Annotated in this window: 59 protein-coding genes, 1 tRNA gene and 1 pseudogene (2 of these 61 cut by a window edge); 25 read left to right on the top strand and 36 right to left on the bottom strand. The window is 64.2% G+C overall.

Annotation, left to right across the window (positions count from 1 at the left end; translation table 11 throughout):
* From AC0L20_RS16440 to AC0L20_RS16420, 5 genes are all read left to right on the top strand, one after another.
* Positions 1-1,453: the 3' portion of a glucan ABC transporter ATP-binding protein/ permease gene (locus AC0L20_RS16440; RefSeq protein WP_473289724.1), read on the top strand. The gene continues 344 nt to the left of window position 1, outside the view; only the last 1,453 of its 1,797 coding nucleotides appear in the window; its start codon lies beyond the left edge, outside the window; its stop codon occupies positions 1,451-1,453.
* A gap of 228 nt (positions 1,454-1,681) precedes the next feature.
* Positions 1,682-3,130, top strand: coding sequence for a D-alanyl-D-alanine carboxypeptidase family protein (locus AC0L20_RS16435; RefSeq protein WP_473289722.1), 1,449 nt, complete (start codon positions 1,682-1,684; stop codon positions 3,128-3,130).
* A gap of 189 nt (positions 3,131-3,319) precedes the next feature.
* Positions 3,320-5,005 (top strand): long-chain fatty acid--CoA ligase, encoded by a 1,686-nt coding sequence (locus AC0L20_RS16430; RefSeq protein ID WP_027514214.1) that lies wholly within the window; start codon positions 3,320-3,322, stop codon positions 5,003-5,005.
* Positions 5,006-5,020: 15 nt separating this feature from the next.
* On the top strand, positions 5,021-5,575 hold the full coding sequence (locus AC0L20_RS16425; RefSeq protein WP_473289720.1) for a DUF924 family protein: 555 nt from the start codon (positions 5,021-5,023) through the stop codon (positions 5,573-5,575).
* Between the two features lie 117 nt (positions 5,576-5,692).
* On the top strand, positions 5,693-6,178 hold the full coding sequence (locus AC0L20_RS16420; RefSeq protein ID WP_027565673.1) for a peroxiredoxin: 486 nt from the start codon (positions 5,693-5,695) through the stop codon (positions 6,176-6,178).
* Positions 6,179-6,304: 126 nt separating this feature from the next.
* Here AC0L20_RS16420 and rnhA read toward each other — a convergent pair whose 3' ends face one another.
* The 3 genes from rnhA to ispH are packed head-to-tail and all read right to left on the bottom strand — an operon-like array spanning position 6,305 to position 8,724.
* Positions 6,305-6,769, bottom strand: a complete 465-nt coding sequence (gene rnhA / locus AC0L20_RS16415) for a ribonuclease HI (protein WP_247817371.1) — start codon at positions 6,767-6,769, stop codon at positions 6,305-6,307.
* On the bottom strand, positions 6,766-7,749 hold the full coding sequence (locus tag AC0L20_RS16410) for a homoserine kinase (RefSeq protein ID WP_027514216.1): 984 nt from the start codon (positions 7,747-7,749) through the stop codon (positions 6,766-6,768). The genes rnhA and AC0L20_RS16410 overlap by 4 nt, the downstream gene beginning before the upstream one ends.
* Before the next feature lie 6 nt (positions 7,750-7,755).
* Positions 7,756-8,724: a 4-hydroxy-3-methylbut-2-enyl diphosphate reductase gene (ispH, locus tag AC0L20_RS16405; RefSeq protein WP_473289717.1), complete on the bottom strand. Its 969-nt coding sequence runs from the start codon at positions 8,722-8,724 to the stop codon at positions 7,756-7,758.
* A 253-nt stretch (positions 8,725-8,977) separates the two neighbouring features.
* Here ispH and AC0L20_RS16400 point away from each other — a divergent pair, with 253 nt between their 5' ends.
* On the top strand, positions 8,978-9,673 hold the full coding sequence (locus AC0L20_RS16400; RefSeq protein WP_007597507.1) for a DUF1013 domain-containing protein: 696 nt from the start codon (positions 8,978-8,980) through the stop codon (positions 9,671-9,673).
* 188 nt (positions 9,674-9,861) lie between these two features.
* On the opposite strand, the gene AC0L20_RS16395 is transcribed toward AC0L20_RS16400, so the two are convergent.
* The 4 genes from AC0L20_RS16395 to AC0L20_RS16380 form a co-directional block, all read right to left on the bottom strand.
* On the bottom strand, positions 9,862-10,122 hold the full coding sequence (locus tag AC0L20_RS16395) for a hypothetical protein (protein WP_007597509.1): 261 nt from the start codon (positions 10,120-10,122) through the stop codon (positions 9,862-9,864).
* Between the two features lie 112 nt (positions 10,123-10,234).
* Positions 10,235-12,169 carry a propionyl-CoA synthetase gene (locus tag AC0L20_RS16390; RefSeq protein ID WP_473289715.1) on the bottom strand — a complete coding sequence of 645 codons (1,935 nt, stop codon included), beginning with the start codon at positions 12,167-12,169 and terminating at the stop codon, positions 10,235-10,237.
* 145 nt (positions 12,170-12,314) lie between these two features.
* On the bottom strand, positions 12,315-13,700 hold the full coding sequence (locus tag AC0L20_RS16385; RefSeq protein ID WP_473289713.1) for a tetratricopeptide repeat protein: 1,386 nt from the start codon (positions 13,698-13,700) through the stop codon (positions 12,315-12,317).
* A gap of 146 nt (positions 13,701-13,846) precedes the next feature.
* Entirely contained in the window at positions 13,847-14,605 is a 759-nt protein-coding gene (locus AC0L20_RS16380; RefSeq protein ID WP_473289711.1) for a tetratricopeptide repeat protein, read from the bottom strand.
* Between the two features lie 94 nt (positions 14,606-14,699).
* Here AC0L20_RS16380 and AC0L20_RS16375 point away from each other — a divergent pair, with 94 nt between their 5' ends.
* On the top strand, positions 14,700-16,277 hold the full coding sequence (locus AC0L20_RS16375) for a cation:proton antiporter (RefSeq protein WP_473289709.1): 1,578 nt from the start codon (positions 14,700-14,702) through the stop codon (positions 16,275-16,277).
* Between the two features lie 77 nt (positions 16,278-16,354).
* Complete coding sequence (locus AC0L20_RS16370) at positions 16,355-17,125, top strand: hypothetical protein (RefSeq protein ID WP_473289707.1); 771 nt, start codon at positions 16,355-16,357, stop codon at positions 17,123-17,125.
* A 159-nt stretch (positions 17,126-17,284) separates the two neighbouring features.
* On the opposite strand, the gene AC0L20_RS16365 is transcribed toward AC0L20_RS16370, so the two are convergent.
* The 5 genes from AC0L20_RS16365 to AC0L20_RS16345 all read right to left on the bottom strand — a co-directional run bounded on the left by AC0L20_RS16365 (position 17,285) and on the right by AC0L20_RS16345 (position 22,420).
* The gene (locus AC0L20_RS16365) at positions 17,285-18,091 is read right to left on the bottom strand and encodes an SDR family NAD(P)-dependent oxidoreductase (protein ID WP_473289705.1); all 807 of its coding nucleotides are present in this window, start codon (positions 18,089-18,091) and stop codon (positions 17,285-17,287) included.
* Between the two features lie 94 nt (positions 18,092-18,185).
* Positions 18,186-18,563 (bottom strand): DUF1850 domain-containing protein, encoded by a 378-nt coding sequence (locus AC0L20_RS16360; protein ID WP_473289702.1) that lies wholly within the window; start codon positions 18,561-18,563, stop codon positions 18,186-18,188.
* Complete coding sequence (locus tag AC0L20_RS16355; RefSeq protein ID WP_473289700.1) at positions 18,560-20,671, bottom strand: TRAP transporter permease; 2,112 nt, start codon at positions 20,669-20,671, stop codon at positions 18,560-18,562. Before AC0L20_RS16355 ends, AC0L20_RS16360 begins: the two co-directional genes overlap by 4 nt.
* A 158-nt stretch (positions 20,672-20,829) precedes the next feature.
* On the bottom strand, positions 20,830-21,777 hold the full coding sequence (locus tag AC0L20_RS16350; protein WP_473289697.1) for a TAXI family TRAP transporter solute-binding subunit: 948 nt from the start codon (positions 21,775-21,777) through the stop codon (positions 20,830-20,832).
* 163 nt (positions 21,778-21,940) lie between these two features.
* Positions 21,941-22,420 (bottom strand): hypothetical protein, encoded by a 480-nt coding sequence (locus tag AC0L20_RS16345; RefSeq protein ID WP_456767472.1) that lies wholly within the window; start codon positions 22,418-22,420, stop codon positions 21,941-21,943.
* A gap of 195 nt (positions 22,421-22,615) precedes the next feature.
* On the opposite strand from AC0L20_RS16345, the gene AC0L20_RS16340 reads away from it, so the two are divergent.
* Positions 22,616-22,918 (top strand): hypothetical protein, encoded by a 303-nt coding sequence (locus AC0L20_RS16340; RefSeq protein ID WP_219682443.1) that lies wholly within the window; start codon positions 22,616-22,618, stop codon positions 22,916-22,918.
* Between the two features lie 153 nt (positions 22,919-23,071).
* On the opposite strand, the gene AC0L20_RS16335 is transcribed toward AC0L20_RS16340, so the two are convergent.
* Positions 23,072-24,286 carry a hypothetical protein gene (locus AC0L20_RS16335; protein ID WP_473289694.1) on the bottom strand — a complete coding sequence of 405 codons (1,215 nt, stop codon included), beginning with the start codon at positions 24,284-24,286 and terminating at the stop codon, positions 23,072-23,074.
* Between the two features lie 70 nt (positions 24,287-24,356).
* Positions 24,357-24,986 carry an NUDIX hydrolase gene (locus AC0L20_RS16330; RefSeq protein WP_473289990.1) on the bottom strand — a complete coding sequence of 210 codons (630 nt, stop codon included), beginning with the start codon at positions 24,984-24,986 and terminating at the stop codon, positions 24,357-24,359.
* A gap of 64 nt (positions 24,987-25,050) precedes the next feature.
* Between AC0L20_RS16330 and AC0L20_RS16325 the strand changes: the two genes are divergently transcribed.
* The 4 genes from AC0L20_RS16325 (at position 25,051) to AC0L20_RS16310 (ending at position 28,840) form a co-directional block, all read left to right on the top strand.
* A complete protein-coding gene (locus AC0L20_RS16325) occupies positions 25,051-25,476 on the top strand; it encodes a PaaI family thioesterase (protein ID WP_473289692.1) in 426 nt (141 codons plus the stop codon).
* 238 nt (positions 25,477-25,714) lie between these two features.
* Complete coding sequence (locus tag AC0L20_RS16320) at positions 25,715-26,725, top strand: aldo/keto reductase (protein ID WP_473289690.1); 1,011 nt, start codon at positions 25,715-25,717, stop codon at positions 26,723-26,725.
* Positions 26,726-26,738: 13 nt separating this feature from the next.
* Positions 26,739-28,052: a tetratricopeptide repeat protein gene (locus AC0L20_RS16315; RefSeq protein ID WP_473289688.1), complete on the top strand. Its 1,314-nt coding sequence runs from the start codon at positions 26,739-26,741 to the stop codon at positions 28,050-28,052.
* A gap of 197 nt (positions 28,053-28,249) precedes the next feature.
* Entirely contained in the window at positions 28,250-28,840 is a 591-nt protein-coding gene (locus AC0L20_RS16310; RefSeq protein WP_473289686.1) for a hypothetical protein, read from the top strand.
* Positions 28,841-28,849: 9 nt separating this feature from the next.
* On the opposite strand, the pseudogene AC0L20_RS16305 reads toward AC0L20_RS16310, so the two are convergent.
* Positions 28,850-30,410, bottom strand: a pseudogene (locus tag AC0L20_RS16305) (oleate hydratase).
* A gap of 195 nt (positions 30,411-30,605) precedes the next feature.
* Between AC0L20_RS16305 and AC0L20_RS16300 the strand changes: the two are divergent.
* Both AC0L20_RS16300 and AC0L20_RS16295 read left to right on the top strand, forming a co-directional pair.
* A complete protein-coding gene (locus AC0L20_RS16300; protein ID WP_473289684.1) occupies positions 30,606-30,953 on the top strand; it encodes a DUF3088 domain-containing protein in 348 nt (115 codons plus the stop codon).
* A 253-nt stretch (positions 30,954-31,206) separates the two neighbouring features.
* Positions 31,207-31,527, top strand: coding sequence for a hypothetical protein (locus AC0L20_RS16295; RefSeq protein WP_473289680.1), 321 nt, complete (start codon positions 31,207-31,209; stop codon positions 31,525-31,527).
* Between the two features lie 57 nt (positions 31,528-31,584).
* On the opposite strand, the gene AC0L20_RS16290 is transcribed toward AC0L20_RS16295, so the two are convergent.
* From AC0L20_RS16290 to AC0L20_RS16270, 5 genes are all read right to left on the bottom strand, one after another.
* Entirely contained in the window at positions 31,585-32,859 is a 1,275-nt protein-coding gene (locus AC0L20_RS16290; RefSeq protein ID WP_473289678.1) for a flavin monoamine oxidase family protein, read from the bottom strand.
* Positions 32,860-32,869: 10 nt separating this feature from the next.
* A complete protein-coding gene (locus tag AC0L20_RS16285; protein WP_473289676.1) occupies positions 32,870-33,580 on the bottom strand; it encodes a RibD family protein in 711 nt (236 codons plus the stop codon).
* A 19-nt stretch (positions 33,581-33,599) separates the two neighbouring features.
* Complete coding sequence (locus AC0L20_RS16280) at positions 33,600-34,274, bottom strand: FABP family protein (protein ID WP_473289674.1); 675 nt, start codon at positions 34,272-34,274, stop codon at positions 33,600-33,602.
* A gap of 160 nt (positions 34,275-34,434) precedes the next feature.
* Positions 34,435-34,614: a hypothetical protein gene (locus tag AC0L20_RS16275; RefSeq protein ID WP_473289672.1), complete on the bottom strand. Its 180-nt coding sequence runs from the start codon at positions 34,612-34,614 to the stop codon at positions 34,435-34,437.
* A gap of 151 nt (positions 34,615-34,765) precedes the next feature.
* Positions 34,766-35,266: a hypothetical protein gene (locus tag AC0L20_RS16270; protein ID WP_473289670.1), complete on the bottom strand. Its 501-nt coding sequence runs from the start codon at positions 35,264-35,266 to the stop codon at positions 34,766-34,768.
* 367 nt (positions 35,267-35,633) lie between these two features.
* Here AC0L20_RS16270 and AC0L20_RS16265 point away from each other — a divergent pair, with 367 nt between their 5' ends.
* The 6 genes from AC0L20_RS16265 to AC0L20_RS16240 all read left to right on the top strand — a co-directional run bounded on the left by AC0L20_RS16265 (position 35,634) and on the right by AC0L20_RS16240 (position 40,407).
* Entirely contained in the window at positions 35,634-36,779 is a 1,146-nt protein-coding gene (locus AC0L20_RS16265) for a helix-turn-helix transcriptional regulator (protein WP_473289668.1), read from the top strand.
* A 59-nt stretch (positions 36,780-36,838) separates the two neighbouring features.
* A complete protein-coding gene (locus AC0L20_RS16260; RefSeq protein ID WP_473289666.1) occupies positions 36,839-37,981 on the top strand; it encodes a helix-turn-helix transcriptional regulator in 1,143 nt (380 codons plus the stop codon).
* Between the two features lie 248 nt (positions 37,982-38,229).
* On the top strand, positions 38,230-38,775 hold the full coding sequence (locus AC0L20_RS16255; RefSeq protein ID WP_473289664.1) for a sigma-70 family RNA polymerase sigma factor: 546 nt from the start codon (positions 38,230-38,232) through the stop codon (positions 38,773-38,775).
* Complete coding sequence (locus AC0L20_RS16250) at positions 38,772-39,419, top strand: ChrR family anti-sigma-E factor (protein WP_473289662.1); 648 nt, start codon at positions 38,772-38,774, stop codon at positions 39,417-39,419. Before AC0L20_RS16255 ends, AC0L20_RS16250 begins: the two co-directional genes overlap by 4 nt.
* 80 nt (positions 39,420-39,499) lie before the next feature.
* Positions 39,500-40,084 carry an RNA polymerase sigma factor gene (locus AC0L20_RS16245; RefSeq protein WP_473289660.1) on the top strand — a complete coding sequence of 195 codons (585 nt, stop codon included), beginning with the start codon at positions 39,500-39,502 and terminating at the stop codon, positions 40,082-40,084.
* A gap of 20 nt (positions 40,085-40,104) precedes the next feature.
* Positions 40,105-40,407 carry a hypothetical protein gene (locus AC0L20_RS16240; protein ID WP_473289658.1) on the top strand — a complete coding sequence of 101 codons (303 nt, stop codon included), beginning with the start codon at positions 40,105-40,107 and terminating at the stop codon, positions 40,405-40,407.
* A 51-nt stretch (positions 40,408-40,458) separates the two neighbouring features.
* On the opposite strand, the gene AC0L20_RS16235 is transcribed toward AC0L20_RS16240, so the two are convergent.
* Both AC0L20_RS16235 and AC0L20_RS16230 read right to left on the bottom strand, forming a co-directional pair.
* Complete coding sequence (locus AC0L20_RS16235; protein ID WP_473289655.1) at positions 40,459-40,959, bottom strand: TspO/MBR family protein; 501 nt, start codon at positions 40,957-40,959, stop codon at positions 40,459-40,461.
* Between the two features lie 2 nt (positions 40,960-40,961).
* Positions 40,962-41,363 (bottom strand): DUF2177 family protein, encoded by a 402-nt coding sequence (locus AC0L20_RS16230; protein ID WP_456767453.1) that lies wholly within the window; start codon positions 41,361-41,363, stop codon positions 40,962-40,964.
* Between the two features lie 318 nt (positions 41,364-41,681).
* Here AC0L20_RS16230 and AC0L20_RS16225 point away from each other — a divergent pair, with 318 nt between their 5' ends.
* Genes AC0L20_RS16225 through AC0L20_RS16215 form a run of 3 tightly spaced genes read left to right on the top strand, consistent with a single transcriptional unit; the run spans position 41,682 to position 45,009 of the window.
* Complete coding sequence (locus tag AC0L20_RS16225) at positions 41,682-42,995, top strand: NAD(P)/FAD-dependent oxidoreductase (RefSeq protein WP_473289653.1); 1,314 nt, start codon at positions 41,682-41,684, stop codon at positions 42,993-42,995.
* A gap of 3 nt (positions 42,996-42,998) precedes the next feature.
* Entirely contained in the window at positions 42,999-43,781 is a 783-nt protein-coding gene (locus AC0L20_RS16220) for a DUF1365 domain-containing protein (RefSeq protein ID WP_473289651.1), read from the top strand.
* A gap of 10 nt (positions 43,782-43,791) precedes the next feature.
* Positions 43,792-45,009 carry a class I SAM-dependent methyltransferase gene (locus AC0L20_RS16215; protein ID WP_473289649.1) on the top strand — a complete coding sequence of 406 codons (1,218 nt, stop codon included), beginning with the start codon at positions 43,792-43,794 and terminating at the stop codon, positions 45,007-45,009.
* Between the two features lie 31 nt (positions 45,010-45,040).
* Here the strand turns inward: AC0L20_RS16215 and AC0L20_RS16210 are convergent, their stop codons facing one another.
* The 10 genes from AC0L20_RS16210 to AC0L20_RS16165 all read right to left on the bottom strand — a co-directional run bounded on the left by AC0L20_RS16210 (position 45,041) and on the right by AC0L20_RS16165 (position 51,400).
* Positions 45,041-45,280 carry a hypothetical protein gene (locus AC0L20_RS16210; RefSeq protein ID WP_473289647.1) on the bottom strand — a complete coding sequence of 80 codons (240 nt, stop codon included), beginning with the start codon at positions 45,278-45,280 and terminating at the stop codon, positions 45,041-45,043.
* Between the two features lie 176 nt (positions 45,281-45,456).
* A tRNA-Phe gene (locus AC0L20_RS16205) sits at positions 45,457-45,532 on the bottom strand.
* A 185-nt stretch (positions 45,533-45,717) separates the two neighbouring features.
* Positions 45,718-45,900 (bottom strand): DNA gyrase inhibitor YacG, encoded by a 183-nt coding sequence (gene yacG, locus AC0L20_RS16200; RefSeq protein WP_027565712.1) that lies wholly within the window; start codon positions 45,898-45,900, stop codon positions 45,718-45,720.
* Between the two features lie 154 nt (positions 45,901-46,054).
* Positions 46,055-46,684 carry a Maf-like protein gene (locus AC0L20_RS16195; protein ID WP_027565713.1) on the bottom strand — a complete coding sequence of 210 codons (630 nt, stop codon included), beginning with the start codon at positions 46,682-46,684 and terminating at the stop codon, positions 46,055-46,057.
* A gap of 156 nt (positions 46,685-46,840) precedes the next feature.
* Positions 46,841-47,308: an arsenate-mycothiol transferase ArsC gene (locus AC0L20_RS16190; protein WP_219682453.1), complete on the bottom strand. Its 468-nt coding sequence runs from the start codon at positions 47,306-47,308 to the stop codon at positions 46,841-46,843.
* Between the two features lie 5 nt (positions 47,309-47,313).
* On the bottom strand, positions 47,314-47,811 hold the full coding sequence (locus AC0L20_RS16185) for a UPF0262 family protein (RefSeq protein ID WP_018453111.1): 498 nt from the start codon (positions 47,809-47,811) through the stop codon (positions 47,314-47,316).
* Positions 47,808-49,103 (bottom strand): histidinol dehydrogenase, encoded by a 1,296-nt coding sequence (gene hisD, locus AC0L20_RS16180; protein ID WP_473289645.1) that lies wholly within the window; start codon positions 49,101-49,103, stop codon positions 47,808-47,810. The genes AC0L20_RS16185 and hisD overlap by 4 nt, the downstream gene beginning before the upstream one ends.
* A gap of 153 nt (positions 49,104-49,256) precedes the next feature.
* A complete protein-coding gene (locus tag AC0L20_RS16175; protein WP_007615475.1) occupies positions 49,257-49,694 on the bottom strand; it encodes a DUF2948 family protein in 438 nt (145 codons plus the stop codon).
* 81 nt (positions 49,695-49,775) lie between these two features.
* The gene (locus tag AC0L20_RS16170; RefSeq protein WP_473289642.1) at positions 49,776-50,435 is read right to left on the bottom strand and encodes an NAD(P)H-binding protein; all 660 of its coding nucleotides are present in this window, start codon (positions 50,433-50,435) and stop codon (positions 49,776-49,778) included.
* A gap of 26 nt (positions 50,436-50,461) precedes the next feature.
* The gene (locus AC0L20_RS16165; RefSeq protein WP_473289640.1) at positions 50,462-51,400 is read right to left on the bottom strand and encodes an SDR family oxidoreductase; all 939 of its coding nucleotides are present in this window, start codon (positions 51,398-51,400) and stop codon (positions 50,462-50,464) included.
* 83 nt (positions 51,401-51,483) lie between these two features.
* Between AC0L20_RS16165 and AC0L20_RS16160 the strand changes: the two genes are divergently transcribed.
* Positions 51,484-52,137 carry a TetR/AcrR family transcriptional regulator gene (locus AC0L20_RS16160; RefSeq protein WP_473289639.1) on the top strand — a complete coding sequence of 218 codons (654 nt, stop codon included), beginning with the start codon at positions 51,484-51,486 and terminating at the stop codon, positions 52,135-52,137.
* 6 nt (positions 52,138-52,143) lie between these two features.
* On the opposite strand, the gene AC0L20_RS16155 is transcribed toward AC0L20_RS16160, so the two are convergent.
* The 4 genes from AC0L20_RS16155 to AC0L20_RS16140 form a co-directional block, all read right to left on the bottom strand.
* Positions 52,144-52,968, bottom strand: a complete 825-nt coding sequence (locus AC0L20_RS16155; RefSeq protein ID WP_473289637.1) for an alpha/beta fold hydrolase — start codon at positions 52,966-52,968, stop codon at positions 52,144-52,146.
* 19 nt (positions 52,969-52,987) lie between these two features.
* Complete coding sequence (locus AC0L20_RS16150; protein ID WP_473289635.1) at positions 52,988-53,497, bottom strand: hypothetical protein; 510 nt, start codon at positions 53,495-53,497, stop codon at positions 52,988-52,990.
* Positions 53,498-53,778: 281 nt separating this feature from the next.
* Positions 53,779-54,087: an EthD family reductase gene (locus AC0L20_RS16145; RefSeq protein WP_473256112.1), complete on the bottom strand. Its 309-nt coding sequence runs from the start codon at positions 54,085-54,087 to the stop codon at positions 53,779-53,781.
* Between the two features lie 240 nt (positions 54,088-54,327).
* Positions 54,328-54,359: the 3' end of an FAD-dependent oxidoreductase gene (locus tag AC0L20_RS16140; RefSeq protein WP_473289986.1), read on the bottom strand. It continues 1,675 nt past the right edge of the window; only the last 32 of its 1,707 coding nucleotides appear in the window; its start codon lies beyond the right edge, outside the window — the gene reads right to left on this strand; it ends in the stop codon at positions 54,328-54,330.

Genomic DNA, 54,359 nt, shown 5'->3' with positions numbered 1-54,359 from the left:
GCATTCGGGCCGGCTGATGAAGGTCATGCTCAACGGCACCGATGCGCTGTGGCGGCTGTGGCTGGGCTTCTTCCGCGAGCATTTTGCCGCCATCCTCTCGGTCGTGGTGCTGCTGCCGCTGTCGCTCTACCTGAACTGGCGGCTTGCAATCCTGCTGTTCGTGCTCTGCATCGTCTTCACCGCGCTGACAACTTTCGTGGTGCGCAGAACCTTCGGCATGCAGATGGAGGTGGAGGAGCACTACAGCGAGCTCTCAGCGCGCGCGTCCGACGCCCTTGGCAACGTCGCGCTGGTGCAGAGTTTCGTCCGCGTCGAATCCGAGGTGAAGGGCCTGCGCTCCGTCGCCGACCAGTTGCTAGCAGCGCAAATGCCGGTGCTGTCGTGGTGGGCCCTCGTCACCGTCATCACGCGCGCCTCCACCACGATCACCGTGCTCGCGATCTTCACTTTCGGCATCGCGCTGCACGACCAGGGGCTGACCTCGGTCGGCGAGATCGTGATGTTCGTGAGCTTCGCGACGCTTCTGATCCAGAAGCTGGAGCAGGTCGTGAGCTTCATCAACAACGTGTTCATGGAAGCCCCGCGCCTGCGCGAGTTCTTCAACGTGCTCGATGCGGTGCCCGCGGTGCACGACCGGCACGACGCGATCGATGCGGGTCGGCTCTCCGGCCTCGTCGAATTCAACGACGTCACCTTCTCCTATGACGGCAAGCGGCCGGCGGTCGAGGACCTCTCCTTCACCGCGCTTCCCGGCCAGACCATCGCGCTGGTCGGCGCAACCGGCGCCGGCAAGTCGACGGCGATTGCGCTGCTGCATCGCGCCTTCGATCCGCAGTCCGGCTTCATCAGGATTGACGGCATGGACGTGCGCGGGGTGACGCTGACATCGCTGCGGCGGAACATCGGCGTGGTCTTTCAGGAGGCGCTGCTGTTCAACCGCTCGATCGCGGAGAATTTGCGCGTCGGCAAGCCTGATGCCACCGAGGTCGAGATGCGCAAGGCGGCGGAGCGCGCGCAGGCGCTCGAATTCATCGAGCGCAGCGGCGGCTTCGAGACCAATGCCGGCGAGCGCGGCCGCATGCTGTCCGGCGGCGAGCGCCAGCGGCTGTCGATCGCCCGTGCACTGCTGAAGGATCCGCCGATTCTGATCCTGGACGAGGCGACCAGCGCACTCGACGCCGTCACCGAGGCAAAGGTGAATACCGCTCTCGACGAAGTGATGAAGGGCCGCACCACCTTCGTGATCGCCCATCGCCTCTCCACCATCCGCAATGCCACGCGCATCCTGGTGTTCGAGAATGGACGTGTGATCGAAAGCGGAACTTTTGATGAACTCGTGGCCAAGGGCGGCCATTTCGCCGACCTCGCCAGGGCTCAGTTCATGGTTCAGGAGAACGCACGGGCCAGCGTGACAGCGGCTGAGGCTGCCGCGACGGCCGCCAAATCATCTTAGCAAGTCGCCTTGGCAAGTCGCCTAGGCAAGTCACCTTGGCAAGTCCCCATCATATCGTCGAAATTCGGCCCATTTCATTGCGGAATACCCCGCTGATGCCCCTATTCCCGACGCACCAGCCGGTATAGGTTTGCGGCGCCGCAAGCGGCGGCGCTGGATTTCAGAACCGAACATCAGATCACGAGAGCCGACCGGAACCGGCGGGTCTCCAAGGACCGGAATCGGATAGTGCACGCTCTTCGCCCGCTGCTTCGTCAATCCCTGTTCAACCTGCTCGCCGCGGCACTCGCATGCGGCGCATTGCTCGCACCGCGCGCGGCGAGCGCCGAAGCGCTGCTCCTGATCGAGGCCGATAGCGGCAAGGTGCTGCAGGCGGAAAACGCGACCATTCCCTGGTATCCGGCTTCCGTCACCAAGATCATGACCGCCTATGTGACGCTGAAGGCGGTCAAGGACGGCAAGCTCACACTCGACACAATCCTCACGGTTTCGCCGACCGCAGCCTCGCAGTCGCCCTCGAAGATGGGGTTCCGCCCAGGAACGCAGCTTACCGTCGACAACGCCCTCAAGATGATGATGGTGAAATCGGCGAACGATATGGCCGTCGTGCTCGCCGAAGGCGTCGGCGGTTCGATCGACGGCTTCTCGGCGCTGATGAACGACACTGCGCAGAAGCTCGGCATGACGCAGACGAGCTACGTCAATCCGAACGGCCTGCCCGCCGACGGACAGATCACCTCCGCGCGGGATCTCGGCATTCTCGCGCGCTCGTTCCTGCGCGACCTGCCCGAGTACGAGTATTTCGTGCACATTCCGGCAATCCGCTTCGGCAAGCGCGTCACCGGCAATTTCAACAAGCTGATCGGCCGCTATCCCGGCGCCGACGGTTTCAAGACCGGCTTCATCTGCGCCTCCGGTTACAACCTCGTCGCATCGGCCACCCGCAACGGCCGCCGGCTGATCGCCGTCGTGCTGGGCGCCAATTCCGGGACCGCGCGCGCGGTGAAGGCGGCGCAGCTGCTGGAGCGCGGCTTCTCGCAAGACAATCTCACCTGGCTCCGGCCCTCGCTCGGCACCGTCGACAAGCTGGTGCCGGTCGACGCCTCGCCGCCGAACCTGCGTGACGACATGTGCGGCGGCCATCGCAAGCGGCCAGCCAGCGACGATGACGACGCACTGATCGCGACCAATGGCGGCACGTCAGGGTCCGCCTCGGCCACGGGCGGCGAAGCTCAGGTCACCTTCTTCACGGCCGGGCTTCAGCCGCCGCTGATGAAGGCCTCCGAGCTGATGGCCTCGGCCCCGGCGGCGGCCGAGCCCGTACTGGTCTATACCGGTCCGACCCGCACCGGGACTGCGCTGATCGCGGCGGTCGCAGCCGATGCCGACCAGCAGGCCACGCCAAAGCCGCGTGGCAAGAAGTCGCGCGTCGCCAAAAAGCCCGACGCGGCAGACAAGCCGAAGGATGCCAAGACGGCGGCGGCAAAGCCCGACAGCAAGCCGGTGGCGGCCGCCAAGCCGGCCGACGGCAAATCCGCAGCCAAGCCGGCCGGTACCAAGCATGCCGCAGCCAAGCCCGATGCGGCGGCAAAGCCCGCGGCAAGCGGCGAGCAGGCAGCCAAACCCGCCAAGCCCAAAGCCGCGACCAAGCCCGCCAAACCGGCCAACAACAGTTAACGGCCGACGCGAGGCGAGACCGCGCCGCACTTCGCACTTGCGGCAGCGCCATTGCGAGGATTCCGGTAGCCACTCCCTGACGTTTGTCTTAAGCCTCGACCGCTTGCCACCCGTTCCGGCAGGCTCGATACTGACGGCAATGAGGCAAGCCCGAGACACAACGGGCTCTGGTCAATGAGGGGAGTTTCCATGGAGCGCATCTGGCTTAAGCAATATCCGCCCGGCGTCCCCGCCGATATCGAGCCGACGCAATATTCATCGCTGGTCGATCTTCTGGAGGAGAGCTTCGCCAAGTTCGCCGACCGCAAGGCGTTCATCTGCATGGACAAGTCGATCAGCTATCGCGATCTCGACCAGATGTCGCTGGCGATGGCATCCTACCTGCAAGGACGAGGCCTGCAACGCGGCGCCCGTGTCGCGATCATGATGCCGAACGTGCTGCAATATCCGGTCGCGACCGCGGCCGTGCTGCGCGCCGGTTTCGCCGTGGTCAATGTCAATCCGCTCTACACGCCGCGCGAGCTCGAGCACCAGCTCAAGGATTCCGGCGCCGAAGCCATCATCGTGCTGGAGAATTTCGCCCACACCGTCGAGCAGGTGATCGCGAAGACGCAAGTCAAGCACGTCATCGTCGGCAGCATGGGCGACCTGCTCGGCTTCAAGGGCGTGATCGTCAATCTGGTCGTCCGCCGCGTCAAGAAGATGGTGCCGGCCTGGTCGCTGCCGGGCGCGGTGTCCTTCAACGACGCGATCTCCGCGGGCCGCTCTCTGGCCTTCAACAAGCCGAAGCTGTCGCCGGGCGACGTCGCCTTCCTGCAATATACCGGCGGCACCACCGGCGTGTCCAAGGGTGCCACCCTGCTTCATCGCAACATCGTCGCCAACGTCCTGCAGAACGACGCCTGGCTGCAGCCGGCGATGGCCGCGCCGCCGCATGTCGATCAACTGATGGTCGTCTGCGCGCTGCCGCTCTATCACATCTTCGCGCTGACGGCCTGCTACCTGCTCGCAGTGCGCGCCGGCGGCTGCAATCTCCTGATCCCCAATCCGCGCGACATCCCGGGCTTCATCAAGGAATTGGCGAAGTACCAGGTCAACAACTTCCCGGCCGTGAACACGCTCTACAACGGCCTGATGCACCATCCCGACTTCAAGAAGCTCGACTTCTCCAAGCTGAAGATCTCGAACGGTGGCGGCATGGCGGTGCAGCGCCCCGTCGCCGAGCAGTGGAAGGCGATCACGGGCTGCTCCATCGCCGAAGGCTACGGCCTGTCGGAGACGTCTCCGACGCTGACCTGCAACACCACGACCGATCCCGAGTTCAACGGCACCATCGGCATCCCCGTGCCCTCGACCTGGATCTCGATCCGCGACGACGACGGCAACGAGATGCCGCTCGGCCAGCCCGGCGAGATCTGCGCCAAGGGCCCGCAGGTGATGTCGGGCTACTGGAACAGGCCGGAGGAGACCGCCAAGGTGATGACCGCGGACGGCTATTTCCGCACCGGCGACATCGGCATCATGGACGAGAGGGGCTACACCAAGATCGTCGACCGCAAGAAGGACATGATCCTGGTCTCCGGCTTCAACGTCTATCCGAACGAGATCGAGGAAGTGATCGCGAGCAACCCCGGGGTGCTCGAATGCGCCGTCATCGGCATTCCCGATTCCAAGTCGGGAGAGGCGGTGAAGGCGTTCGTGGTCAAGAAGGACCCGAACCTCACGGCGGAGGCCCTGGTCAAGTTCTGCCAGGAGCAGCTGACGGGCTACAAGGTGCCCAAGCACATCGAATTCCGCACCGACCTGCCGAAGACCAACGTCGGCAAGATCCTGCGCCGGCAGCTGCGCGACGAGAAGAAGGCGGAGGCGGCGTAAGCGCCTCTTTCGTTCATGACCGACGACAGCAACATCAGTCCGGCCGGCATCCTCGCCTTCTGGCGCGAGGCCGGCCGCGATGCCTGGTACGAACGCAACGACGTATTCGACGCGGAGGTCAGGCGCCGCTTTCTCGCGCTGTGGCAGAAGGCGGTCGCTGGCGAGCTCTCGTCATGGGAGGCGACCGACGAGGGCGCACTCGCGCTCGTCATCGTGCTCGACCAGTTTCCGCGCAACATGTTTCGCGGCACGTCGCAGGCCTTTGCCAGCGACGCGTTGGCGCGCGACGTCGCCCGCCGCGCCATTGCGCGGGGTGCAGATCAAAGGATCGACCCGGTCCTGCTCGAATTCCTCTATTTGCCCTTCATGCATTCCGAGCACCTGCCCGACCAATTGCACTGCATCGCCCTGTTTCAAAACACCGACAATGCCGAAAACCTGAAATACGCGCGTGAGCACGCCGACATCATCCGGCGGTTTGGCCGCTTCCCCCACCGCAACCGTCTGCTCGGCCGCGACACCACGCCGGACGAGCAGGCCTTCCTCGACGGCGGCGGGTTCGCCGGCTGATGACATAAAGGTGAAGGTCCCGCCCTCACCGCCTCCGGGTCACTATCCGTGCCGGCAATATTGTGCAGGCCCGCCGCACGGTCTAAAAAGCGGGACCGATTTTCAGGGAGACTGACGATGGCGATCCAGACTGGCGACAAACTGCCCGAGGCGAAATTCCGCGTGATGACGGCCGAAGGCCCGCAGGTGAAGACCACCGACGACATCTTCAAGGGCAAGAAAGTGGCGCTGTTCGCGGTGCCCGGCGCCTATACCGGCACCTGCCACAAGATGCATCTGCCGAGCATCTTTCTCAATGCCTACGCCCTGAAGGACAAGGGCGTCGACACCATCGCCATCGTCTCCGTCAACGACGCCTTCGTCATGAACGCCTGGAAGCGCGACACCGACCAGCGCGACGAGGCCATCTTCCTGGCCGACGGCAATGCCGACTTCGCCAAGGCGATCGGCATGGAGCTCGACGCTTCCGGCAACGGTCTCGGTATCCGTTCCAAGCGCTATTCGATGCTGGTCGAGGACGGCGTGGTCAAGAAGCTGAACCTCGAGGCGATGCCTGGCAAGGTCGAGGTGTCTGGCGGCGATACTCTGCTCGGGCAGCTGTAAGTTTTAGACCCTGCCCTTTCCAAGGATGACGTCATGCCCGGGCTTGTCCCGGGCATCCACGTTCTTGGTCTTGCGCGGCAAGGCGTGGATGGCCGGGTCAAGCCCGGCCATGACGAACAAAGTGACCTACTCCGCTACCCGCGCCTGCAACCGCGCCTTCACAATCCCGTCCCTCGCGAGCTGATCGGCGCGTTCGTTCTCGGGATGCCCTGCATGGCCCTTGACCCAGTGCCAGCGCACGTCATGAGCCTTCAGCGCAGCATCGAGGCGCTGCCATAGCTCGACATTCTTCACCGGCTTCTTGTCGGCGGTGCGCCAGCCGTTGCGCTTCCAGCCGTGGATCCAGCCGGTGATGCCCTGACGGACATATTGGCTGTCGGTATAGAGATCGACCGTGCACGGCTTCTTCAGCGCTTCCAACGCGGAGATCGCCGCCATCAATTCCATCTGGTTGTTGGTGGTGTGGCGCTCACCACCGTTCAGTTCTTTTTCCTTGTCGCCGAACTTCAGGATCGCGCCCCAGCCGCCGGGCCCCGGATTTCCCGAGCAGGCGCCGTCGGTGTAGATCGTGACGTTGGGAAGCTCGCTCACGCCACCAGCCCCGACGGCATCAGCCCGTAGTCGCGCACGCTGGAAACGCTCTGGTGGAAGCGCAGCTTGCGGACATATTCCAGCGGATCCTTCGGCCGAACCAGCGCGCCGGGCGGAACGTTGAGCCAATCGACCAGCCGCGTCAGCAGGAAGCGCATCGCGGCGCCCCGCGCGAGCAGCGGCAGCGCGGCCTCTTCCGCCTCGGACAGCTTTCGCACACGGCCATAGGCGTTGAGGAAGGCCCGCGCCTTGGTGACGTTGAAGGAATGATCCGGCTCGAAGCACCAGGCGTTGAGGCAGATCGCGACGTCATAAGCCAGCATATCATTGCAGGCGAAAGTGAAGTCGATGATCCCAGAGAGCTTGTCGCCCAGGAAGAAGACGTTGTCGTTGAAGAGGTCGGCGTGGATCACGCCTTCGGGCAGCTGCGTCGGCCAGACCCCGCTCTCGAGGTAGTCGAGCTCGTGGCTCAGGAAGGCGCGCAGGCCGGGCTGCACCTCGTCGGCCCGCTGTGACGCCGCATCGAACAGCGGCCGCCAGCCCGGGACCGACAGCGCGTTCGCACGCCTGATCGCGAAATTCGCGCCGGCCAGATGCATCCTGGCGAGCCCCTCGCCGACGCCGGCGCAATGGGCCGCGTTCGGCTTGCGCGGCCAGACGCCTTCGAGAAAGGTGATGATCGCGGCCGGCCGGCCCGACAGCTCGCGCAACGCCTCGCCGTCCGTTCCCTTCACCGGCAGCGGGCAATTGACGCCGTGCTCGGCCAGATGCGTCATCAGCGCGAGGAAGAACGGCAAATCGTTCTTCGCCACGCGCTTCTCATAGAGCGTGAGGATGAACGACCCCTTGGTCGTATGCAGCAGGAAGTTGGAATTTTCGACGCCCTCGGCGATGCCCTTGTAGGAGAGCAACTCGCCGAGATCGTATTGGTTGAGGAAGTCCGCAAGCTCGTCGGCGGCAACGTCGGTGTAGACCGCCATGAAGGTCTACTCGGCGGCGGCTTCGGGGCGCACCTGACGCGGCAGCGGGAAGAACTCGTTCTCTTCCGCCGCCGAGACCGTCTCCACATGCAACGTGAAGCGCTCGGCGAACGCGTCCATGATCTCCTCGACGATGACTTCCGGTGCCGAGGCGCCCGCGGTGATGCCGAGGCTGGTGATGTTCTCGAACCGCTTCCAGTCGATTTCGGTGGCGCGCTGCGCCAGCACGGCGATCGGGCAGCCCTCGCGCTCGGCGACCTCACGCAGGCGCTGCGAGTTCGACGAGTTCGGCGCACCGACCACGATCAGGGCATCGACCACCGGCGCCACCTTCTTCACCGCGAGCTGGCGGTTGGTGGTGGCGTAGCAGATGTCTTCCTTGTGCGGCCCGTTGATGTTCGGGAAGCGCTCCTTCAGCAGCGCCACGATCTCCGCGGTGTCGTCGATTGACAGCGTGGTCTGGGTCACGAAGGCGAGGTTGTTCGGGTCCTTCGGGGCGATGGTCTTCGCGTCCTCTGCGGTCTCGATCAGGGTCACGGCGCCGGACGGGAGCTGGCCGAGCGTGCCCACCACCTCCGGATGATGGGAATGGCCGATCAGGAATATCTCGCGGCCGCGCTTGAAATGGATCGCGGCCTCGCGGTGAACCTTGGTGACCAGGGGGCAGGTCGCATCCAGCGAGAACAAATTGCGGGACGTGGCGTCGGCGGGCACCGATTTCGGCACGCCATGGGCCGAGAACACCACCGGCGCGGTGGTGTTTTCCGGGATCTCGGCGAGTTCCTCGACGAAGATCGCGCCCTTCTTCTTTAACCCATCGACGACGTATTTATTGTGCACAATCTCATGGCGAACATAGACGGGGGCGCCGTATTTATCGAGCGCCCGTTCCACGGTGTCGATCGCCCGGACCACCCCGGCGCAGAAGCCACGGGGAGAACAAAGCACGATCTTGAGGTCTGGTTTGGCTGACATTGAGCGATCTCGGGACCGAATCACCTCGCCAAACGGGCGGGAAGCGGTCGATGAATGAATAGGGCTTGGGTACGGTCTTACAGGGACTTCAGAGGGAATTGGGCCCCCTTTCGGGCGCTGTCAAGGCACTATCTATAGCAGAACCATTGCGTGGCTACCCCCTCCGGGCTTATATAGCGCGAATTCCCAGTCATCGCTGATGACCACCGGTTTCGCCTCCAAAGGGGTGGGCGAAGCACAAAGGAGATTTGCCATGAGCAACGCACCTCTGATGCCCAAGGCGACCGCCGTCTGGCTGCTCGACAACACCGCGCTGACCTTCGATCAGGTCGCCGATTTCACCAAAATGCACCCCCTCGAGGTGCGCGCGATCGCCGATGGCGACGCCGCCCAGGGCATCAAGGGCATGGATCCCCTCTCCAACGGCCAGCTGACCCGCGAGGAGATCGAGAAGGGCGAGAACAACCCGGACTACCGGCTCCGTCTCCAGGAGAGCAAGGTCGTTCTGCCGCCGCAGCCCAAGCGCAAGGGCCCGCGCTACACCCCGGTCTCGCGCCGCCACGAGCGCCCGAGCGCCATCCTCTGGCTGCTCCGCAACCATCCCGAGCTCAAGGACGCCCAGATCATGCGCCTGGTCGGCACGACCAAGAGCACGATCGCCAGTGTCCGCGATCGCACCCACTGGAACACGTCCCAGCTGACGCCGATTGATCCCGTCACCCTCGGCCTCTGCTCGCAGATCGAGCTCGATTTCGAGGTCGCGCGCGCGGCCAAGGAAAAGCCGATCGACGCAGCCTATGGCGGCGCCACCCTGCTGCCGGCCTCCGAAACCACCAAGAAGGACGAGTACGAACCCGCGGAGAGGTCTAGCGACGATCTCAACGTCGATGCCGTGTTCGCCAAGCTGAAGACGCTCGGCGGCAAGAAGCAGGACCAGGAGGAGGAGTAATCCTTCGCCTTCAGTCGTCATCGAATGCAAGCGCGGCGGGGAAACCCGCCGCTTTTTTTTGGGTGACGCAAGAAGCTTCAGCAACCGCGTCATTGCGAGCGCAGCGAAAAGCAATCCAGATTGTCTCGACGGAGAGATCCTGGATTGCTTCGCTGCGCTCGCAATGACGGATAAGTGGAAAGCAGCCTCTACGGCCGGTCCGGATGGTTCAGCATGTATTCGCCGAGGTCGCGCTGGCGGCGGTCGGCGCGGGTGGTCGCAGCGCTGCGCTGGACGTCGCGGTCCTTGCGGCAGGCCACGTATTCGGGCGAGCCGGCCGCATAGCCGCGGCTCTGGCAGACCGCGTCGTCATCGTCGCCGCCCATTGCCACCGGCGTCTGGTAGCGCGCGGAGCAGGCGGAGAGAATGAGGCCCGCAAATGCAATCGCTAGAAACGGCTTCGAATTCATGGCAGGCCCTTCATGCTCATGGTGAGGAGCCCGCGCAGACGCGCGCCAGGCGCGCTCCTCAGGATGAGGATTGAGCGGAAAAATGCGGCCTATTCAAGCCCCATTGCAAACCTCACACCCGCCCCTTCAGCGCATCGCCGATCTCGTCCAGCACCTTGGGGTCCTCGATCGTCGCCGGCATGGTCCAGGCTTCACCATCCGCGATCTTCTTGATGGTGCCGCGCAAGATCTTTCCGGATCGCGTCTTGGGCAGGCGGCCGACGGTGATGGCGAGCTTGAACGCGGCAACGGGACCGAGCTTGTCGCGCACCAGCGCGATGATCTCCTTCTCGATCTCGGCGGGGGCCCGCTTCACACCCGCCTTGAGCACCAGGAAGCCGCAGGGGACCTCGCCCTTGATCGCGTCCTTGACGCCGAGCACGGCGCATTCGGCGACATCGGAATGCGAAGCCAGGATCTCCTCCATGCCGCCGGTGGAGAGCCGATGGCCGGCGACGTTGATGATGTCGTCGGTGCGGCCCATGACGAAGACATAGCCGTCTTCGTCCTTGTAGCCGGCATCCGACGTTTTGTAGTAGCCGGGGAATTCGGTGAGATAGGCTTCCTTGAAACGATCGTCCTGATTCCACAGCGTCGGCAGGCAGCCCGGCGGCATCGGAAGCTTGATGACGATCGAACCCATGGTGTTCGGGCCGACCGGCTTTGCCGCTTCGTCGACCACGTCGACCTGATAGCCCGGCATCGGCACCGTCGGCGACCCGTGCTTCACCGGCAGCTGGCCTAAGCCGACCGGATTGCCGGCGATGCACCAGCCGGTTTCGGTCTGCCACCAATGGTCAATGACAGGCACTTTCAATAGCTGCTCCGCCCATTCCACCGTCGGCGGATCAGCGCGCTCGCCGGCCAGGAACAGCGTACGGAAGGTCGAGAGGTCGTATTGCCGGATGAATTTTCCTTCCGGATCTTCTTTCCGGATCGCGCGGAACGCGGTCGGCGCAGTGAAGAAGGCGACAGCCTTGTGCTCGCTGATCACGCGCCAGAACGCGCCGGCATCGGGCGTGCCGACCGGCTTGCCCTCATACATGATCGAGGTCGCGCCGTGCAGCAGCGGGCCGTAGACGATGTAGCTGTGGCCGACCACCCAGCCGATGTCGGAGCCGCACCACCAGACCTCGCCCGGCTTGACGCCATACAGGTTGAACATGGACCATTTCACCGCGACGAGATGGCCGCCATTGTCGCGCACGACGCCCTTGGGAATGCCGGTCGTGCCTGACGTATAGAGGATGTAGAGCGGATCGGTAGCGGCGACGGGCACGCAAGGCGCCTGCTTGCCGTCGTTCATCGCCTTGCGGCGCAGGCCCGCCCAATCATAGTCGCGGCCGGGCGTCAGGGCGCAGACGAGCTGTGGACGTTGCAGCACGATGCAGGCCTTCGGCTTTGCGGCCGCAAGCCTGATCGCCTCGTCGAGCAGCGGCTTGTACTGCACGATCCGGCCGGGCTCGATGCCGCAGCTCGCCGACAGGATCAACTTTGGCTGCGCATCGTCGATGCGGGTGGCGAGCTCTTTCGCGGCAAAGCCGCCGAACACCACGGAGTGCACCGCGCCAATGCGCGCGCAGGCGAGCATCGCGACGACGGCCTCCGGGACCATCGGCATATAGAGGATGACGCGATCGCCCTTGGCGACACCAAAATCCTGCATGATGGCGGCGAGCGCCTGCACTTCCGCCAGCAGTTCGGCGTAGGTGAATTTGGTGACGCTATTTGCCAGCGGTGAATCATGGATCAGCGCGATCTGGTCGGCGCGGCCGCGTTCGACATGGCGGTCGAGCGCGTTGTAGCAGGTGTTGACGACGCCACCGCTGAACCAGCGGCCGTAGACCCCCTGCGAGGGATCGAAGATCTTTTTCGGTGGCTCGATCCAGTCGATCTCCTTGGCCGCCTCAGCCCAAAAGCCCTCAGGGTCGGCCAGCGAGCGCGCATAAGCCTCGTGATAGAGGCTCCTTCCGTCGACGTTTCCTTGGACGTTTCCTTGGACGTTCATTCCCGCGCTCCCGTTCGCTTTTATTCGCCTGGCCTTGACCTTGTGGCAGGACAAACGTCCCGCCATGACAGGGATCAAGTACCGGCCGTGTTTGAGGGGTATTTTCCCGGGAACGGGCCGCGGTTCAAGCTGAAAAGAACAACGCTCAGCTATCCATCGCATTCAGCCGCTGCAGCCGTTCCTGCATGACCTTCCTGAGATCATAGCCCGGGCGGCCGAAGCTGGTATTGCGGGTGGCGAGGAAGTCGCGTTGGGTGCGACGGAGGTCGCCGGCCGAGCGGGACCCGGCCGATTTCAGCACGCGCTCGTAGGTCTCGGCGATCTGGCGGTCGAGCACACCCAGCTGCGGATCGGCACAAATCACCTTCTCGACCTCGCGCTTCGCAGTGGCACAATCGAACGACGGGCCATTGCCGGAATTCGCAGCGAGCGGCCGCAGCGGCTCGCCGCCGAATTTCGCGATCTCCGCGATCATGGCGCGGCGTCCGGCGGTGGCGTTGTCATTGCCGGGATCGAGCCGCAGCGCGGTCTCATAGTCGGCCAGCGCCTTCTTGCGCTCGCCCATCTTTTTGTAGAGCACGGCGCGGTTGTTGTAGGTCTGCGCGAAATTCGGATCAAGCTTGAGCGCGGCCTCGTAATCGCTCAGCGCCGCGCCAAGCTCGCCCTTGAGGTGGTAGGAGTCGCCGCGGTTGGTGAAGAAGTTCGGTCGCGGCGCCAGCCGCAGCGCTTGGTCGTAATCGGTAATCGCCTTGTCGTACTCGCCCATCGCGGCCAGGGACAACCCGCGATTGTCGTAATATTCGGGCACCTTCGGATCGAGCCTGATCGCCTCGCCGTCGTCGGCAACCGACTTGTCGAGCTGGCCGAGCTTCTTGTAGGCGGCGCCACGATTGGTGTAGCTGCGCGGCCGGTTCGGATCGAGGCGCAACGCCTCGCTGAGATCGCGGATCGCCTTCTCGTTGTCGCCGCCGAGATAATAAGTCACGCCGCGGTCTGACCAGGCCTGTGCATTGTCAGGCTTCAGCTTGATCGCCTGGTCGTAATCGGCAAGCGCGCGGTCGAGCCGGCGCTGGTTGGTGTAGACGACGCCGCGCAGCTCGTGAGATTCCGAATCCTGCGGATCGAGCTCGATGGCCTTGCTGAGGTCCGCCGCGGCGCGGTTGAGATCGCCGCCGGCCTCGCGGAGGAGATCGCCGCGCAGGCGCCAGGCTTTTGCATTCTTGGCATCGAGCGCAATGGCGCGATCGATATCTCGCAGCGCCTGCGTGAGGCCGCCCGGGGTCCGCGCATTGGTGTCAGCGCGCACCAGCAATGCCGCGGCGCGATCGGAGGATGGATTTGAGGCCTGGTCAATGATGGCGCTGCAGGCCGGGATCAGCTCAGCCGGAGCGGCCTTGCTCCCCATCACGCAATCGACGCCGGCCGAGGCAGGGACGACGAGGACGACGCTCATTGCCGCGCTGAGCAGGAGCGAGCGAAACGAGATTTTTGCAAACGAGAGCATTTGCGCGGAAGGACGCGTGCCGCACATGGCATAGGGCTCCGGGACATCAGGCTTTCACCATTGTCGCGGCGGGGAAGCGATGGGTTCAAAATTGAGCCAGTCAGGGGCGCACCAGCGCCCTTCTCACGAGAAGTCGTCACGCCCGAGCTTGAGGTTGCGGAGGCCCTAAAGCTTCAATACCCGTCCACCCCGTTGAGCCGCTGCAGCCGCTCCTGCATTGCCTTCTTCAGATCGTACCCCGGCCGGCCGAACCCGGCGTTGCGGCGGGCGATGAAATCGTCCTGCTCGCGCTGAAGCGCCTTCGCTTCGCCTGCATTGCGGGCTTCGCGCAACACGCGCGCGTTGGCGGCAAAGACCTCACGGTCGAGATCAGCGAGCTCGCGGTTGGCGCAGATCGCCTTCTCGACGGGACGGCGCGCACCCTTGCAAATGAAGCTGGGCTTGCCCGCGACCGCCATCTGCGCGCCGATCCGCTCGATCTCGCGCGCCATCGCCTTGTGATTGGCCTTGGCCTTCTCGTGGTTCGGATCGATCTTCAATGCCGCGCCGAAATCCTGCACCGCCTTGGGCTTGTCACCCTTCCTCAGCCAGAGCTCGCCCCGCGCGTTGAAGATATCTGCGAGGCCGGAATCGAGCTCCAGGGCGCGGCTGTCGTCGGCGATCGCCCGGTCGACCTGATCATGCCGGGCAAACAGCGCGCCGCGCGCGATCAGCGCCTTGATCAGGTCGCCTTTCGCCGTCTTCTCGTTGTCGATCACGGCGGCGCAGGCCGTGACGGCCTTGTCGATGTCGTCGGCTGCCGCAGCCGCGAGGCACGGCGCGATGTCGACCTCCGGGACCGCGGCCGGTTCGCCGCCGGTCGCGGCATGAGCCACGACGAACGAGAGCGCGAAGAGCACCCCGGCGGCGGACCATTGAATGAGAAAACGCATGCTCGTCACAGTCGGAAAGTCGTGGGTCAATCTTGGGTTAAAGTCTTGCCTTGGGGCTGCACTATCCATCATACGGCCGGATTGGTGCTAGCTTGTGGCGCCGATCAAATCGGTTTCGGGGATCAACGTGTCGACATTCGAATGGATCATCGTGCTTCTGCTCGGCGCCGTTGGATTATCGGCGCTGGCGCGGCGGATCAAGGTCCCCTATCCGACCTTTCTCGCGATCGGGGGTGCACTGATCGCCTTTGTGCCGACGAGCCCGTCCTGGACGCTGGAGCCCGACCTGGCACTGGCTCTTTTTGTCGCACCGGTCCTGCTCGACGCCGCCTTCGACACCTCGCTGCGCGATCTCCGCAACAATTGGGTTCCGGTCTCCACTCTGGTCGTCGCCGCCGTCGGCCTGACCACGGCCGCTGTGGCGTACGTCGCGCACCGGCTGATGCCTGGCATGCCCTGGGCCGCCGCGGTTGCGCTCGGCGCCATCGTGGCCCCGCCGGACGCGGCCGCCGCGGTCGCGATCCTGAGCCAGGTGAAGCTGCCTCACCGCATGGTCAAGGTCCTTGAGGGCGAGAGCCTGCTCAACGACGCGACCGCGCTCCTGATCTATCGCATCGCGGTCGGAGCGATCGCCACCGAGCATCTGGCATGGAGCCAGGTCGCGCCAACCATGGCGCTGGCCCTGGTCGGCAGCGTCGTCGCGGGCCTGGTCGCAGGCCGCATCATTCCGCTGTTCATGGAACGCGTGAAGGAGGCCCCCAGCTCGATCATCATCCAATTCGCCACGACCTTCATGGTCTGGATTGCCGCCGAGCATCTCGGTCTCTCTGGCATCCTCACCATAGTAGTCTACGGCATCACCATCGCCCGCACGGCTGGGACACGCATGCCGGCGCGGCTGCGAGTACCTTCCTATGCGGTGTGGGAAACCATGGTGTTCGTGCTCAACGTGCTCGCCTTCATGCTGATCGGCATGCAGATGCGACCGATCTGGACGCGCCTCGATGCGGGTGTGCGCTGGGAATATTGCGTGGCGGCCGCCTGGATCCTGCTCACCGTGGTCCTGGTGCGGCTGGCCTGGATCACGTTCTACCGCACGACGCTACGCACGCTGGTGGCGCACGGCATCTATCACCCCAAGGATCCGAAGCAGGTGGCCTCCGCCAAGGGCGGCCTCATCATCTCCTGGTGCGGCATGCGCGGCCTCGTCACGCTCGCCACCGCCTTTGCCTTGCCAGAAAACTTTCCGCATCGTGACTTCATCGTCTTCTCGGCGTTTGCGGTCGTGCTCGGCACGCTGGTCGTTCAGGGGCTGACGCTGCGGCCGCTGATCCTGGCGTTCGGCCTCAAGGACGACGATCCCGTCGGCATCGAGGTCGCGCGCGCCCGCGCCGTCGCCTATCGCGCGGCGCTCGACGCGATCGAGGACGATCCGTCGGAGGAAGCGGAAATCCTGCGGCTCGAATATCGCGCCATCCTGATGCAGGCGGACGACGATCCCCATGGCGGCATCACCAACGGCGAACTGCCCGCCGACCCGCTGCGCCGCCGTGGCATCGCGGCCGCGCGAAAGTCGATCTTCGATCTCCGGGCCAGGGAAGTGATCGGCGACGATGCATTTCATCGGATCGAGGAAGAGCTCGATCGCGCGGAATTGAGCGCGGGGGGATAAATCCCCATCCCCGACAAGTGCCCTGCACAGGTGGCTAGGGGCTTGAACCAAACGCCGCCTCCCCAGACTCATCCCTCATGACGACCCTGATCGACGACCGTCGTGTGCGCGCGCGAGATGCGTCGCCCACACGATATTTCTATCTCCACATGGCACTGGCCTGCGCGGCCACCGCCTTTCTCGGCTTCGCACCGACCTATTTTGTGCCGCTCGCCAACCGGACACTGTCCGCAAGCCCCGTCATTCATTTCCACGGTCTGTTGTTCTTCACCTGGTCTCTCTATTTCGTGATCCAGACCTGGCTCGCCGCCTCAGGCCGCGTGGTCAATCACCGTGCGCTCGGCATCGCCGGCGTTTCGCTCGCGACCGCGATGACGATCTTCGGCTTCCTCGCCTCCGTCCATGTGATGCAGCATTCCGCGGCGCTCGGACAGAAAGAGGCCGGCATCGCCTTCGCGATCGTGCCGATGAGCGGGATCGCGTTCTTCGCTGGGATATTCGTGCTCGCGATCATGAACACGCGAAAGCCGGAGACTCACAAACGCCTGATGCTGCTCGCCGCGGTCTCCATCCTCGATGCCGCGATCGCGCGCTGGTTTCTCACCTTCCTCGCGCCTCCGGGACCGCCCGGGCCGCCGCCGGTGCCCGTCACCATCGCGCCGGCCGTGGTCGCCTCGCTGCTGCTCGTCGTCGCCATGGTACGCGACTGGCGCACCGAAGGCCGGGTCCACCCGGTCTACATCACCGGCACGCTCGCGATGCTGGCGGTGAAGATCTTGAACTGGCCGGTCAGCGAGACCGCGGCGTGGCATTCGTTTGCCGGCGGGATTCTGGCGCTGGCGCAATAATGTCGTCCTGGCGAAAGCCAGGACCCATTACCCCGAATGCGAATTGTTGAAGAAGCTGGAGCCGGCAGCCTTCGCCAAACCTCTCCCTGTGGTTATGGGTCCTGAATCAGCGCTCGCTACGCTCGCTTGTCCAGGACGACGGCGAATATGGAGCGGCGCCTACGCCCCCGCCTTGCACGTGATCCCGCCGTCCACCACGAGCTCGATCCCCGTCACATATTTCGCTTCGTCCGAGGCCAGGAACAGCGCTGCGTTGGCGACGTCGAAGGCGTCGCCCATGTGGCCCATCGGCACTTGCGCATCGCGCGCGCGCCACATCGCTTCGACGTCACCCTTGGCATAGCTGTTCGCAAGACCTGCGGAATGTTCCACCATCGGCGTCTTCATCAGGCCGGGCAGGATCGCGTTGACGCGGACATGGTGGCGCGCGAATTCGATCGCGGTGGAACGCGTCAACTGGTTCATCCCCGCTTTGCTGACGTTGTAGCTGACATACGAAATCCCGACATGGCGGATCGAGGCGATCGAGGAGATGTTGATGATGGAGCCGCCGCCCTGTTTCACCATCACCGGGATGACGTGCTTCATGGCGAGATAGGCACTCTTGAGGTTCACGGTGAAGACGCGGTCCCAGCTCTCCTCGGCCACGTCGACGACGCTGCCCATCTCGGCGATGCCGACATTGTTGTCGAGCACGTCGATGCGACCGTGCGCCCTGAGGCATGCCGCAACCATCGACTCGATCTCGGCAGGCCGCGAGACGTCGGCCGTGAACGCGCTCGCCTTGCCGCCTTCGTCCGTGATGATCTTCGCGGTCTCCTCGGCGGCCGCGCCGTTGCGATCGACGCAAAACACCTGCGCGCCCTCGCGCGCAAAGGTGACCGCGGTTGCCTTGCCGTTGCCCCAACCCGGTCCGATCGAGCCGGCGCCCACCACCATCGCAACCTTGCCCTTGAGCCGACCCATCGCGTGTCTCCCGTGTTGTTGTTCTTTGTAGCCCGGATGGAGCGCAGCGTAATCCGGGGCCACCGTTCCCGGATTACGCTTCGCTCCATCCGGGCTACGGATCGTTGCAGACCTTCATCGTGGTGACGTTAGCACCAATGGGATGACCGACAATCTCGGACAACGTCCGGCACTTGCCGTCATGGCATAGCCGCCATTCGCCAGCCGCGCCCGAATTGCCCAGCACCACCTCCGGCATCGGCGCGCGCGCGGGCCTCCATTGAAACCAGCCGTCGACGAGGCGCGCCTCGGGCGGCGGCTCCATGCCGGGGCCGGTGCCCTTGACGCGTGCCTGCACCAGTTCGAGCCCGGCGGGGGTGACGCGCCAATCTTCCTGCCAGTCGACCTTCGCGATCGAATGCGTCCACACCAGCGTGAACGCGGACAGCGCCAGCGCCTTCACGCCTGAGGCTGTGACGACGCAGAGGCTCACACCGCCTCGACCGGCGCCGGCGGACGCCGCCGCCACTGCCACAGCACGATGGCCGCGGCGAGCAGGAAGCCTGCGGTGTCGCTGAACGGGAAGTCGCCGAGCAGGCACAGCGCGGCGCCGAGCGCGACCAGACGTTCGAGGAACGTCAGCCGCGTGAACAAAAAGCCAATCGCGACCATGCCGAACAGCGCGATCGCCACCAAGGCCTTCAAGCTCGCCAGCGCCACTGCGCCGTAAAAGCCGAGTTTTGCCGCCATGGGATCGCCGGCCTGCAGCATCAGGGCCGGCGAATAGACGAAGATGAAAGGAATGACGTAGCCGGCGAGCGCGATGCGCATCGCCTCCCAGCCGATCTTGTCCGGATTCTCCTTCGCGATCGGTGCCGCCGCCAGCGCCGCCAGCGCCACCGGCGGCGAGAGGTCGGCCATGATGCCGTAATAGAACGCGAACATGTGGCTCGCGATCAGGGGCACGCCAAGTTTCGCCAGCGCGGGCGCCGCGAGCGCTGCCGTGATGATGTAGGTCGGGATGGTCGGGATGCCGGTGCCGAGCAGGATCGACAGCAGCATGGTCATGATCAGCGCCAGAAACAGGCTCTTCTCGCCGAGGCCGATCACCCAGCCGCCGAAGATGGTGCCGACGCCGGTCTGCGACATCATGCCGATGATGACGCCGACGATGGCGCAGGCCATGCCGACGGTGATGGCGGATTTCGCGCTTTCGGCCAGCGCATCGCGGCAGGCGCGCAAGGCGGAAAAGCCGCCACGCACGAACGCAGTGATCACGATCAATGCGACGACGACGCAGGCGACCGGCACGATCTGAAGGCCGTCGCGCGAGAGCGCGGCAACGACGAGCGCGAGCCCGATCCAGAAGATGTAGCGGATCGCCATCGAAGACGCGCCCGTCGTGATGGCAGTGCCAAGGATCAGCGCCACCGTCAGCGCAAGGCCCATGCTGCCGGCATAGAGCGGCGTAAAACCTTCGAACAGCATGTAGACGAGGGCTGCGAGCGGCAACACGAGATACCAGCGCGTCACCAGCGCCTTCCAGGCGCTTGGAATCTCGGAGCGCTTCATGCCCGTGAGGCCGTGCTTGCCGGCTTCCAGATGCACCATCCAGAAGGCGGAGGCGAAATAGAGCATCGCGGGAATTGCGGCCGCTTTCACGACCTCCGAGTACTGGACGCCGAGCGTCTCCGCCATGATGAAGGCAACCGCGCCCATCACCGGCGGCATGATCTGTCCGCCCATCGAGGCTGTCGCCTCGACGCCGGCCGCGAACGCGCGGCGATAGCCGAACCTGATCATCAGCGGAATCGTGAACTGGCCGACGGTGACGACATTGGCGACGCCGGAGCCCGAGATCGTGCCCATCATGCCCGAGGCGAATACCGCCACCTTGGCCGGGCCGCCGCGGGTCCTGCCGAATAATCCAAGAGAAACGTCGGTGAAGAGCTGGATCATGCCGGCGCGCTCCAGGAACGAGCCGAACAGGATGAACAGGAAGATGTAGGTCGCCGAGACGTAGATCGGCACGCCGTAAAAACCTTCGGTGCCGAACGACAGATGCGTGACGATCTGGTCGAAATCATAGCCGCGATGGTTGAGCGGCGACGGCAGATACTGGCCGAAGAACCAGTAGACGAGGCAGGCGCCGCACATCAGCGGGAGCGCCGCACCCATCAGTCGCCGCGTGCCCTCGAAGATCAGGATGGCGAGCAGCGTGCCGACCACGAGATCGAGGCGCGTCGGATCGCCGTCACGTGCGATCAGATCCGCATAGAAGATCCATTGATAGAGCCCGCACAGAAAGCCGGCGCCGCCGATCAGCCAGCCGATCGCGCGGCCGAAATCGCTTTTGGCAGTGAAGTTGCCGATCAGACCGAAGGTGAGGAGAATAAGGAAGCCGACATGGACGCCGCGCACCACTTGGCTCGGCAGATAGTTGAAGGCCGCGACATAAAGCTGGAAGGTCGCGAAGGCGATGCCGATCCAGTAGGCGAGCGTGCCCCACCAGCCCGGGCCAAAACCTTCCGGAAAACCGTGCTCGAAATTGTCGAACTCGACCTTGATGGGCGCTTCCGCGGTGCCCTCTGCCTGCAACATCGATATGTCCCCAACCGTCCAGCGCTTATAGCATTGGCCCCGCGTATTCAGACCGTCATGCCCGGGCTTGTCCCGGGCATCCACGATCTTTCCCGCCTGGCCTTAGAACGTGGATGGCCGGGACAAGCCCGGCCATGACGCCCGATAACGAAAGCTGATTACTTGATCAGCCCTTTTTCCTTGTAATAGCGGATCGCGCCGGGGTGCAGCGGAACCGGGCTGCCGCTGGCGGCCGTCTCGAGCTTGATCTCCTTGCCGGCCGCATGCGCGTTGGCGAGCTCAGGCAGCGACTCGTAGACCAGCTTTGTCATCTGGTAGGCGAGATCGTCCGACACCGCCGAGCTGGTGACGAGATAGTTGATCACGGCCGCGGTCGGCACGTCCTTGTCCTGCCCTGTGTAGGTGTTGGCGGGAATGGTCGCCGCGACAAAGGGCAGGCCGATCTTGTCGACGGTCTCCTTCGGCACCGACACCACCGTGATCGGGCTCGAGGTCGACAGATCCTTCAGCGAGGCCACGCCGAGGCCGGCCGATTGCAAGGTCGCGCCGAGTTGGCGGTTCTTCATGAGATCGACGGATTCGGCAAACGGCAGATACTCGACCTTGCCGAGATCCTTGTAGCTCATGCCGGCCGCCGCCAGGATCGCACGCGAATTCAGCTCCGTGCCCGATTTCGGCGCGCCGACCGACAGGCTCTTGCCCTTGAGGTCCGCCAGCGTCTTGATGCCGCTCTCGGCGGTCGCGACGATCTGGATGTAATTCGGATAGATCGCGCCGATCGTGCGCAGCTTGTCGAGCTTGGTCTTGAAGCCCGCCTCCTCCTCGCCGTCCCAGGCGGCCTTGAGCGAGTCGCCCAGCGTGAACGCGATCTCGCCGCGGCCCTGCTGAAGCAGGATCAGGTTCTCGACCGACGCCTTGGTGGCCTGCACCTGCGTCTTCACGTTCGGAATCTTGTCGCCGTAGATCTTCCCGATCGCGACCCCGAGCGGATAGTAGACGCCGGAGGTGCCGCCGGTCAGCACGTTGATGAAGGATTGCGCCTGCGCGCAAGGCGCCGAGGCCGCCAGCGCAAGAGCCGCGGCCACGCCGAAAATCGTCCGTTTCATGATCTTTTCACTCCCCAAACCGGCCGGGAAGTTGGCCGGATGAGGGGGGCGGGTCAACCCATCCAAAAGTCAAAACAGGACTGCGGTAAATGGCTGTCCTGGCTCGATTTTTGAGGAACCCACGGGTGCGGCGAGGTGGCGCAGCCAGGTCGGGACAGCCCCCTCACTGGAAGGTCATGTCCAGGCATTTGGAGATGTCGGAGCCGAGGCCGGAGGAGATGATGATGCAGCCGCGGACTTTCTGCGCGCCGACGTCGGCGGCCCAGACCGAGTAGCCGCCGGGGCCGAAGAACGAATTGGTGTTCGGCGGCTCGGTCTCGGTGGCGTCGAAATCGTAATGGCCGTCGGTCTCGAAGATGCGCGGCTTCTTGGTGCAGGCGCCGTCGGTCTGGACGTTGATGACTTCCTTGTTGTCGCGGGTCAGCGCCAGCGAGACCTGGCAGCGGAAATATTCCGAGGTCTTGGTGTTGAAGAGGTAGGTGTATGACTTGCAGGTCGCGGTGTTCAGCTTGCCCGGGGCCAGGCCGCGGCTGCACGAAATCCGCTGGTTGTGGCTGAGCTGGTAATCATCGGCCCGGGCGGCCGGCGCGAGCGCCGTCAGCAACAGGCCGGCGGCCCAGCAAGCTTTCATGACGAGGTTCATTCGAATCATCCCCTACCCAATGTTTTTGTCGAATTGCGTTCTAGACGGAAAGCGGAACATAGTCGCGCGGGGACGAAGGGAAAATCACAAACTGCTCGGCAAGACGTGATGCGCTGCGGCGCTTTCGCAAATTGACCCGGAAGCGCCGTTCGTGATTTGTTCAAGCCGGGGCGCCTCGATGGGGAGGATAGGGTGATGGCATTTTCGACAAGGATTTTTCTGGTAACGGCCGTGCTCGGCGCGTTCGCTGCGCCCGCATTGGCGCAGACCGCTGCGACACCTTGGGAGCTCAAGCCCGACACCGGCTACGCCTATGACAAGGACGGCAAGACCTTTTCCTACAAGATGGGCACCAGCAATGCCGGTGAACTTCTGAAGGGCGCCAAGAAGGTACCGAAAGGCACGCTGTTCTTCATCGGCCACAACGGCCAGCTCTACATGCGCAGCGGCCCGTATCTGGAAGGCGACGGCAAGTTCAAGTTCGGGTCGGATCAGTAGGGCGAGGCTGGCGGACGACAGCGCCGCCGCGCCCCTCGGTGTCATCGTCCGCGAAGGCGGACGATCCAGTATTCCAGAGATGATAGTGCTTGAACCGAGACGCCGCGGCGTACTGGATGCCCCGCCTGCGCGTGGCATGACAGCTACCGAGGACTAAAACGCCCCCGCGAGCTCCCGCGCGCCGGCGTTGTTGCTGTTGCTGTCCATCCTCGTGTCCGTCACCGCCAGCAGCTTCGCCACCGTGTTGTGGCGGATCGCGACCGGGTTGCGCTCGTAGCCGCCGCGCTGGAAGAAGTTCGAGGTCGGCACCTGCTCGCGCATCGCCTGCGGCATCGTCACCATGTCGAGGCCGGTGCCGTCGCCGGTGAGGTTCATCATCTCCAGCTCGGCCGCACTGAGCGGGCGGCTATAGCCCTTGGCGCGCGCGAACAGCACCGAGGTGAGCAGCTTGTGGGTCTGCAGCATCGGCCCGATATCGATGTCGAGCACCATGGCATGCATGGCCCAGCCCTGCGCGGTGTTGCCGATCTTCTCGTGCTCCGACCAGGTGTCGGGCACCGATTTGGCATGCGCCACCATTTTCTTGAGCACAGTGAGCTTGTGCTCGAGCGACTGGCGCGCCGGGCCCGAGGTCCTCGCCACCTTGTCAGAAAGTGCGCGGATGAACTCATGACCTTGCTCGGCCAGCAGCTCGACGCTGTTGGTCGTCAGCAGCTGGTTGTAGCCCATCGCGGTCGAAATGGCGCGCTTGCCGCCATGCTCGATTCCCGCCTGCACGTCGTAGCTTCCGGTGCCGCCGGTCTCGAACGCATAGACCCGCACCGCCTGCTCGCGCGTCAGCCCCGAGGCCAGCGCGTAGCGTGCATAGACGCGCTTGAATTCGACTTCGTTGGCCGGCCGCTGCGGCGTGAACTGGTAGAGTTCCTGCGCCGCGCGCAGCAGATCGGCGACCACGGGGATCGGCTTTCTCGTCGGGCGGTCCGGGGTTTCCTCCGGCTCCGGATTCACCGGCCGTTTCGGCCCGTTATAGAGCGGCGGATGCTCCAGCACGTAATCGTCGAGCGTGACCTGCTGGCCGCTACGCCGCTTCGCGTTGCGGCCTTTCCGCTTCTCGGAGATCTGGCTCCAATAGGCGCCGGCTTCCTCGTCGAACGCAGCACGCGCCGCCTGATACTCCTGCAGCTTGCGGCGATATTCGAGCACGGCGGGCGACGCGCCGCCTTGCGCGAAAAACTGCGACAACAACTGGGCTTTGGCATTGCGGACGGCCGGCGGCAGCGCGTCGGATTCGCCGCCGCGCGCGGCGGGCGCGAGCAGGACGAGCGCGAGTGGAACCAGTCTCACCGCTTTTCGAATCGATTGATGCATGCTGCCCTCTTAGCAGGCATCCGGTAACCGTCACGTTAACACGTCGTTTACCTCGTTTTCGCGCCTCGCGTCACTTCCAGGCGAATACCGGTTGTTCCAGCTCGGTGACGCGGGTGTGCCGCCCCGCCAGCACTTCGCGGAACTGGTAGATCAAGGCCGCCGTCGGAGCGTGGATCAAGCTCGACTGATGATGGAAGCGGATCAAGCGGCGCGTGCTCTCGGGGATTGCGACGAAATCGAAGGCGTCGGCGCGCTCGACCGTCGCCAGCGCGATGCCATGGACGGAGGCGACCTCGTCCGGGTTTGGTTTGATCGCGGCACTATCGGCGGCCCAGACCACGACTGGCCTAATCAGATAGCCCGAGCGGGTCGGATAATCATCGAGCGTGCCGAGCACTTCCGCGCCTGTGAGGTGGAGGCCAAGCTCCTCGTCGAGCTCGCGCAGTGCCGCCTCGACCGGCGTCTCGCCGGCATCGCAGCGTCCGCCGGGCAGAGCCCATTGACCGCGATGGGCGCGCAAATGAGATGCGCGCAGCGTGAGCAGCAACGCCGTGTCATCGCTCTCGCTGGCCGCAGTCAGCGCAATTGCAACCGCCGCACGCTTCAACACCGCCGGCGCCTCGTCCTCCGGCAGCCGCGTGAAGGCCGCGCAGGCAGCCGCGATATTCCGCCGTGTGGCATCATCGAACGGTCTCATGATGCTTGACTACACCACGTCCGGCCCCGATGAAATGAGATCGCACGACCGCTCGGGAATGGACGACATGACCAATAAGACAGCCGCAAGGCTGAAAGCAGACGGCTGGACCATTCTGGAGACCACGGGCTTCATGCATCTGATCGGCCCGCTGTGGGAGCGCAAGGTCGAGGGCCAATACGAATTCGCACTCGCGACCGAGGACAAGCACCACAATCGCCGCGGCATGGTTCAGGGCGGCGTGATGATGACGTTCGCGGACCGCACCTGCGGCATGACCGCCCGCTACGTCTCCGGCAAGGAGTTCATGGCGACGGTGCAGCTCGACACCCATTTCGTGGAAGCCGGCCAGATCGGCGACATCCTGATCTCCCGCCCGCGCGTGGTGCGCGCGACGCGCAGCCTGATCTTCATGAGCACCGAGGTGACGGTGGACGGCCGCTGCGTGGTGATGGCCAATGGTGTGTTCAAGATTTTGAAGGGGCCGGGGTAGCGGTGCTGCGTTCACTGCGCTCCACACATTCCGCGGTCGTCCCGGCGAAGGCCGGGACCCATACTCCGAGGCAAAAATTGCAGCGCGAAGCTGGTAACTCCGAATCTTCGCCAAACCACATCCTGTGGTTATGGGTCCCAGCCTTCGCCGGGACGACCCCGAGGGATTGCTTCGCTGCGCTCGCAATGACGGAATTAGCTGGATATGCTGGTCGCTCCAGCAAAGCAGAGGACAGCCCATGCAATACCGCCAACTCGGCCGCAGCGGCCTCAAGGTGTCGCCGATCTGCTTGGGCACCATGATGTTCGGCGGGCCGACCGATGAAGCCACCTCAAAGCGGATCATTGCGAAGGCGCACGAGGCCGGGATCAATTTCATCGACACCGCCGATGCCTATTCGAAGGGGGCATCCGAAGATGTCGTGGGACGCGCCATCGGCAACAACCGTCACGCCTGGGTGCTCGCGACGAAACTTGCGAACCCTATGGGGGACGATCCAAATCGTGTCGGCCTGTCCCGCCGCTGGGTGTTGCAAGCGGCGGATGAGAGCCTGAAGCGGCTCGGCACCGACCACATCGACATCTATTATCTGCACAAGGAAGACCATTCGACGCCCCTGGAGGAGACGGTGCGCGCGATGGGTGACCTGATCCGCGCCGGCAAGGTGCGCTATTTCGGCGTCTCGAACTATCGCGCCTGGCGCGTCGCCGAGATCTGCAACATCTGCGACCGGCTCGGCATCGACCGTCCCGCTGTGAGCCAACCCTATTACAACGCCATGAATCGCATGCCCGAAGTCGAGCACTTCCCGGCCTGCTCCTATTACGGCCTCGGTATCGTGCCCTATAGCCCGCTGGCGCGCGGCGTGCTGACCGGCAAATACAAGCCCGACGCGGCTCCCGACAAGGAGACCCGCGCAGGCCGCAACGACACGCGCATGATGCAGACCGAATGGCGGCCGGAATCGCTCCAGCTGGCGCAGGAGATCAAGGCTCACGCCGAGAAAAAAGGCATCACCGCAGGCCAGTTCGCGGTCGCCTGGGTACTGAACTCCGCTTTTGTCTCCTCGATCGTTGCCGGTCCGCGCACCGAGGAGCAATGGGACGGCTACACCGGCGCGCTCGACTATCGCTTCACTGCCGAGGACGAGGCGCTGATCGACAGACTGGTCGTGCCGGGTCATCCCTCGACGCCGGGCTACAACGACCCGGCCTATCCGATCGAAGGACGCCGCGCGCGGACGGCCTGAGCCGGAGACAAGAATGGCCCTCGAAGATCGCTACGGCCTGCCGCTCTCCACCTCTTCGTCCGAGGCGGCATCCGCCTATCGCGAGGGCATCGACCTCATGCTCGCGGGCTGGACCGGCACGGCGGAAACGCTGGAGCGCGCGATTGCGGCCGATCCGGATTTTGCGCTGGCCCTTATCGCCCGCGCCCGCCTGCATGGCTTCTATCAGCAAGGCGATCTGGCTCGGCAGAAGGCGGCGCTCGCGCGCGAGCTCGTGGCGAAACGCGGCACGGAACGCGAGCGCTCGCATGTCGAGACGCTGGCGCTCGCAATCGAGGGCCGGCTGCCCGAGGCGATCGCGGCGACGATGAACCACGTCGAGGCGTGGCCGCGCGATGCATTGGTGCTGTCGCTGCCGCTCGGCGCCTTCGGCCTGTTCGCGTTCTCCGGCATGGCCGATCACGACCGCGCGCGACAGGAGCTGTGCGAGCGCGTCGCGCATCACTATGGCGAGGATTGGTGGTTTCTCACCATGTACGGCTGGGCGATGACCGAGAACGGCGACGTCAGTCGGGGCCGCGGCGTCACTGAGCGCGGCTTCGAGCTGCGCCGGCAGAATGCCCATGCCGCGCACGCCGTGCTGCATGCGATGTTCGAGGACGGATCGATCGAAGCGGCCGACCGGCTCGTCGACGACTGGATCCCATCTTACGACCGCGCCGGGATCTTGCACGGCCACATCCGCTGGCATCAGGCGCTCGGCGCGCTGGAGCATGGCGATGCCGCGCGGGCGCTTGCGATCTATGCCGATGTGCTGCAGCCGAAGGCGACACAGGCGCCGCCGCTCAATCTCGTCACCGACGGTGCGTCACTGCTCTGGCGCCTGTCGGCTTACGGCCACGCCGTGCCGAGCGCGCTCTGGCTCGAAGCCGACGCCGCCGCGCAAAAACTGTTTCCGAAACCAAGCCTGCCCTTCGCCGATATCCACATGGCGCTGTTCGCGGCTGCGACGCAAAATCGCGAGGCGCTCGCCGCGCGTCTTGCCGCGATCGAGCAGCGGCTCGCCGATGGCAAGCTGCCGGCCGGTCCCGTGGTGCCGGCGGTCTGCCGCGCGCTGGCAGCCTTTGCGGACGAGGATTACGCGGCTTGCGTGCAAATGCTCGCGCCGGTTCTCAGCGAGGTCGTGCGGCTCGGCGGCAGCCACGCCCAGCGCGAGTTGATCGAGGACACTTTTGTCGTTGCCCTGATGCGCAGCGGCGAGCTGCCCCGCGCCCGCGCCCTGCTCGATGCCCGCCTGCACCGCCGCCCATCCTTGCGCGATACGCGCTGGCAGGCGGCAATGGGGTAGCCCTGCCACGAAAAAAACACCGGCCGGGCGGCAAGTGCCGGCCGGGATTGGGTTGGGCGATAGGGGCGAATCGCCGTTGGGGTGGCGCGGTGGTATTCCAGACGGATTTGGCAGAACAAACGGGATCGCAACCAATTTGCGGTTCGATGGTTGTCGGACGGAGCTTTTCCGTGGTTGCCCGGCATGTGAACCTCCCGATGCCCCTCTGCCGACTCATCCTCGCTGTCGCCCTCGTCCCCACCTTCGTCCTCTTGGCAAGCCCTTGTTTTGCCGAGTCTTCCGCGCCGATTCCCGTCAACAATCCGCCCGGGCAGCAGACCGCCTTTATCGACTTGCCGGCGCTGATGTCCGGCCACTGCAAGACGTTGAAGGTCGCCGGGCGCACCTTCGCCTGCAAGACGGTGGCCTACGCCCACGGCGACAAGGGCCGGGTCAATTTCACGGTCGCGGTCGAGGATCCCGCCGACGAGAATCACGTCGTGTCGTTCTCCGGCGAGAACGGCAAGCGCGCCGACGACAATTCCTATGAGCTGCCGATCGACCGCATGCTGCTCAACTCCAAGGACCGCCCCAAGGTCGACGGCCTGCCGGTGCCGGCCGAGCAGACCTCCAGCGGCCTCTGCCGCCAGACCGGCAATTTCGCAGCCAAGAAGGTGACTGACGTCACCTGCTCTGCCACCGACAGCGAGGGCCGGCGCTACGAACTGCTGTTTGTCTCCGACGGCACGCCTGTAAGCGTGCGTCGTATCAGGCAGTCGGCGCCGTCGATCCAGGATCCGTTCAAATAGCTCCGCCGGTCACGTGAACGCCTTTTCCAGCGTCGCGAAGATCACCGCGAGCGATTTGTCGTGCCGCGTCACCGGGGGCACCGGGCGATCGACCTTCATCAGCTGATAGACCGCCATTTGCGCCGCGCGCACCGAATATTCGACGGTGAACACGACGTCATCGGGGATTTCGACGAACTGGCTGACGAAGGCGAGATTGACGGAATTCCCGGGCACCGGCAGCGGCCGGTCGGTGGCGGTGCGCGGCATGAACATGCTGGTGATGTAAGGCATGCGACAGGGAACGCAGATCGCATCCTCGAAGACGCCAGGGTCGAAATTCAGGTGACCGCAAAGCTCCTTCAGGATGTCGGCGCCGCCGCAATCGGACATCGGCTTGGCCACGAAATTGCCGACGCGGTCGGGATGCAGCGCATAGCCCCAGAACACCTGCACGTTCTTCGGCTGTCCGGCGAAATGCGGCTGATGATACAGCACCACCGACATCAGCCAGTTGGAGTCCCTGAACGTGACGAGGCCGCCGGTGCCGGCCTTGTTGCCGGAGAACGCCTCCATCTTGTCGAAGAAGCGCGGATCGCGGCAGGTGACCGTGAATGACAACCAATAGGATTCCGGGATCGACGCGTTGAACGCGGACGGCTTGCCGAATTCGGGACGTCCGTTCGCGATTTTCTCCCACAGCGTCCAACCCCGGCTGTCGGACTTGGTCAGGCGCGGAGCCGGCTCGGTCATCGAGCCCAGGCTCGAGGCGTCGGTCATCGAGCCGTTCTGAAAGAACACGAGATCGCCGTCCTCGAGCTGGACATTGGCGGTGCGGCCGTCGCGGTCGAGTACGAGCTGGCGCACCCGCAAGCGTCCGTCCTCGCTCTCGATCGCCATGTCGGTGACGGCGGTGCCGCGCACGAACTGCACGCCCTGCCCCTTGAGCCAGTCGGCAAGCGGCCGCACGATCGCGTCATACTGGTTGTAGACGGTGCGCTTGACGCCGGCGAGCGTCTCGATGCGCGGGAATTCGTTCATGAAGCGATGCAGGTAGCGCTTCAGCTCGACCGCGCTGTGCCAGGGCTGAAAGGCGAAAGTGGTCTGCCACATGTACCAGAAATTGGATTCGAAGAATTTGGGCGACAGCCAGTCGGTGATGCGGCTGTTGCCGAGCGTCTCCTCCGAGGCCTCTGTGAGCCGCAGCAACTCGAGCCGGTCGCGCCCGGAAAATCCCATATGCGAGACATCGAGCTTGAAGCGGTTGCGATCGACCAGCCGCGCTCGCGAATGCGCAGGGTTCTCGGTGTTGAACGCGACGGTTTCCTCGCGCACGCTGAGGCCGGGATGTTCGAGCGAGGGAATGCTCGACAGCAGGTCCCAGGTGCATTCGTAGTGATCGGTCGTGAGCATGCGTCCGCCACGCAGCGAATAAGCCCCGCTCGCGAGCAGCGCGCCGTCGAGGCTGCCGCCAACCAGCGGCTGCGCCTCGTAGATCACGATGTCCCGCCCCGGCAGCTGCGCGTCACGAACCAGGAACGCCGCGCCCGCAAGCGATCCAACGCCGCCCACCGATGAAATACGCCTTCATGTCTTGCCTCGATCTGCAATTCGAATTGTCGCGGCGACATTGCATGGCGAGATACTGACCGGAGTTGCGCTGGATCAAGCGCAACGCGCATGAGGATCACGTTGAGTTGAGCGATTGACTGATCAACCCCCGCATGGCGTCCTTTCGCGACGTCATCGAATCACGTCTTGACATTGCCGTACCTCGGAGCGACCCATGACGCGCGATCGCCTGTTTCTGCTGCGACCTGGTTTCGAGGACCCGACCTTTCCTGGACGCCGTTTCTATTGCTGGCATTGCGCGCTGATCGAGGGCTTGCTGGTCTCGTTTCCGCAGCTCGCCGACAAGCTCGACGTCGAGCGCATCGCGTGGCCACGCCCGCGGCACGCCGTGATCGCGCTGGCCGGCGAGGAGAACCAGTCGTTGCCGCTGCTCGTGCTGGCGGTTGGAGCGACCTCGCCGCACCAGACCGGCAGCCATCAGGGCCGTGCGTTCATTGCCGCCAAGGACGCCATCCTGGCCGCACTCTCCGAACGCCACGGCTTTCCCGATCCGCATCCGTGAGGGGGAGAGCGCTCGCGCGATGACGCCGTCGAATCTGAACGGCGAATTCGTCGCCACCGATACGTGATTGCGTCATTCGCGGCAGAGTGATGGCAGGGTTGCGATCGACGCTGGTGATGCGACAATAAATCTCACGAGACGCGCGTCGCTGCGAATCGGACGCCAATGAAACTGCGTCGTTTCGACGCCCGCACTGGCCGGAACGTGCCGGATGCCCATGTGTTGTCACACGACATTCAACTGGAGTGATGACATGAAGTATCTCTTTGTCGCGATGGCCGTCGGAGCTGCGGCGCTTGTCGGCGGATCCGCGGCGAACGCGGCCAATCATTCAAGCGCAAAACAGAACGCGCCAGCTGCCCGGTCAACCGACATCAGCGCGCAGCACAGGCACCACCATCACGGCTATCGCCATCACTGGCGTCCTCACCACCATCACGGCTATTATCGTCCGCACTACCGGAGCTACGGCTATTATCCGCGGCACCACGGCTATTACGGCGGCGGACCGTACGGATATTATGGCGGCGGCGGCCCCAGCGTGACGTTCGGCTTCGGCGGCAGCCGCTGGTAAGACGAAAGGCAGCAACACGAAAGGCCCGCGAGACGCGGGCCTTTTTTGCTCATCAGCCTACCCCCGCAAGATCATGCCCGCCGTCTGCTGACCGCTCGCCAGCGCCGCTTCGACCGTGCCCATGTCGGCTCCGCGATAGAGCGCCTCGCCGGAGAACAGCACCGGACCGTCGGCGCGCGCGAGGATCGTTTGCGCCTCGCGCGTTCGCGGCGTCGCCCAGGAATAGGCGCCGCGGGCGTAGGGATCGTGCGCCCAGTTTGTCGCAACGGCCGCGATGAGCTCGTGCGCGAGATCCTCGCGCGACAGGCCGAAGACGGTCGCAAGCGAATCGAGCCCGGCATCGATCAGCGCTTGCGGGTCGAGCTGCGCCAGCGCTGCCGTGCGCGGGCCGCCGAACCATCCGGTCAGCACGGGATGCCGGCTCGGATATTGCGTCCACCACACCGGGATGGCTTGGTCGGTCAAAAGGAAGCTCATGTCCGCGAGCTCTTCCTTGCGCTCGCGCCACCATGGCCGCCTGAAGCGCAGCAGGATCTTTATAACGTTACCGAAGCCGATGTCGTCGGCCGCCGCCGCCGCCCTCGCGCGCGCGCGGCTCGGCAGCCCGATCTCGCGCAGCAACGGCAACGGAACAGTAAGGATCACGCGATTGCAATTATGCACGTCGCCGCCGACACAGCGAATGGCGATCGCGCCGCCCTCCTCCTCGATCGCCGACACCACGCAGCCGAAGCGAAACATCACGCCAAGCTTGCGGCACTCGGCCGTCAGGAACTCGATCATCGCACCATAGCCGCCCTTGACCCGCGCCTGCGGAGAGTGCCCGCCAGCCATCCATTCCTCGCGCAGCGCCAGCGTCGAAGCGCACTCGGGATCGGCCGCATCATAGCCCTCGACCATTCGCTCGATCGCATGGCGCAGCCGCGCGTGCTCATCGCCGGCAAAATGCCGGCGCAGGAAATCGGCGACGGTGAGGTCGTCGTTCAATTCCCGAACCACGGCGTGCAGCTCAGCCTCATGCGGATCGTGACGATCCTCGCGCACGATGTCTGCGCCGTCAAAGCCCCACCGCTCGCCTTCGATCTCCTGAAGGGATAGCCCGGCCTCCCGCAACAGCGCGCGCGTCACCGGCGCCTCGCCGTGGACGAATTCGGCGCCGCCATCGGCGGGGTAGCCGAACTCCGAAGCGGGCAGCGGGTGGATGCGGCCGCCGCAGCGCTCGCGCGCCTCCAGGATCGTCACTGTCCTGCCCGCGCGCGCCAGCTCGCGCGCCGCCATCAGACCGGCCGCGCCGGCACCGACAATGACGATATGCTCTGATGTTACGGACATGGCGGTGCTGTTACTCGCCCACGGCCTGCGGATCGTTCTGGATCAGATAGCGTAGCAGCAGGACACCGCCGCCGAGATCCCGCGTGCTCTCCAGCGTCATCGCGCTCAGCGGCGCACGCCGGTCCCCGTCGGCGTCCGTAGAATCGAACACGAAGGGCGCGCCCTTGGCGCCGTCGATCGCGGGACTGAGGATCAGGTTGAACTCGTCGATCAGGCCGGCACGCAGGAACGCGCCGTTCGCGACGCCGCCACCCTCCACCAGCAGGCGCTTCACGCCGAGCTCGCGGTTGAGAATGTCCACCGTCAGTGCGAGGTCGATCTCGGACTTGCCGGCAAAGATATAGGACACGCCCTCGCCACGGAGACCGGCGAGATGCGAATCGGAGACGCTCTCGGTCAGCACGACGACGATCGGATCGCCGCCGATATCGGAGCGGCCCCAGCCGATCTTGCCCTTCGCATCGAGCACGACGCCATAGGTTTTCGCGTCACGCCGCACGAACCAGTTTTCGCGCGGAAATTTCGCGTCCGTCGTCGCCGGATAGGGCTCGCCCTTGGCGAACTCCGAGCCGGTGACGCGGCCGATCACCCAGGCATCGCCGCCGAGCTCGTCGTGGATCTTCTCGAACCAGTCCGTCCCTGCCCCCTTCGGGCGCCAGCGGCTCGGATGGGTGCGGCCGTCCAGACTCGAATGCATCAGGCAAATAACGTAAGGCTTCATGCGTATCTCCGGGCCGCGCTCAGGCGGCCGGCTCATTGCCCTTCTCATTCCCCGTGGCGCGATCGTTCACGATCACCGCGAGGGGATTGAGCTTTGGCGGCGCGACCAATTTGAGCGTGTTGGTGTCGCGATGGTTGAACGGCGCGCCGCGCACGAACAACTCGGTCTGGATCAGATAGGTCCAACTGCCGTCGTCGTTGAAGGTGATGTCGCAGCGGTAAGCGTCGGTGCGGAACGCTTGTTCCAGAAAATCAGTCGAGCAGATCCCGTAAGCGGTATCCCCACGCTTGGCGGTGACGGAGATCGCTTTGTCGTCCGGCCCGGCCTTGCCCGACGCCAGCAGCACCTGCCCGCGCGGGATCGCCAGCGTCTGCATGATCAACCCGGTCGCGGGCTCCCACAACCAGTAGCCGACCTGGTCGTGGAAGGTGATGTCTTCCTGGGGCGTGTTGATATGGATGTGATAGCGCAGCCCATAGAGCAGCTGCGGCCCATTGGCCTGGGGATCTATCGGGTCCATCCGGATGCGCTCGATGAAGGTCCGCCGCTCCGGCCCCTCCGCCTTCGGATTGATGTCGATACCCTTGTCAGCCTGCCAGCTGCCTGCGAGACGGCGGAGCGGACCGAGATTGGCAAGGCCGTCGGGCGAGACGTCCTCGGGCTCGGTGAAGATGTCGGCGGGAAGGGGGAGCATGGGTGTCCTCGCGTCGTTGCGAGGCAGCCATAGCATGAGAGCGCGGGCGTGGCTCGTTCTCAAGCCTCACAATCGCGAATGGACGTCCGCGCCACGCGCAGACGATCCATGAGGCGAAACGGAGCCGAGCCTCCTCAGTTCGGCTCCGTCGCCATGATGCTTAGTGGCGGTGGTCGCGGACCTCGGGGTGAGTCCGGTGATCCCGGACGATGGGTTGATCGCGATGGTCGCGCACGACGGGCGGGTCGCGATGGTCGCGGACGACGGTCGTCGCGTTCGAAGGTGTCACCACGTTCGCCAATGCGATCGCTGCGAGAGCCACGAGGATACAATTGCGCATGAGTTTTGCCTTTGCTTGGTGGATCACTGCGAGCCACCTGACACCAAGCTAGATTGATCAGCTCGAATGATATGTGTCGTTGATCACCCGCCGATCGTCGACGCTCTTGCGACTTGCCTCGTGCAATCGAAGGAGAGGCCCGTCCGCGCTGTTACTTCAACGCAAGGCTGCTGCAATATGCCGAGGTCTCGCCGGACCGCCAGCCGGTGATCCGTCCTGCTTCCTTGCACTCGTCATAGGTCTTGTAGTTAGCGACGTTACGGCACGTGAACGAATAGACGCCACCCGAAACGTTGCAACCAACCCAGGGCTTGTCGCCCGTCTTGAAGCTCGATTGACAACCGCCGACGCAGCTGCCCGTGGCAGCGGCGAGCTTGGCAAGCTTCGCGACGTCCGAGCTCGGCGCCAGTGACGCCGTCGAAGCGGCTGACGTGCGCGATGCGGTCTCGCGAGCTGTCGCGTGATGCGCTGGTCGGTGTGGCCGCGCCACATGCTTCGGCGCATCGACCGTGACGCCGGGAAGCTGGGTGTCGGCGGCGGTCGTGGTCGGCGTCGGTTGCGACATCGCGGTGCCGCCGAGGGCGCACAGGAGCAGTGCAATCGATGAGATGGCGACAGCGGGACGCGTAACGAAGCGTGATGACAACGTCATGGCCATGTCCTTCCAGATGCGGGGACGGTCAATTCCGTCCCGAGAGCCAGGATATCACGCCCTGATCCAGGTCGCATGACGAGGAACCATGCAACTTGACACGACCTGCCGACGCGCTCCGCGTCGCATCTGCCGCAGTTTTGAGCAGGCATCGAGCAGAACAGACACTGGATTAGCGGCAGCAAAGCACGAACGAAATTCGTCGCGGTCGCCAACAAGCCACCCCAAGCATTTGTGTTCGGTGTTCCCGTTTGCGTCACGGAATCCGGGTGATAGGCTCAGGATTGTGAAATACACCATAGGCGATGAAGCCACTCCTAAACTAGCGTTCACGTGACGTCCGTTATTTTCAAGTGAGTGGTTTGGAATGCAGCAGGCTTCGGTCGAGAAGTTCTCGGACCTCATCGGTGCGGTCTACGATTGCGTGATCGCGCCGGAACGCTGGACGAGCGTTCTAAACGAGATTCGCACGGAGCTCGGCTTCGCGACCGCCGTGCTCTCGGCATATAGCCTCACGAACATGAGGATCGGAGTCAATGCCGCCTCCGGGACCGACCCTGTCCAGACGATGGCCCAGACCAGCATCGAGTATGCGCCTGATATCGTCGAACTCTGGGGCGGCGTTGAGCGCATCCGGCAATATCCGCTTGGAGAACCGATCATTCGATCCCAGGCGGTCCCAGAGGAAATAGTCCTCGGCAATCGCTATCACCTGGAATGGGCTCTCCCCAAGGGCTTGTTCGACGCCGTCGGCGTCGCCCTCGTTCGCGAGAAAACAATGATCGGCAATGCGACATTCAGTCAGCATCAGTCGGACGGGGCCATTGACGATGCGCAGGTTAGCGGATTGCGCGTTCTCGCACCTCACATCCGCCGCGCCGTGATCATCAGCAACCTGTTCGACATGAAGACCGTGGAAGCCGCGACATTCGCCGCGACAGTGGAGGCCCTGACGGTCGGAGTCGTTCTGGCGGACGGCGATTCGAAGATCGTTCACACCAATGCCGCAGCCACAGCCATGCTCGCGGCAAGCGATCCACTTCTGGCTCGGCATGGCCGGATCGCCGTTCAATCGGCGACCACCACCAGCACGTTGCAATCGGCCATCGCGCAAGCAGCGAAGGACGAGGCGGCACTCGGCCAAAAGGGCATCGGCATCCCGATCCCCCGCTCGAGCGGAGATCCTCTCGTCATTCACGTTCTGCCGCTGCGACGCGGCCACATGCGGGCCGGCCTGGTCCAGCGCGCCTCCGCCGCTCTGTTCGTGGCATCGGCCTCCGGTCCGCCGCAGCTGCCTCACGATGCTCTCATCCAGCTCTACGATCTGACGCCGGCCGAAATTCGCATCTTCGAGCTCATCTGCGATGGACAGACACGCGACGCGATCTCGTCGCAACTCGGGGTGTCCGTCAGCACCGTGAAAAGTCACCTCTTGCATGTCTTCGAAAAGACAGGCTGCCGGCGCCAGGTCGATCTGGTCCGGCTGGCAAGATCGCTGACGTTTCCGGTGTAGGGAAGCTCGGGGTGATGGCACGCTCTGTCGTCCAATGATTTTGAAGTGAGTGGTTTGGAATGCAGCAGGCTTCGGTCGAGAAGTTCTCGGACCTCATCGGCAGTATCTATGATTGTGTGATCGTGCCGGAACGCTGGACCGAAGTTCTGGATGAGATTTGCGCCGAGTTCGGCTTTGCCACCGGCGCGCTCTCGGTCGCCAGCCTCACCAACATGAAGGCCGTCGTCAATGCGGTGTCCGGGTCCGACCTGGCCCAGATGGCCCAGAACGGGGTCGGATACGGCGCCGACATCATCGAGCTCTGGGGCGGCGCCGAGCGCATTCGGCAATATCCGCTCGGCGAGCCGATCGTTCAATCCCAGGCGGTCCGGCCGGACATCATTTCCAGCAACCGCTATTATCGCGAATGGGCCATGCCCAAGGGCTTGTTCGACGCCGTTGCCGTCGGCCTCGTTCGCGACAGGACGATGGTTGGAAATGCGATATTCAGCCAGCATGAGTCGGCGGGCCGCATTGACGACGCGCAGGTCGACGGATTGCGCCTTCTGGCGCCTCACATCCGCCGCGCCGTGACGATCAGCAATCTGTTCGACATGAAGGCGGTGGAAGCCAACACATTCGCGGCGACGGTGGAGGCCCTGACGGTGGGTGTCGTCCTGGCCGACGAGGATTCAAAGATCATTCATGCCAACGCCGCAGCCGCGGCGATGCTCGCGGCCGGCGATCCGATCGTGGCAAGGCATGGCAGGATCGCGGTTCAATCCGCGGTGACCACGGCCACACTGCAATCAGCCGTCGCGCAGGCGGCAAGGGACGAGGCGACGCTCGGGCAAAAAGGCATCGGCATCCCGATCCCGCGCCAAGGCGATGACCCTCTCGTCATCCACGTTCTGCCGTTGCGACGCAGCCACACGCGATCCGGTCTGATCCAGAGCGCCGCTGCCGCCGTGTTCGTGACGTCAGCCTCCGGCCCACCGCGATTGCCTCACGATGCGCTCAACCAGCTCTATGACCTGACGCCGGCCGAGGTTCGCATCTTCGAGCTCATCTGCGAGGGACACACGCGAGACGCGATCTCGGCCCTGCTCGGCGTTTCCGTCAGCACCGTGAAGAGCCACCTCATTCACGTCTTCGAAAAGACCGGCTGCAGGCGCCAGGTCGATCTGGTCAGGCTCGCGAAATCGCTGACGTTCCCGGTGTGAGGCCCAGGGCGAGACGGCGCACGGTCAGCCGGGCCTCTACGTGGACGGCGCCGGAACCTGTCGAAATGATCATCCCGCGGTGATCCAGGGCCTGTCCTCGTTCGTTCCCAGACCCACAGGTCGCTTGTCGAGGCGCTATGATCGCTGCTATCCGAGCTTTAGATGCGCCCATCCGGGCGAAGGCTGGTTTTCCCCGGAGGATTGAAGCGCGGCTGTCGACGGGCACGAGCAAAGGGCCGGACACAAAGGTGGATTGGGCTGATCTGATCGGACGCGTCGCCTCGGCCGGAGACCGGGAGGCCTTCAAGCGCCTGTTCGAGCATTTCGCGCCGCGCATCAAGGGACTGATGCTGAAGGCCGGGTGCAGTTCGGACGAGGCGGAGGAGATTGCTCAAAATACCCTGATCGCCGTCTGGCGGAAGGCAGGCCAGTTCGATCCTGGGACGGCCGGGGCCGCGGCATGGATATTCACCATCGCGCGCAATTTGCGCATCGATTTGTTCCGCAGCAGAGCGCGGGCAGACCGCCTGCGGGGCACCTCTGAGCTTCCCGAGACGCCGGATCCCGCCGAGCCCGCGGACGCCGTCATGTCCCGCGCGCAGGACGCCGCGCGGATCAATTCGGCCGTCAAGCAGCTCTCGATGGAGCAATCCATGGTGGTGAGATTGTCGTTCATCGAGGAGAGGCCGCATCCGGAAATCGCGAGCCTGCTTGGCATTCCGCTCGGAACGGTGAAGTCGCGGATCAGGCTGGCGATGAACCGCCTGAGAGACATATTGGACGAAGAAGCATGACGATCAACCATCATCCACCGGAAGATCTTCTGGCCGACTTTGCGGCCGGCAGGTTGGAAGAAGCCCATCAATTGGTGGTGGGAGTGCATGTTGCAGGTTGCGCACGGTGCGGCCGGTTCGTGCAGGCCATCGAGCAACTTGGCGGTTTCGCGCTTGAGGATGTCGAGCCGGTGCCGGTCGCATCGGATGCTTTCGAGCAGGTGATGTCGCGCATTCACGACGCTCCCACAGAACGAGCGGCGCGGACTGCCGAGGCCGCCCGCGGCAGCGAGCAGGATGTTCCGGCGGCGCTGCGAAACTATCGTATCGGCAAGCGCAGGCGCATCGCTCCGGGTCTGAGCATGCGGCCGATCGAGCTGTCCGGATCGGGAACGGCACGGGCATTTCTGCTTCGCTCCGCGCCGGGGACGCGCATGCTCGAACACACGCACACCGGCACCGAGCTGACCCTCGTGCTCGAGGGCAGCTTCAGCCACGAGGGCGGCCGGTTCGGTCCGGGTGATTTCGACTATGGCGACGACGAGGTCGACCATCGACCTGTGGTGGGCGACGAGGGCCCATGTGTTTGCCTCGTCGCAATGACGGGCGACCTGCGCATGAACGGCCTGCTTGGCAGACTGATCGGGCCATTCGTGCGGCTTTGATCCACTCGCCTCCTTCTTCCGCCGGGTGATCCGAACGCGAGCCCGGAGCGTTTCGAAGGAAACGCAAGGGGAGACAGGTCATGGCCGGCTTAAGCCTGACACGACAGGCGCAGAGCGAAACATTGCCCGAACTGCTGGCATGCGTTTCGGCGGGCGATACACGGGCCTTCGCAGCGCTGCATATGCTGACGCGGAGCAGGCTGCGCAGGACTGCGCTCGCCGTCGGAACTCCGCCCCACGACATTGAGGACATTCTTCAGGAAGCCTATCTGAAGATCTGGCGCAACGCGGGTCGGTTCGACAGCGGCCGTGCTTCGGCGATGACCTGGATGTCCGCAATCGCACGGAACACTGCCATCGACCATCTGCGGGTCAGAAGACTGCCGACCTACGAGCTGGACGAGGCGCTGCTGGTTCCAACAAGTGCTGATCAGCCTGCGAGCGACGATTTCGACTACGCCCGCGCCGAACCAATCGCACGCAGCGTGCTGGCTCGTTTGCCGGAAGACCGCCGCCGGCTGGTGGCGCTGGCCTATCTCGAGGGCGAGAGCCGCGCGAGCTTGTCGCGGCGCTTCGGTGTGCCGGTCGGCACCATCAAGACCTGGTTGCACCGAACCCTTCTGGCGGTACGCAAGGACTGCCTTGCCGCATCGGCTGCAGCCTGAAGCAGGCAAGGAACCCGCGCGTGGCCGCAGAGATCATCGAATTCCCCATCCGTGACCACCAAGATCCGCTTGTGTCCTCCGTTGCGAGACTCGAGCAGATGGTAAGAGAGGTCGACGGTCTGGCGGCCAACCAGCCCGCGGAAGGTCTCGATCATTTGCTCGCTGTCACGGAGCGCTTCGGTAATCGACTGCTCGATCTCGCACACCTCGTCCTTGAGGACGATGCCAAGCGGAGTGTCCAGATCGCATTCACGTCGCTCTCCGACAAGATCGCGACGACCAGAGAGGCCTTTGACGGGTGCGACGGAGCGACGGACCCCTAATTCGGCGCCACGCCGACCCGACGCCATGAAGTCAGCTCTGCGCGACCGATCTTAATTGAGACTGAGCAGCGAGATGTTCAGCAAGGTCGCAAAACCCACCCAGCCGGCATAGGGAATGAAAAGGGCCGATGCCAGCCGATCGTTCGCCCATTGACGCCAGACAAAGGCGAGGATCGCAGCGAGCAGCGCAACAATGACGCCGAGCGCCACGTCCATGCGATGAAGCGAAAAGAAGATGGGAGACCATGCAAAATTCAGGATCATCTGCAGGCCCCATAATCTCATCGTCGTTCCGCGCGGCTCCGCCTCGAAGGTGCGGAATCCCGCCACGGCGATCATCAGGAACAGAGCCGTCCAGACGGGTGCGAACACCGCATCCGGCGGATTGAACGATGGCTTGTTGAGCGCCGCGTACCACGCTCCCGGACGGTTCAGGACCCCGATCAGAATCCCCGCAGCAGGAACCAGAAACAGGAAAGCGGCGCATCGGTACCATCTGCCGCGCTTACGGTCGCCATCGTGCCGCAGCGCCCCGTCGTGCGTCCCATCCATGATCAGTGTGCCATCCTTTGAGCAACGAGAAATCCCGTCCAGGCGCTGACACCGGCGAGGAAGGATCCCCAGCCCACGTCCGCAACAGTGAGCGCCGTGGACCAATTCCTCAGCGTGGCCTGGTTGGTCAGATCGTAGGTCGCATAGGTGAAGCAGCCCAGCATCACGCCGGACGTGAAGGCACGCAGCGCGCCGCCATCCTGCTGAGCCGGCAGCACCGCGAACCAGATCAAGCCGACGGGATACGCCAGATAAAACACTGCAGCAGCGGCGAGGTCGGGCTCCGAGCGCAACATGTCGCCCAGCACCGGCCGGTAAAGCCTCTCAACCATGGTCTTGAGCCAGATCATGTCGAGCGCAACGAAGGTCGCAGCCACCGACAGATATGTAAAAAACAGGCTCATGTCCGGTCTCCCCTCCGGTGTCGCAACCGGTTTAACAAAGGCAACGTCTGTAAACGACGTGAGCCCCTCGCTGGATCACGCGGCGCGCTCGCTCCGCCTTGCCCCGCAACCCTGTCAGGCTTTTGAACCAGATCGTGCGACGCCGGAGTTCCGATCATTCCGGCGCCTTCTTGGCGGCGAACGGGTGATCCACGCCGTCCGTTCGAACGTTTCCTCAGTGCGCGTGTGGCCGGTCAGCTATCTGAGCCGGGCGACGGACGACATTGGCCCGAAACCGGATGTTCCGGCCGTCGCTGGTGGTATTGGGGGCGACAAAGCATGCGTTTGGCGGTGATCGGGACGGGAATTGCCGGCAATGCCGCCGCATGGCTCCTCTCCGAACGTCATGCCGTGACCGTCTACGAGCGCGAATTGCGGCCGGGTGGACACAGTCATACAGTGCGGGTTGACTACGATGGCGAAGAGATCGACGTCGACATCGGCTTCATCGTGTTCAACGAGCCGAACTACCCGGAATTGACGTCTCTGTTCGCGCACCTGGGTGTAAAGACCGAGGAGACATGCATGAGCTTCGCGATGTCGGCCGACCAGGGCCGATTCGAATGGCGGGGCGGCGGCGAGACCTTCCTGCAGGTCGCCTCCGGCCTGTTCGCCCAGCCGCGTAACCTCTTCTCCCCCTCATATTTTCGCATGCTGGCCGAAGTCCGGCGCTTCAACAAGGAAAGCGTCTCCGACTTGCGGGCTGGCCGGCTCCAGAACCTCACACTCGGCGAATATCTGCACAAGGGAGCGTTCAGCCCCCGCCTGTTCAGCGATTATCTGGGACCGATGGGGGCCGCCATCTGGTCGTCGCCCTCGGCCGAGATCCTCGCCTTTCCCGCGGAAAACTTCATCGCCTTTTTCGACAATCACCGGCTGTTGCATCTGGATCGGCCGCTCTGGCGGACCGTCCAGGGCGGCAGCCGGCGCTATGTCGAGAAGCTCACGGCCAGGTTCAAGGCCAGCATCCGGCTCGGCTGCACGGTGACGTCGATCCATCGCACCGAGCACGGCGTGACGATCGCCGACAGTCACGGCCATCAGGACTCCTACGACGCTGTCGTGTTGGCCTGTCATAGCGATCAGGCCCTGGCGATGCTGTCGGATGCCGACCCACGCGAGAGATCCATTCTCGGCGCGATCCGTTACGCCCCAAACACGGCCTATCTGCACCGCGACCTCAACCTCATGCCGAAACGCCGCAATGCATGGGCATCCTGGAATTTCTTGCGCTGGCGACGCGAAACGCCTGCGCAGAACGACGTCGCCGTGACCTACTGGATGAACCGGCTGCAGGGCATCGACGACAGCAAGCCGCTATTCGTCAGCCTCAATCCCCCTTTCGAGCCGGCGCCTCATCTCACGTTCGGCAAGTTCACGTTCGCGCATCCACAATATGACGCAAGCGCGTTCGCCGCGCAGAGGAGGCTCCCCGAAATCCAGGGACGCCGCCGCACCTGGTTTTGCGGCGCGTGGACCGGCTACGGATTCCATGAGGACGGCTTGCGCTCCGGCATCGCCGTCGCAGAGGCACTAGGCAGTGCGGTGCCGTGGCGACAGTCCGGCGCGTTGCTGGCGCAGGCTGCCGAGTAGAACATGTTGCAATCGGGCGCTCCAGAACGAACAGCGACCTCATCTGCAGCCGCGCTCTACCTGGGCAGGGTGATGCACGCGCGCATGCGGCCCGTGCACCACAGGTTCGCTTACCGGGTCATGAACCTGCTCATCGACCTCGACCGGCTTGATGAAGCGGATCGCCAGTCTCGCCTGTTCGGCATCAATCGCGCGTCGATCTTCAGCTTCCATGAATCCGATCACGGTAAGCGTGACGGCGCATCCCTAAGCAGGCATGTGCGAGGCCTGGCCGAACAACGCGATATCGATCTGTCGAGCGGGCGCATCCTCCTTTTGTGCTATCCGCGGCTCTTCGGCTACGTGTTCAATCCGCTTTCGATCTACTTCTGCTATGGCAGCAGCGGCAATCTTGCGCTGCTGATCTACGAGGTCCGCAACACTTTTGGCGAAATCCATTCCTACATCCTTCCGGTGGAGGACCCTGTCGTCGGCGGCGCCATACGACAATGCCAGGCGAAGGAGTTCTACGTCTCGCCATTCATGGAGATGCACACGAAGTATCGCTTCAGCATTGCCCCGCCCGACCAGCAAGTGACGGTCAGAATTGTGCAGACCGATCAGCATGGCGCGATATTTACGGCCGCATTCTCCGGGCAACGTCGCTCGCTGACCAGCCGCTCGCTGTTGGCGACGCTCGTCACCCTGCCACTTCTCACCTTCAAGGTCGTCGCGGCCATTCATTGGGAAGCGATCCGGCTTTGGCTGAAAAATGTCCCTTACGTTCCCCGTCCGAACCAACGCTGAATGTGAAGCCATGGTCCTCGCAGCCACTCACCAGACTGCTCGTTTCGATGACGTTCCCTTGCTCGCGCGGCTCGCGCTGCGGCTCGCTTCGCGGCTCAAGCTCGGCACCGTGGATGTTCGCCTTCCCGACGGCAGAACGGTGGTGTTGCGGGGAACGCATCCGGGGCCGTCGGCGACCATCGAGCTCAACAGCTACGCCTTCGCGCGAAGCCTGGTCCTGGGCGGCGATATCGGCATGGCCGAGGCTTACATTCGCGGCGATTGGAGCACACCGGATCTCTCGCAGCTGCTTTACGTGTTCTGTCTGAACGACGATCTTGTCGACAGCGCCTTCGCCGGCAATGCACTGGTCCGGCTTTGCCGGCGCGCGCTGCATCGGTTGCGCCGAAACACGCGACTGGGATCGCGGCTGAATATCCACGCCCATTATGATCTCGGCAACGAATTCTTTGCGGCCTGGCTCGATCCGAGCATGACTTACTCGTCGGCATTGTTCTCGCCCGATGCGACCGACCTGCTCGCCGCTCAACGGCACAAATACGAACAGCTGGCGAAGGCAATCGAGCTGCGGCCCGGCCATACCCTGCTCGAGATCGGTTGCGGCTGGGGCGGCTTTGCCGAATATGCCGCCAAAACTTGCGGCGCCAAGGTCTTGGCGCTCACCATCAGCAAGGAGCAGCACGCATTCGCCAGCCGGCGAATCCACGAAGCCGGGCTCGGCGAAAAAGTCGAAGTCCGGCTGCAGGACTATCGCGATCAGGACGGGCAGTTCGACCGTATCGCCTCGATCGAGATGATCGAGGCCGTCGGCGAGCCGTTCTGGCCGACATACTTCAATCAACTGCATCAACGGCTCAAGCCGGGCGGTCTTGCCGGAATCCAGGCGATCACCGTCCGTGACGAGCTCTTTGACAGCTACCGGCGGCGCGTGGACTTCATCCAGAGATACATTTTTCCCGGCGGGATGCTGCCTTCGCCGAACGTCCTGCGCTCGCTCGGCGAACGCGTGCAGATGCCTCTGATCCGCGAGCGGGTCTTTGGGCAGGACTACGCCAAGACGCTCGCGGTGTGGCGAACGAGCTTCGGCCATGCCTGGACGGACCTGACCTCACTCGGGTTCGACGAGCCGTTCCGGCGGCTGTGGGAATATTATTTGTGCTACTGCGAGGCAGGTTTCAGGGCCGAAAAAATCGACGTCCGGCAGCTGGTATTCGCGCGCCGAAGCTGACGTCGCTGGAGTTTCCGGTGTGAACGAATCCTCAGGCCGCTTCCGACGTTGATCGCGCACGCTGCTCGAGCACGCCGATCGTCGAGACCAAATTGTCGCGTCGCGCGCGAAGATTAAGCGCAAGAAGCGGATATGTCGGCTGAAGCGTGTCGAACACCCCTGCTCTCGCCTCTTCCTCGAGAATGTCGGTGTTGATGAGCCGAACGCGCCACCACAAATCGGCAACCAACGCATCGAGCCGGAGTTCGCCGGCAGCACCAGAACGGGACATGTCTTGCATCACTTGCCTCAACCTGAAACGGCCTCTCTTCCAAGGCCAGACTTTGGTCCTGGCTGAGCAAGCAGAGTGCCAGCAATGGGCGGCGCGATCTGGTTCCGGAACGGATTGCTGCGCGAGCCGGTTGGTCAAGGCTGGCGCTAGGGAAGTGTTGCCCGTGGAGAGCGGAATGGTGCCCAGGGGCGGAATCGAACCACCGACACTGCGATTTTCAGTCGCATGCTCTACCAACTGAGCTACCTGGGCGTGCTCCAAAGAGGGGCCAAAGCCCATCGAGCGGGCGGTTTATAGTGGGCTGAAGGCTGCCTGTCCACCCGGCTTCGCCAAGTGGCTTCGCCGGGCGCGGCCCGGCTGTGCACAAGGCGGGACGTGGCTTGGAAGAAACGGCGCGCGCCGGTGCATCGAGAATTTAAATAATTGATACAAAAGGGTTATTCTTCCCCATCTGCCTCGTCATCCCGGCCGGGAATGACGTAGGAGCCTTTCAGCCAACGGTTCAGATCGACGTCGCGGCAGCGCGGGGAGCAGAACGGGCGGGTGGCCTCGGACTGCGGCTTGCCGCAGATCGGGCAGGTTTTGAGGGAGCTTGCGGGCTTTTTCACCGGGTCGTCCATGAAGCGCTCAGCTTACACATGCGAGCCAGTTCAAGAGCCTGTCGCCAAAGGGGTTCCTCCGGCGAAGGCGCAGGCGTCCCGGCCAGGTCCCGCGGGGCCATTCTACTGTGCATGGGGTTGTTTTCGAGATTTTTTGCAGGAGCGGCTTGTCGGCTCAGATGGCGGTGGCGTTGAGCCAGCCGAAGCGGATCGGGAAACCTTCGCCGCCAAGCAGCGTGGTGGTCTCGTAGAGCGGCAGGCCGACCACGTTGGTGTAGGACCCCACCATCTTGACCACGAACGACCCGGCGATGCCCTGCACGGCGTAGCCGCCGGCTTTGCCGCGCCATTCGCCGGAGCCGATATAGGCCTGGATGTCGTCCTCCGAGAGGCGCTTGAAGCGGACGCGGGTCTCGACCAGGCGCTGGCGGAATGCCTCGCGCGGCGTCACCAGGGTGATCGCGGTGTAGACGCGGTGGTTACGGCCCGACAGCAGCCGCAGGCATTGCGCGGCCTCGTCGACCAGGTTGGCCTTGGGCAGGATGCGGCGGCCGACCGCCACCACCGTGTCGGCGGAGAGGATGAAGGCGCCGCGCAGCTCGTCGTCGAGCTGCACCGATTTGAGCGCCGCATCGGCCTTGGCCCGCGCCAGCCGGTTGGCGCAGGCGCGCGGCAGCTCGCCCCGCTTCGGCGTCTCGTCGACGTCGGCGGGCCGGAGCGCGTCCGGCTCGATGCCGGCCTGGTTGAGCAGCGACAGGCGCCGCGGCGAACCGGAGGCGAGAACGAATTTGGGGCGGCCGAGCATCAGGTGATTTGGGGAATGAAGCAGGGGGTGAATTGCGCGCGGAACCTATCGGACGGGGGCTGATTTCACAACCCGGGAACCCGGACTTTACTGATTCGACGGGTACGGGATGCGTGTGCCTGCAGTCTGTGACGCGGGTGTTACGGGCGCCAAATGCTACCCGTTTGCCGCGCCTACCTTCGAAAATCGCCGGCGGATGCGCAGCAGGAGCTGGTCGCAGACGTCACGGTAAGCAGCTAACTTCTGGTCGCGGCTGCCTTCCATGGTGGTCGGATCAAGCGTCGGCCAATACTCGACGTCGGCGGCGAGCGTGCGGGTCAGCTCCAGCGCCTTGTGATGCGCCTCCGGCGAGAGCGTGATGATCAGGTCGAAATTGAGCCCCTCCCAGTCCTCCAGCTCCTCGAAGGTCTGCGGCTTGTGGGTGGAGATGTCCTGGCCGAGCTCGGCCATCACGGACACCGCGAACGGATCGAGCTCGCCGCGCCTCGCGCCGGCCGACTTCACGTAGAGGCCCTGCGGAAACATGTGCCGCAGCAGGCTCTCCGCCATCGGCGAGCGCACGCTGTTCATGGCGCAGGCGAACAGCACCGATTGCGGATCGCGTGCGCGTGGCGGACCCGCCATCGCGCTTAACCCTTCCAGTGCAGAACGGTAATGAGCGTGAACAGCCGGCGCGAGGTCTCGAAATCGACCCGCACCTTGCCCTTCAGCCGCTCCTGCAGCGTACGCGATCCCTCGTCATGAATGCCGCGGCGGCCCATGTCGATGGCCTCGATCTTGTCTGGCGTCGCCGTGCGGATCGCCTGGTAGTAGCTGTCGCAGATCATGAAATAGTCCTTCACGATCCGCCGGAACGGCGTCAGCGACAACAGATGCGCAACCACGGGCGTGCCGTCCTCGCGGCGGATGTCGAACATCAGCCGGCTGCCGGTGATGCCGATATGCAGCGTGAACGGCCCCTTCCCGTCGGCGCCCTCCGGCGCGAACAAATTCTGCTCGATCAAATCGTAGATCGCGATCGCGCGCTCATGCTCGATGTCGGGCCCGGAACGGCCGATCGAGTCCTCGTCGAGCGTGACGCCGACGATGCGATTGGTCGAGTCGTCCTGTTCGGGCGGCTGGGTCATGACAAATTGAGGCGCAATCCAATCGAGCGCGAATGAGCGTCTAGCCCCTCCGCCTTACCGAGAATCATCGCGGCCGGACCCAGCGCACGCAGCTGATCCGGGCCGCATTTCAGGATCGAGGTGCGCTTGAGGAAATCGTGCACCGAAAGACCCGACGAGAATCGTGCCGAGCGCGCCGTCGGCAGCACGTGGTTGGAGCCGCCGACATAGTCGCCGATCGCCTCCGGCGTATGCGGCCCGAGGAACACGGCGCCAGCGTTGCGGATCCTTGCGGCGAGCGCGTCGGGATCTTGCGTCATGATCTCGAGATGCTCGGCGGCAATCGCATCCGCGAGCGGGATGGCGTCGTTGAGGTTCTTCACCATGATGATGGCGCCGAAATCGGCCCACGAGGCGCTGGCGATCGCGGCGCGCGGCAGCGTCTTCAACTGTGCCTCGACGGCCTTTTCGACATCGGCGGCAAGGCGCGCCGAATCGGTAATCAGGATCGACTGCGCGCTGGCATCGTGCTCGGCCTGCGCCAGCAGGTCGGCGGCAATCCAGTCGGCATTGCTGGTATCATCGGCGATGACGAGCACCTCCGAGGGACCGGCGATCATGTCGATGCCGACTTTGCCGAACACGAGCCGCTTTGCCGCGGCGACATAGGCGTTGCCGGGTCCAACGATCTTGGCGACAGGCGCGATCGTCGCGGTACCATGTGCGAGCGCGGCAATCGCCTGCGCGCCGCCGACGCGATAGATCTCGGTGACGCCGCCAAGCTTTGCTGCCGCCAGCACCAGCGGGTTGAGCTTGCCGTCGGGCGAGGGCACCACCATGACGAGACGCGTCACGCCGGCGACCTTTGCCGGCACCGCATTCATCAGCACCGAGGACGGATAGGCCGCGGTGCCGCCGGGCACGTAGAGGCCGGCGGATTCGATCGCGGTGTAGCGCCAGCCGAGCTCGACGCCGAGGGAATCGGTGAAGCGCTCGTCCTTCGGCAGTTGGCGGCTGTGATAGCTCTCGATGCGATCGCGCGCGAACTTGAGCGCATCCAGCGTCGCTGCATCGCAGGCTTTCACCGCGGTCTCGATCTCGGCGGCGGTGACGCGCAGGCCGGATGCATCCAGCGTCAGCCGGTCGAACTTTGCCGTGGCCTCGAGCAGGGCGGCATCGCCCCGTTTCGCCACGTCGTCGACGATGGCACGCGCGGCCGCCTCGACGTCGGCCGAGGCCTCTCGCTTGGCGGCGAGGAAGGCGCCGAATCGCTGGTCAAAATCGGCGCTGCTGCGGTCGAGACGAACGGGCATTTTGCGATGATCTTTTGGCTGGGCTTTAGGGGCAGATTGGCTCACCCGCCCCCTGCTCAATGGCGCGACGGCCCCCCGCCGTCAACCCTTGAGAGGTGTCGTCCCGGCGAAGGCCGGGACGACACTGAATATGTGGCATGTAGTATCCATCCCTCACCCCTCCCCTTCAGCCTCCAACCCCGTCCCCAGCTGATCCGCCCCCAGATCCGTCAGCTCGCATTCAAGGCATTCGACGTCGAGACGGATGGCGCCGCCTTGGGCAAACAGCAGCAGCGCGCTCCCGCCGGGGGCATCCTGGCCGTGGAATTCGATGCCGACGAGGTCCAGGACAGTGTCGGGCGCGTCGAGGTCGATGTTGCGCGACTTGCAGGCGAGCACGCGGTCGAAACGGAGGGCGGCCACCAGCCTGCGCGGCTCGGCCTCGCCGTCCAGCGTCTGCTCCCAGTCCAACCGGCTCATGCCGACAACCAGCCGCTTTTCGCTTTGCCGCCAGATGATGTCGGAGGGCTGCACGCGAGCGTCCTGGACGTGGGCCGAGATCACGGAGAGGTCGTCGGCGTCGAGTGCGATCAGTTTGAGCTGGGGAGACATCGACGGCGCTTTCTCCTTCAGGCGGACGGGGCTCAACGCGCGCAGGCGGCGAAATTTCCCTAGAACTAACGCCCCACTGGGCTAGAGGCTATTGATATCCTCCATCTCCAGCACCTTTCGCGGATACCCCTCCCGCGCAACCCGGATCATGGCGCGGCCGATCTGCTCGGTCGAGGTGACGAGCCGCGGCGAGAGCCGGCGCAGCACCGACCACAGTGGCCAGGTTGCCGCATACACGGCCTGCACCCACGCGGTCTTGGAGCGGGCACCGTGGAGCGGTTGGATCGCACCGGGCCGGAACATGTAGGCCGCCTTGAACGGCAGCTTGAGCAGATCGTTCTCGGTCTTGCCCTTGATCCGCGCCCACATCCGCGAACCCTGCTCGGTGGAATCAGTGCCGGCACCCGTGACATAGACGAATGTCATCTGCGGATTGAGCCGGGCCAGCACGGTCGCCGCTGCGAGCGTGAGGTCATAGGTGAGATGACGGTAGCGCTTCTCGCTCATGCCGATCGAGGAGACGCCGAGACAGAAGAAGCAGGCGTCGAAGCCGGTGAGCTGCGCTTCGATCGCCGAGTAGTCCGTGAAATCGCCGTGCGTGATCTCCGTGAGCTTGGCGTTGCGGACGCCGGTCGGGCTGCGGCCGACCACGAGCGCGCGGCCGATGCCGGCATCGACCAGGCATTCGCGCAAGACGCCCTGCCCGACCATGCCGGTCGCGCCGAAAATGATGATCTGCATCGGGACCTCCCCGACAAGCCCGCTGCTCATGCGGCGGCCGCGATCTCGTCGAAGGATATACCGGTCAACGTCGCCGAAACATCCCACAGCATGGCTGCCGAGGCGAAATCCTTTGCCTGCGGCATGATCTTCGCCGGCCGCGGTGGCCCCTTCAATTCGAAGAACCAGTTCGGACCATAGTAGCCGCCCGGCTCAGCTGCCGGCGAGGTCGCCGCCAACAAGGTCGGCAGCGCGCCTTCCGCGGCAGACTGGCTAATGAAGGGCTGCAGCCACCGGCTCACACGCCACTGGAACGTGTTCGCACCCGGCCCGTTCGAAATCAGATCGGTCCGCGCATAGCCGGGATGTGCGGCAAGGCTGGTCAGACCCCAGCCTGCGGCGAGGCTGCGGCGCTGCAACTCCAGCGAAAACATCAGCATCGCGAGCTTGGACTGGCAATAAGCCCGCCACGGACGATAAGAATGCCTAGCCTGCAGATCGTCGAAATTGATCGAACCGGAGCGGTGCGCAAGGCTCGAGAGATTGACGACCCGAGCCGCCTTCGCCCGGCGAAGCTGCGGCAACAGCTGCGCCGTCAGCGCGTAATGACCGAGATAATTGGTGCCGAGCTGCATCTCGAAACCGTCCGCCGTCTGCTGCCGCTTCGGCAGCGCCATCACGCCGGCATTGTTGACGAGCAGGTCGAGCTGCTCGTTGCCGGCCGCGAAGCGCCTGGCGAAATCGGCAACGGAGGTTAGACTGGCGAGGTCGAGATGCTCGTAAGCAATCAGCGCATTGGGAAAGCGCTCGCAAATGCCCTCGATCGCGCGCAGGCCCTTTGCGTCGTTGCGCCCCGTGAGTATGACAATGGCACCGGCGCCCGCCAGCGCCATCGCCGTCTCGTAGCCGAGGCCGCCGGTCGCTCCGGTCACGACGGCAGTCTTGCCGCTCAGGGAGGGGATGTCTGCCGTGGTCCAGTCGGTCATGCCATAGCTCCGTCGGGGCTGGGAAAAGCCCCGCGACGGGTCTAAATGTGCACTGGGTGCAACTTTGCAAGTGGTGAAATGATTTGAAGCTCTCGAAGGTCGCCGGGAAATCGGTCAACAGGCGCACCAAGCCATTGCCGGCAGGAGCAAAATCCGCTGATGGCCCCGGCCTGCGCCAGCGCAAATTGCAAGCGACCCGCGAGCGGTTGACCCGCGCCGCGATGGCGCTATTCCTGGAGCGCGGCTTCGAGGCCACGACCATCGACGATATTGCAGCCGCGGCGGACGTGTCGCGACGCAGCTTCTTCCATTATTTCGCCTCGAAGGAGGACGTGGTCGCGGCCTGGCAGGAAGGCGCCGCCGCCGCGCTGGTCGCGGAGGTTGTGGCGCGGCCGGCGGGCGAAACCATGCTGACCGCGGCGGAGAACGCGATCGCGGCGGCGCTCAAGCGGATCGATCCGGCCGAGGCCGCGGCCATGTCGCGGCTCAAGCGCGACAATCCCGCGCTTCGGGCCCGCGACCAGCTCAAATACGAGAAGCTCGAGCGCGCGCTGGCCGAAGGGCTCGCCCGGCGCGCCAGAACCAAATCGGACCAGCTGAAGGCACGGCTCGTCGCCATGATCGCCACCGGCGCGATGCGCGTCGGCGGCGAGAGCTGGATCGGCGGAGGGGCGCGGGAGAAGCCGGAAGCTTTCGTCAAGCGCACCTTCGACGCGATCAGGGCGATATTGGAATGAGGCCGCTTACTCCCTAAAGAACGCCAGCAGGTCCGCGTTGATGGTCTCGGCGTGCGTCGTCGGCATGCCGTGCGGGAAGCCCTTGTAGGTCTTCAGCGTGCCGTTCTTCAACAGCTTGGCCGACAGCGGCGCGGAATCGGCGTAAGGCACGATCTGGTCGTCGTCGCCGTGCATCACCAGCACCGGCACATTGATCTTCTTCAGATCGTCGGTGAAGTCGGTTTGCGAAAACGCGACGATGCCGTCGTAATGCGCCTTCGCACCGCCCATCATGCCCTGGCGCCACCAGTTCTGGATCACCGCTTCCGACGGCTTTGCGCCGGGACGGTTGTAGCCATAGAAGGGGCCAGCCGCGATGTCGCGGTAGAAGCTGGCGCGGCCGGCAGCGAGCTGTACCTGGAAATCGTCGAACACGCTCTTCGGCAGGCCGCCGGGATTGGCGTCCGTCTTCAGCATCAGCGGCGGCACCGCGGACAGGATCGCAGCCTTCGCCACCCGGCTCTCGCCGTGGCGCGCGATGTAATGCACCACTTCGCCGCCGCCGGTGGAGTGGCCGACATGGATCGCTTTCTTCAGGTCGAGATGCGCCGTCACGGCCGCGAGATCATCGGCATAATGATCCATGTCGTGGCCGTCGGCGACCTGTGACGAACGGCCATGGCCGCGACGATCATGCGCGATGACGCGATAGCCGTGGGTGACGAAGAACATCATCTGCGCATCCCAGTCGTCGGCCGACAGCGGCCAGCCATGGCTGAACACGATTGGCTGGCCCGAGCCCCAGTCCTTGTAGAAGATCTCGACGCCATCCTTGGTGGTGATGGTAGGCATTGTCAGGCTCCTTGAATGATCAGGCGAACGCCATCGGCCGGAAGCGGCGCCAGGCGCCGATGGTGAGCACCACGAAGAACACCAGCACGAGGCCCTGCACCACGGCGAACACGGGACCTCCCGGTGGATTCGGCGGAACGGCGGGTGCGAGCGCGGCGAGCGCCGGCACCTTCAGGAACGACTGGATCACCAGCACGAAGACGTTGAAATACAGCGAGATCATCGCGGTCACGATGTAGACCGGTCGCCAGACGCCCGCGAGCTTCATGCCGTAGAGCGCGAGGCAGGCGATCGCGAGCAGGACCAGCGAGATGATGCCGATGATATGCGACGGCAGCAGCTCCTTGAACGGAAACAGGAAGCCGGTGGCGCTAGTGAGGATCGTGAACAACAGGAAAATTGCGGTGAGGCCCGGCATCGGCTTCGAGCCGAGCAGGCCAAACATCACGACGAGGCCGGCGGCGATGCCGATCAGGCTAATGATGACATGGACCAACGTGAAGGCGGGCAAGCTCAACCCAAGAACCATGACATCTCTCCTATTCTCTGCATCGAGTTCGGGAGATTGATATTACGGCCCTCATCAGATTGCCACATGCGATGGCATCACACATGCGCGCGCAGCCATGCGTCATCGTGCGAATCGAAAACGCATGGCTGAATTATTTGCACCGCTGTCACAAACGACGGCAGTTTGTGGTGCGTAGCCCGGATGGAGCGATAGCGTAATCCGGGATTTTCGCATGCAAATGCAGCGGCCCCGGATTGCGCTTCGCTCCATCCGGGCTACGAGCCGACGAAAGTCGCGGTTCACACTTCCTTGGTGTCGAAGATCAACAGGTCGGCGCCGCCACTGGCGAATTTCGGCACGTCGCCGGCGGCCGCCTTGCCTGCTTCGCTGCCGAAGGCCGACTGGATGGCGGCGACGTTGTCGAAGGTGAGAATGGCGACGAGGTGAATTCCGGAAGGTCCGGCGGGGGAGCCGACCGTGCCCGTGCTGACCGCGTACTTCTTCAAGCCGGGAAGTTTCTTGGCGAGCGGAATGTGGGTCTCGGCATAATGCTTGTCGAAAGCGGCGGCATCCTTGGGCGTCTTGTAGAGCACGACGAGTTCGGCCATTTAGTCCTCCCGTTAAGCGTTTTCTTTGTCGATCCTCATGGTGAGGAGGCGCGCGAGCGCCCCTGCGGACGATGCTTGCGCATCGCCGCGCGAACCATGAAGGCCCGGCTTTGACGGCTGGGCCTTCATCCTTCAAGACGCGGCCTTCGGCCGCTCCTCAGGATGAGGGGAGATAGTCCCGCATCACACCGCAGGATGGCAAGCCTCATTCGACTTGCCATTTACTTGCCTTGTCCTTGACTAAAGCGCCGGTTTTGCGGCGTTGCCGAGGA

Source organism: Bradyrhizobium sp. Kon58 (assembly GCF_055807455.1).
The sequence above is the reverse complement of the archived record's forward strand: the minus strand, read 5'-3'. Positions and strand labels throughout refer to the sequence as shown.

Excerpts from the sequence above, each read along its gene's own strand:
- AC0L20_RS16155 (WP_473289637.1), bottom strand. The coding sequence starts at position 52,968 with ATGCCTACCATCACCACCAAGGATGGCGTCGAGATCTTCTACAAGGAC.
- AC0L20_RS16230 (WP_456767453.1), bottom strand. The coding sequence starts at position 41,363 with ATGAGCCTGTTTTTTACATATCTGTCGGTGGCTGCGACCTTCGTTGCG.
- AC0L20_RS16420 (WP_027565673.1), top strand. The coding sequence starts at position 5,693 with ATGGCGATCCAGACTGGCGACAAACTGCCCGAGGCGAAATTCCGCGTG.
- AC0L20_RS16385 (WP_473289713.1), bottom strand. The coding sequence starts at position 13,700 with ATGTGCGGCACGCGTCCTTCCGCGCAAATGCTCTCGTTTGCAAAAATC.
- ispH (WP_473289717.1), bottom strand. The coding sequence starts at position 8,724 with ATGTCAGCCAAACCAGACCTCAAGATCGTGCTTTGTTCTCCCCGTGGC.
- AC0L20_RS16380 (WP_473289711.1), bottom strand. The coding sequence starts at position 14,605 with ATGCGTTTTCTCATTCAATGGTCCGCCGCCGGGGTGCTCTTCGCGCTC.
- AC0L20_RS16260 (WP_473289666.1), top strand. The coding sequence starts at position 36,839 with ATGCAGCAGGCTTCGGTCGAGAAGTTCTCGGACCTCATCGGCAGTATC.
- AC0L20_RS16265 (WP_473289668.1), top strand. The coding sequence starts at position 35,634 with ATGCAGCAGGCTTCGGTCGAGAAGTTCTCGGACCTCATCGGTGCGGTC.
- AC0L20_RS16300 (WP_473289684.1), top strand. The coding sequence starts at position 30,606 with ATGACGCGCGATCGCCTGTTTCTGCTGCGACCTGGTTTCGAGGACCCG.
- AC0L20_RS16390 (WP_473289715.1), bottom strand. The coding sequence starts at position 12,169 with ATGAACGTCCAAGGAAACGTCCAAGGAAACGTCGACGGAAGGAGCCTC.
- AC0L20_RS16145 (WP_473256112.1), bottom strand. The coding sequence starts at position 54,087 with ATGGCCGAACTCGTCGTGCTCTACAAGACGCCCAAGGATGCCGCCGCT.
- AC0L20_RS16270 (WP_473289670.1), bottom strand. The coding sequence starts at position 35,266 with ATGACGTTGTCATCACGCTTCGTTACGCGTCCCGCTGTCGCCATCTCA.
- AC0L20_RS16175 (WP_007615475.1), bottom strand. The coding sequence starts at position 49,694 with ATGTCTCCCCAGCTCAAACTGATCGCACTCGACGCCGACGACCTCTCC.
- AC0L20_RS16425 (WP_473289720.1), top strand. The coding sequence starts at position 5,021 with ATGACCGACGACAGCAACATCAGTCCGGCCGGCATCCTCGCCTTCTGG.
- AC0L20_RS16275 (WP_473289672.1), bottom strand. The coding sequence starts at position 34,614 with ATGCGCAATTGTATCCTCGTGGCTCTCGCAGCGATCGCATTGGCGAAC.
- AC0L20_RS16195 (WP_027565713.1), bottom strand. The coding sequence starts at position 46,684 with ATGCTCGGCCGCCCCAAATTCGTTCTCGCCTCCGGTTCGCCGCGGCGC.
- AC0L20_RS16210 (WP_473289647.1), bottom strand. The coding sequence starts at position 45,280 with ATGTCCCGTTCTGGTGCTGCCGGCGAACTCCGGCTCGATGCGTTGGTT.
- AC0L20_RS16235 (WP_473289655.1), bottom strand. The coding sequence starts at position 40,959 with ATGGATGGGACGCACGACGGGGCGCTGCGGCACGATGGCGACCGTAAG.
- AC0L20_RS16170 (WP_473289642.1), bottom strand. The coding sequence starts at position 50,435 with ATGCAGATCATCATTTTCGGCGCGACCGGCATGGTCGGGCAGGGCGTC.
- AC0L20_RS16320 (WP_473289690.1), top strand. The coding sequence starts at position 25,715 with ATGCAATACCGCCAACTCGGCCGCAGCGGCCTCAAGGTGTCGCCGATC.
- AC0L20_RS16165 (WP_473289640.1), bottom strand. The coding sequence starts at position 51,400 with ATGACCGACTGGACCACGGCAGACATCCCCTCCCTGAGCGGCAAGACT.
- AC0L20_RS16150 (WP_473289635.1), bottom strand. The coding sequence starts at position 53,497 with ATGGTTCTTGGGTTGAGCTTGCCCGCCTTCACGTTGGTCCATGTCATC.
- yacG (WP_027565712.1), bottom strand. The coding sequence starts at position 45,900 with ATGGACGACCCGGTGAAAAAGCCCGCAAGCTCCCTCAAAACCTGCCCG.
- AC0L20_RS16430 (WP_027514214.1), top strand. The coding sequence starts at position 3,320 with ATGGAGCGCATCTGGCTTAAGCAATATCCGCCCGGCGTCCCCGCCGAT.
- AC0L20_RS16335 (WP_473289694.1), bottom strand. The coding sequence starts at position 24,286 with ATGCATCAATCGATTCGAAAAGCGGTGAGACTGGTTCCACTCGCGCTC.
- AC0L20_RS16340 (WP_219682443.1), top strand. The coding sequence starts at position 22,616 with ATGGCATTTTCGACAAGGATTTTTCTGGTAACGGCCGTGCTCGGCGCG.
- AC0L20_RS16410 (WP_027514216.1), bottom strand. The coding sequence starts at position 7,749 with ATGGCGGTCTACACCGACGTTGCCGCCGACGAGCTTGCGGACTTCCTC.
- AC0L20_RS16355 (WP_473289700.1), bottom strand. The coding sequence starts at position 20,671 with ATGTTGCAGGCAGAGGGCACCGCGGAAGCGCCCATCAAGGTCGAGTTC.
- AC0L20_RS16325 (WP_473289692.1), top strand. The coding sequence starts at position 25,051 with ATGACCAATAAGACAGCCGCAAGGCTGAAAGCAGACGGCTGGACCATT.
- AC0L20_RS16315 (WP_473289688.1), top strand. The coding sequence starts at position 26,739 with ATGGCCCTCGAAGATCGCTACGGCCTGCCGCTCTCCACCTCTTCGTCC.
- AC0L20_RS16185 (WP_018453111.1), bottom strand. The coding sequence starts at position 47,811 with ATGACCCAGCCGCCCGAACAGGACGACTCGACCAATCGCATCGTCGGC.
- AC0L20_RS16250 (WP_473289662.1), top strand. The coding sequence starts at position 38,772 with ATGACGATCAACCATCATCCACCGGAAGATCTTCTGGCCGACTTTGCG.
- AC0L20_RS16245 (WP_473289660.1), top strand. The coding sequence starts at position 39,500 with ATGGCCGGCTTAAGCCTGACACGACAGGCGCAGAGCGAAACATTGCCC.
- AC0L20_RS16365 (WP_473289705.1), bottom strand. The coding sequence starts at position 18,091 with ATGGGTCGGCTCAAGGGCAAGGTTGCGATGGTGGTGGGCGCCGGCTCG.
- AC0L20_RS16190 (WP_219682453.1), bottom strand. The coding sequence starts at position 47,308 with ATGGCGGGTCCGCCACGCGCACGCGATCCGCAATCGGTGCTGTTCGCC.
- AC0L20_RS16220 (WP_473289651.1), top strand. The coding sequence starts at position 42,999 with ATGTTGCAATCGGGCGCTCCAGAACGAACAGCGACCTCATCTGCAGCC.
- AC0L20_RS16350 (WP_473289697.1), bottom strand. The coding sequence starts at position 21,777 with ATGAAACGGACGATTTTCGGCGTGGCCGCGGCTCTTGCGCTGGCGGCC.
- AC0L20_RS16225 (WP_473289653.1), top strand. The coding sequence starts at position 41,682 with ATGCGTTTGGCGGTGATCGGGACGGGAATTGCCGGCAATGCCGCCGCA.
- hisD (WP_473289645.1), bottom strand. The coding sequence starts at position 49,103 with ATGCCCGTTCGTCTCGACCGCAGCAGCGCCGATTTTGACCAGCGATTC.
- AC0L20_RS16280 (WP_473289674.1), bottom strand. The coding sequence starts at position 34,274 with ATGCTCCCCCTTCCCGCCGACATCTTCACCGAGCCCGAGGACGTCTCG.
- AC0L20_RS16345 (WP_456767472.1), bottom strand. The coding sequence starts at position 22,420 with ATGAACCTCGTCATGAAAGCTTGCTGGGCCGCCGGCCTGTTGCTGACG.
- AC0L20_RS16285 (WP_473289676.1), bottom strand. The coding sequence starts at position 33,580 with ATGAAGCCTTACGTTATTTGCCTGATGCATTCGAGTCTGGACGGCCGC.
- AC0L20_RS16215 (WP_473289649.1), top strand. The coding sequence starts at position 43,792 with ATGGTCCTCGCAGCCACTCACCAGACTGCTCGTTTCGATGACGTTCCC.
- AC0L20_RS16400 (WP_007597507.1), top strand. The coding sequence starts at position 8,978 with ATGAGCAACGCACCTCTGATGCCCAAGGCGACCGCCGTCTGGCTGCTC.
- AC0L20_RS16290 (WP_473289678.1), bottom strand. The coding sequence starts at position 32,859 with ATGTCCGTAACATCAGAGCATATCGTCATTGTCGGTGCCGGCGCGGCC.
- AC0L20_RS16370 (WP_473289707.1), top strand. The coding sequence starts at position 16,355 with ATGACGACCCTGATCGACGACCGTCGTGTGCGCGCGCGAGATGCGTCG.
- AC0L20_RS16310 (WP_473289686.1), top strand. The coding sequence starts at position 28,250 with ATGCCCCTCTGCCGACTCATCCTCGCTGTCGCCCTCGTCCCCACCTTC.
- AC0L20_RS16295 (WP_473289680.1), top strand. The coding sequence starts at position 31,207 with ATGAAGTATCTCTTTGTCGCGATGGCCGTCGGAGCTGCGGCGCTTGTC.
- AC0L20_RS16395 (WP_007597509.1), bottom strand. The coding sequence starts at position 10,122 with ATGAATTCGAAGCCGTTTCTAGCGATTGCATTTGCGGGCCTCATTCTC.